The sequence below is a fragment of the Spirochaetota bacterium genome, from assembly GCA_017999915.1.
Classification (GTDB): domain Bacteria; phylum Spirochaetota; class UBA4802; order UBA4802; family UBA5550; genus RBG-16-49-21.
Window position 1 is genome coordinate 230,686 of the sequence record JAGNKX010000004.1, and the last position, 55,309, is coordinate 285,994.

At 51.6% G+C, this 55,309-nt stretch carries 68 protein-coding genes (2 of these 68 running past the window's edge); 47 read left to right on the top strand and 21 right to left on the bottom strand.

Translation table 11 applies throughout. The annotated features are described in order from the left end of the window. From KA369_08125 to proB, 4 genes are all read left to right on the top strand, one after another. A protein-coding gene (locus KA369_08125; GenBank protein MBP7735923.1) for a ribosomal-processing cysteine protease Prp crosses the window boundary here: on the top strand, positions 1-226 show its 3' portion. It extends 188 nt beyond the left edge of the window; 226 of the gene's 414 nt are visible here — the last part of the coding sequence; the start codon falls outside the window, past its left edge; the stop codon is at positions 224-226. 20 nt (positions 227-246) lie between these two features. Next, a complete protein-coding gene (gene rpmA / locus KA369_08130) occupies positions 247-504 on the top strand; it encodes a 50S ribosomal protein L27 (protein ID MBP7735924.1) in 258 nt (85 codons plus the stop codon). A gap of 156 nt (positions 505-660) precedes the next feature. After that, positions 661-1,656, top strand: coding sequence for a GTPase ObgE (obgE, locus tag KA369_08135; GenBank protein ID MBP7735925.1), 996 nt, complete (start codon positions 661-663; stop codon positions 1,654-1,656). Beyond that, positions 1,646-2,752, top strand: coding sequence for a glutamate 5-kinase (proB, locus tag KA369_08140; GenBank protein MBP7735926.1), 1,107 nt, complete (start codon positions 1,646-1,648; stop codon positions 2,750-2,752). Before obgE ends, proB begins: the two co-directional genes overlap by 11 nt. A gap of 118 nt (positions 2,753-2,870) precedes the next feature. On the opposite strand, the gene cobA is transcribed toward proB, so the two are convergent. Continuing rightward, positions 2,871-4,400 carry a uroporphyrinogen-III C-methyltransferase gene (gene cobA / locus KA369_08145; GenBank protein MBP7735927.1) on the bottom strand — a complete coding sequence of 510 codons (1,530 nt, stop codon included), beginning with the start codon at positions 4,398-4,400 and terminating at the stop codon, positions 2,871-2,873. Positions 4,401-4,462: 62 nt separating this feature from the next. Further along, entirely contained in the window at positions 4,463-5,395 is a 933-nt protein-coding gene (gene hemC, locus KA369_08150) for a hydroxymethylbilane synthase (protein MBP7735928.1), read from the bottom strand. Between the two features lie 184 nt (positions 5,396-5,579). Between hemC and hemB the strand changes: the two genes are divergently transcribed. Genes hemB through KA369_08185 form a run of 7 tightly spaced genes read left to right on the top strand, consistent with a single transcriptional unit; the run spans position 5,580 to position 13,228 of the window. Further along, positions 5,580-6,551, top strand: coding sequence for a porphobilinogen synthase (gene hemB, locus KA369_08155; protein MBP7735929.1), 972 nt, complete (start codon positions 5,580-5,582; stop codon positions 6,549-6,551). Between the two features lie 2 nt (positions 6,552-6,553). Further along, positions 6,554-7,843 carry a glutamate-1-semialdehyde 2,1-aminomutase gene (gene hemL, locus KA369_08160; protein MBP7735930.1) on the top strand — a complete coding sequence of 430 codons (1,290 nt, stop codon included), beginning with the start codon at positions 6,554-6,556 and terminating at the stop codon, positions 7,841-7,843. A gap of 52 nt (positions 7,844-7,895) precedes the next feature. Continuing rightward, positions 7,896-9,209, top strand: a complete 1,314-nt coding sequence (locus KA369_08165) for a glutamyl-tRNA reductase (protein ID MBP7735931.1) — start codon at positions 7,896-7,898, stop codon at positions 9,207-9,209. Between the two features lie 2 nt (positions 9,210-9,211). After that, complete coding sequence (ahbD, locus tag KA369_08170; protein MBP7735932.1) at positions 9,212-10,267, top strand: heme b synthase; 1,056 nt, start codon at positions 9,212-9,214, stop codon at positions 10,265-10,267. Beyond that, complete coding sequence (locus tag KA369_08175; GenBank protein ID MBP7735933.1) at positions 10,267-11,301, top strand: Lrp/AsnC family transcriptional regulator; 1,035 nt, start codon at positions 10,267-10,269, stop codon at positions 11,299-11,301. The genes ahbD and KA369_08175 overlap by 1 nt, the downstream gene beginning before the upstream one ends. After that, positions 11,298-12,572: a radical SAM protein gene (locus tag KA369_08180; GenBank protein ID MBP7735934.1), complete on the top strand. Its 1,275-nt coding sequence runs from the start codon at positions 11,298-11,300 to the stop codon at positions 12,570-12,572. The genes KA369_08175 and KA369_08180 overlap by 4 nt, the downstream gene beginning before the upstream one ends. Continuing rightward, complete coding sequence (locus tag KA369_08185; protein ID MBP7735935.1) at positions 12,569-13,228, top strand: bifunctional precorrin-2 dehydrogenase/sirohydrochlorin ferrochelatase; 660 nt, start codon at positions 12,569-12,571, stop codon at positions 13,226-13,228. The genes KA369_08180 and KA369_08185 overlap by 4 nt, the downstream gene beginning before the upstream one ends. Before the next feature lie 52 nt (positions 13,229-13,280). Here KA369_08185 and KA369_08190 read toward each other — a convergent pair whose 3' ends face one another. Continuing rightward, on the bottom strand, positions 13,281-13,541 hold the full coding sequence (locus KA369_08190) for an RNA-binding protein (GenBank protein MBP7735936.1): 261 nt from the start codon (positions 13,539-13,541) through the stop codon (positions 13,281-13,283). A 487-nt stretch (positions 13,542-14,028) separates the two neighbouring features. On the opposite strand from KA369_08190, the gene KA369_08195 reads away from it, so the two are divergent. Next, the gene (locus KA369_08195; protein MBP7735937.1) at positions 14,029-14,418 is read left to right on the top strand and encodes a glycine cleavage system protein H; all 390 of its coding nucleotides are present in this window, start codon (positions 14,029-14,031) and stop codon (positions 14,416-14,418) included. Between the two features lie 204 nt (positions 14,419-14,622). Further along, positions 14,623-14,937: a hypothetical protein gene (locus KA369_08200; GenBank protein MBP7735938.1), complete on the top strand. Its 315-nt coding sequence runs from the start codon at positions 14,623-14,625 to the stop codon at positions 14,935-14,937. A 551-nt stretch (positions 14,938-15,488) separates the two neighbouring features. On the opposite strand, the gene KA369_08205 is transcribed toward KA369_08200, so the two are convergent. From KA369_08205 to KA369_08215, 3 genes are all read right to left on the bottom strand, one after another. Then, positions 15,489-16,145, bottom strand: coding sequence for a hypothetical protein (locus tag KA369_08205; protein ID MBP7735939.1), 657 nt, complete (start codon positions 16,143-16,145; stop codon positions 15,489-15,491). Positions 16,146-16,293: 148 nt separating this feature from the next. After that, positions 16,294-17,076 carry a hypothetical protein gene (locus tag KA369_08210; GenBank protein ID MBP7735940.1) on the bottom strand — a complete coding sequence of 261 codons (783 nt, stop codon included), beginning with the start codon at positions 17,074-17,076 and terminating at the stop codon, positions 16,294-16,296. Further along, positions 17,073-17,492, bottom strand: a complete 420-nt coding sequence (locus tag KA369_08215; protein MBP7735941.1) for a hypothetical protein — start codon at positions 17,490-17,492, stop codon at positions 17,073-17,075. The genes KA369_08210 and KA369_08215 overlap by 4 nt, the downstream gene beginning before the upstream one ends. Before the next feature lie 954 nt (positions 17,493-18,446). Between KA369_08215 and KA369_08220 the strand changes: the two genes are divergently transcribed. The 27 genes from KA369_08220 (at position 18,447) to KA369_08350 (ending at position 41,787) form a co-directional block, all read left to right on the top strand. After that, a complete protein-coding gene (locus tag KA369_08220; GenBank protein MBP7735942.1) occupies positions 18,447-19,163 on the top strand; it encodes a hypothetical protein in 717 nt (238 codons plus the stop codon). Further along, on the top strand, positions 19,138-21,123 hold the full coding sequence (locus KA369_08225) for a phage terminase large subunit family protein (GenBank protein MBP7735943.1): 1,986 nt from the start codon (positions 19,138-19,140) through the stop codon (positions 21,121-21,123). The genes KA369_08220 and KA369_08225 overlap by 26 nt, the downstream gene beginning before the upstream one ends. Further along, positions 21,120-21,824 carry a hypothetical protein gene (locus KA369_08230; protein ID MBP7735944.1) on the top strand — a complete coding sequence of 235 codons (705 nt, stop codon included), beginning with the start codon at positions 21,120-21,122 and terminating at the stop codon, positions 21,822-21,824. The genes KA369_08225 and KA369_08230 overlap by 4 nt, the downstream gene beginning before the upstream one ends. Before the next feature lie 358 nt (positions 21,825-22,182). Then, positions 22,183-23,853 (top strand): phage portal protein, encoded by a 1,671-nt coding sequence (locus KA369_08235; GenBank protein ID MBP7735945.1) that lies wholly within the window; start codon positions 22,183-22,185, stop codon positions 23,851-23,853. Then, positions 23,850-24,863: an ATP-dependent Clp protease proteolytic subunit gene (locus KA369_08240; GenBank protein MBP7735946.1), complete on the top strand. Its 1,014-nt coding sequence runs from the start codon at positions 23,850-23,852 to the stop codon at positions 24,861-24,863. The genes KA369_08235 and KA369_08240 overlap by 4 nt, the downstream gene beginning before the upstream one ends. Before the next feature lie 2 nt (positions 24,864-24,865). Then, positions 24,866-25,273, top strand: a complete 408-nt coding sequence (locus KA369_08245) for a hypothetical protein (protein MBP7735947.1) — start codon at positions 24,866-24,868, stop codon at positions 25,271-25,273. An 11-nt stretch (positions 25,274-25,284) separates the two neighbouring features. Then, positions 25,285-26,373 (top strand): major capsid protein, encoded by a 1,089-nt coding sequence (locus KA369_08250; GenBank protein ID MBP7735948.1) that lies wholly within the window; start codon positions 25,285-25,287, stop codon positions 26,371-26,373. 8 nt (positions 26,374-26,381) lie between these two features. Further along, complete coding sequence (locus KA369_08255) at positions 26,382-26,714, top strand: hypothetical protein (GenBank protein MBP7735949.1); 333 nt, start codon at positions 26,382-26,384, stop codon at positions 26,712-26,714. A 1-nt stretch (position 26,715) separates the two neighbouring features. Then, on the top strand, positions 26,716-27,084 hold the full coding sequence (locus tag KA369_08260) for a hypothetical protein (GenBank protein MBP7735950.1): 369 nt from the start codon (positions 26,716-26,718) through the stop codon (positions 27,082-27,084). After that, positions 27,077-27,754, top strand: coding sequence for a hypothetical protein (locus tag KA369_08265; protein MBP7735951.1), 678 nt, complete (start codon positions 27,077-27,079; stop codon positions 27,752-27,754). Before KA369_08260 ends, KA369_08265 begins: the two co-directional genes overlap by 8 nt. A 12-nt stretch (positions 27,755-27,766) precedes the next feature. Then, positions 27,767-29,236 (top strand): phage tail protein, encoded by a 1,470-nt coding sequence (locus KA369_08270; protein ID MBP7735952.1) that lies wholly within the window; start codon positions 27,767-27,769, stop codon positions 29,234-29,236. A gap of 11 nt (positions 29,237-29,247) precedes the next feature. Then, positions 29,248-29,631, top strand: a complete 384-nt coding sequence (locus KA369_08275) for a hypothetical protein (GenBank protein MBP7735953.1) — start codon at positions 29,248-29,250, stop codon at positions 29,629-29,631. A gap of 8 nt (positions 29,632-29,639) precedes the next feature. Continuing rightward, positions 29,640-30,056 carry a hypothetical protein gene (locus KA369_08280; GenBank protein ID MBP7735954.1) on the top strand — a complete coding sequence of 139 codons (417 nt, stop codon included), beginning with the start codon at positions 29,640-29,642 and terminating at the stop codon, positions 30,054-30,056. Between the two features lie 201 nt (positions 30,057-30,257). Next, positions 30,258-32,045, top strand: coding sequence for a tape measure protein (locus KA369_08285; GenBank protein ID MBP7735955.1), 1,788 nt, complete (start codon positions 30,258-30,260; stop codon positions 32,043-32,045). After that, entirely contained in the window at positions 32,045-33,313 is a 1,269-nt protein-coding gene (locus KA369_08290; protein MBP7735956.1) for a DNA circularization N-terminal domain-containing protein, read from the top strand. The genes KA369_08285 and KA369_08290 overlap by 1 nt, the downstream gene beginning before the upstream one ends. Next, positions 33,310-34,389: a hypothetical protein gene (locus KA369_08295; GenBank protein ID MBP7735957.1), complete on the top strand. Its 1,080-nt coding sequence runs from the start codon at positions 33,310-33,312 to the stop codon at positions 34,387-34,389. The genes KA369_08290 and KA369_08295 overlap by 4 nt, the downstream gene beginning before the upstream one ends. Next, entirely contained in the window at positions 34,380-34,961 is a 582-nt protein-coding gene (locus tag KA369_08300) for a hypothetical protein (protein ID MBP7735958.1), read from the top strand. The genes KA369_08295 and KA369_08300 overlap by 10 nt, the downstream gene beginning before the upstream one ends. Beyond that, positions 34,958-35,404 (top strand): phage GP46 family protein, encoded by a 447-nt coding sequence (locus tag KA369_08305; protein MBP7735959.1) that lies wholly within the window; start codon positions 34,958-34,960, stop codon positions 35,402-35,404. Before KA369_08300 ends, KA369_08305 begins: the two co-directional genes overlap by 4 nt. Before the next feature lie 3 nt (positions 35,405-35,407). Beyond that, positions 35,408-36,535 (top strand): baseplate J/gp47 family protein, encoded by a 1,128-nt coding sequence (locus KA369_08310; GenBank protein MBP7735960.1) that lies wholly within the window; start codon positions 35,408-35,410, stop codon positions 36,533-36,535. After that, a complete protein-coding gene (locus tag KA369_08315; protein MBP7735961.1) occupies positions 36,528-37,199 on the top strand; it encodes a DUF2313 domain-containing protein in 672 nt (223 codons plus the stop codon). Before KA369_08310 ends, KA369_08315 begins: the two co-directional genes overlap by 8 nt. A gap of 9 nt (positions 37,200-37,208) precedes the next feature. Continuing rightward, positions 37,209-38,624 carry a hypothetical protein gene (locus tag KA369_08320; GenBank protein ID MBP7735962.1) on the top strand — a complete coding sequence of 472 codons (1,416 nt, stop codon included), beginning with the start codon at positions 37,209-37,211 and terminating at the stop codon, positions 38,622-38,624. Positions 38,625-38,640: 16 nt separating this feature from the next. After that, complete coding sequence (locus KA369_08325) at positions 38,641-38,976, top strand: hypothetical protein (GenBank protein MBP7735963.1); 336 nt, start codon at positions 38,641-38,643, stop codon at positions 38,974-38,976. Beyond that, positions 38,960-39,166 (top strand): hypothetical protein, encoded by a 207-nt coding sequence (locus KA369_08330; protein MBP7735964.1) that lies wholly within the window; start codon positions 38,960-38,962, stop codon positions 39,164-39,166. The genes KA369_08325 and KA369_08330 overlap by 17 nt, the downstream gene beginning before the upstream one ends. Next, entirely contained in the window at positions 39,156-39,323 is a 168-nt protein-coding gene (locus KA369_08335; GenBank protein MBP7735965.1) for a hypothetical protein, read from the top strand. Before KA369_08330 ends, KA369_08335 begins: the two co-directional genes overlap by 11 nt. Before the next feature lie 99 nt (positions 39,324-39,422). Next, the gene (locus KA369_08340) at positions 39,423-40,295 is read left to right on the top strand and encodes an SUMF1/EgtB/PvdO family nonheme iron enzyme (GenBank protein MBP7735966.1); all 873 of its coding nucleotides are present in this window, start codon (positions 39,423-39,425) and stop codon (positions 40,293-40,295) included. After that, positions 40,295-40,987: a hypothetical protein gene (locus tag KA369_08345; protein ID MBP7735967.1), complete on the top strand. Its 693-nt coding sequence runs from the start codon at positions 40,295-40,297 to the stop codon at positions 40,985-40,987. The genes KA369_08340 and KA369_08345 overlap by 1 nt, the downstream gene beginning before the upstream one ends. Continuing rightward, positions 40,987-41,787: a hypothetical protein gene (locus KA369_08350; protein MBP7735968.1), complete on the top strand. Its 801-nt coding sequence runs from the start codon at positions 40,987-40,989 to the stop codon at positions 41,785-41,787. The genes KA369_08345 and KA369_08350 overlap by 1 nt, the downstream gene beginning before the upstream one ends. Positions 41,788-41,868: 81 nt before the next feature. Here KA369_08350 and KA369_08355 read toward each other — a convergent pair whose 3' ends face one another. Continuing rightward, on the bottom strand, positions 41,869-42,210 hold the full coding sequence (locus KA369_08355) for a hypothetical protein (protein MBP7735969.1): 342 nt from the start codon (positions 42,208-42,210) through the stop codon (positions 41,869-41,871). A gap of 18 nt (positions 42,211-42,228) precedes the next feature. Further along, a complete protein-coding gene (locus tag KA369_08360) occupies positions 42,229-42,399 on the bottom strand; it encodes a hypothetical protein (protein ID MBP7735970.1) in 171 nt (56 codons plus the stop codon). A gap of 155 nt (positions 42,400-42,554) precedes the next feature. On the opposite strand from KA369_08360, the gene KA369_08365 reads away from it, so the two are divergent. From KA369_08365 to KA369_08395, 7 genes are all read left to right on the top strand, one after another. After that, the gene (locus KA369_08365) at positions 42,555-42,947 is read left to right on the top strand and encodes a hypothetical protein (protein MBP7735971.1); all 393 of its coding nucleotides are present in this window, start codon (positions 42,555-42,557) and stop codon (positions 42,945-42,947) included. Between the two features lie 9 nt (positions 42,948-42,956). Continuing rightward, a complete protein-coding gene (locus KA369_08370) occupies positions 42,957-43,328 on the top strand; it encodes a hypothetical protein (GenBank protein ID MBP7735972.1) in 372 nt (123 codons plus the stop codon). Between the two features lie 10 nt (positions 43,329-43,338). Further along, positions 43,339-43,950: an N-acetylmuramoyl-L-alanine amidase gene (locus tag KA369_08375; protein MBP7735973.1), complete on the top strand. Its 612-nt coding sequence runs from the start codon at positions 43,339-43,341 to the stop codon at positions 43,948-43,950. Beyond that, on the top strand, positions 43,947-44,237 hold the full coding sequence (locus KA369_08380; protein ID MBP7735974.1) for a hypothetical protein: 291 nt from the start codon (positions 43,947-43,949) through the stop codon (positions 44,235-44,237). The genes KA369_08375 and KA369_08380 overlap by 4 nt, the downstream gene beginning before the upstream one ends. Before the next feature lie 26 nt (positions 44,238-44,263). Continuing rightward, positions 44,264-44,488: a hypothetical protein gene (locus tag KA369_08385; protein ID MBP7735975.1), complete on the top strand. Its 225-nt coding sequence runs from the start codon at positions 44,264-44,266 to the stop codon at positions 44,486-44,488. Positions 44,489-44,536: 48 nt separating this feature from the next. After that, complete coding sequence (locus KA369_08390) at positions 44,537-45,052, top strand: hypothetical protein (protein MBP7735976.1); 516 nt, start codon at positions 44,537-44,539, stop codon at positions 45,050-45,052. A gap of 132 nt (positions 45,053-45,184) precedes the next feature. Beyond that, positions 45,185-45,466, top strand: a complete 282-nt coding sequence (locus KA369_08395) for a hypothetical protein (GenBank protein ID MBP7735977.1) — start codon at positions 45,185-45,187, stop codon at positions 45,464-45,466. A 473-nt stretch (positions 45,467-45,939) separates the two neighbouring features. On the opposite strand, the gene KA369_08400 is transcribed toward KA369_08395, so the two are convergent. The 13 genes in view from KA369_08400 to KA369_08460 are tightly spaced (at most 16 nt apart) and all read right to left on the bottom strand, a layout consistent with a single transcriptional unit that may run on beyond the window. After that, positions 45,940-46,812, bottom strand: a complete 873-nt coding sequence (locus KA369_08400) for a recombinase RecT (GenBank protein ID MBP7735978.1) — start codon at positions 46,810-46,812, stop codon at positions 45,940-45,942. 2 nt (positions 46,813-46,814) lie between these two features. Next, complete coding sequence (locus tag KA369_08405; GenBank protein MBP7735979.1) at positions 46,815-47,846, bottom strand: hypothetical protein; 1,032 nt, start codon at positions 47,844-47,846, stop codon at positions 46,815-46,817. Then, positions 47,839-48,009 carry a hypothetical protein gene (locus KA369_08410; GenBank protein ID MBP7735980.1) on the bottom strand — a complete coding sequence of 57 codons (171 nt, stop codon included), beginning with the start codon at positions 48,007-48,009 and terminating at the stop codon, positions 47,839-47,841. Before KA369_08410 ends, KA369_08405 begins: the two co-directional genes overlap by 8 nt. Then, a complete protein-coding gene (locus KA369_08415; GenBank protein ID MBP7735981.1) occupies positions 48,006-48,182 on the bottom strand; it encodes a DUF736 family protein in 177 nt (58 codons plus the stop codon). Before KA369_08415 ends, KA369_08410 begins: the two co-directional genes overlap by 4 nt. Next, positions 48,182-48,724: a hypothetical protein gene (locus KA369_08420; protein ID MBP7735982.1), complete on the bottom strand. Its 543-nt coding sequence runs from the start codon at positions 48,722-48,724 to the stop codon at positions 48,182-48,184. The genes KA369_08415 and KA369_08420 overlap by 1 nt, the downstream gene beginning before the upstream one ends. A gap of 3 nt (positions 48,725-48,727) precedes the next feature. Then, on the bottom strand, positions 48,728-50,179 hold the full coding sequence (locus KA369_08425) for a DEAD/DEAH box helicase (GenBank protein ID MBP7735983.1): 1,452 nt from the start codon (positions 50,177-50,179) through the stop codon (positions 48,728-48,730). Further along, complete coding sequence (locus KA369_08430; GenBank protein ID MBP7735984.1) at positions 50,176-50,349, bottom strand: hypothetical protein; 174 nt, start codon at positions 50,347-50,349, stop codon at positions 50,176-50,178. Before KA369_08430 ends, KA369_08425 begins: the two co-directional genes overlap by 4 nt. Beyond that, entirely contained in the window at positions 50,346-50,501 is a 156-nt protein-coding gene (locus KA369_08435) for a hypothetical protein (protein MBP7735985.1), read from the bottom strand. The genes KA369_08430 and KA369_08435 overlap by 4 nt, the downstream gene beginning before the upstream one ends. Continuing rightward, positions 50,498-51,973, bottom strand: a complete 1,476-nt coding sequence (locus KA369_08440; GenBank protein MBP7735986.1) for a ParB/RepB/Spo0J family partition protein — start codon at positions 51,971-51,973, stop codon at positions 50,498-50,500. Before KA369_08440 ends, KA369_08435 begins: the two co-directional genes overlap by 4 nt. Positions 51,974-51,989: 16 nt before the next feature. After that, the gene (locus KA369_08445) at positions 51,990-52,403 is read right to left on the bottom strand and encodes a VRR-NUC domain-containing protein (GenBank protein ID MBP7735987.1); all 414 of its coding nucleotides are present in this window, start codon (positions 52,401-52,403) and stop codon (positions 51,990-51,992) included. After that, positions 52,387-52,584, bottom strand: coding sequence for a hypothetical protein (locus KA369_08450; protein ID MBP7735988.1), 198 nt, complete (start codon positions 52,582-52,584; stop codon positions 52,387-52,389). The genes KA369_08445 and KA369_08450 overlap by 17 nt, the downstream gene beginning before the upstream one ends. Beyond that, the gene (locus tag KA369_08455; protein MBP7735989.1) at positions 52,581-52,856 is read right to left on the bottom strand and encodes an endonuclease; all 276 of its coding nucleotides are present in this window, start codon (positions 52,854-52,856) and stop codon (positions 52,581-52,583) included. Before KA369_08455 ends, KA369_08450 begins: the two co-directional genes overlap by 4 nt. 10 nt (positions 52,857-52,866) lie before the next feature. Continuing rightward, positions 52,867-55,309, bottom strand: partial view of a hypothetical protein gene (locus KA369_08460; GenBank protein ID MBP7735990.1) — the 3' portion only. It continues 236 nt past the right edge of the window; the window shows 2,443 of its 2,679 coding nt (coding positions 237-2,679); its start codon lies off the right edge, out of view — the gene reads right to left on this strand; its stop codon occupies positions 52,867-52,869.

A 55,309-nucleotide genomic window follows, 5' to 3' on the forward strand; every position in this document is an offset into this window, starting at 1 on the left:
TTCGGCATTGACGCTGTTGAGATCGATAACGATCATCGCCGGGATCAATCCTGATTACACCATCAATGAAGGTTTGATGGAGTTCTGGTTCCACGGGTCGGCGCTGAACGCCGAACAGAAGACGATAATACGGGTGCTTCTTGAGTCTTTTTTAATAGGCATGCTTGACATGCGCAAGAAATACCCGGATGAAATAGCGATACAGACAGTCGCACAAACTCAGTAACGATATCAGAGGAGCATGACATGGCACATAAAAAAGGAGGCGGTTCGACACGGAACGGCCGCGATTCCAATTCAAAACGACTCGGCGTCAAGCGCTACGGCGGCCAGCTCATTAAAGGCGGGACCATCATAGTTCGCCAGCGCGGCACAAAGATACATCCGGGCACCAATGTCGGTTGCGGCAGGGACTTTACCCTTTTTGCCCTGATCGACGGCGTGGTCACCTTCGAAAGACTCGACAAGAAAAGAACTAAAGTTTCCGTTTATCCGCCGGCGTAAGACCGGGTAAATCAACTTTTATGAACATGAATCGCGTATTATCAAGATACGCGATTTGTTGTTTGTAAGAGGACTCTGCAATCGGTCTGATTCAGCCCGATGACTACGACAATTTCCAGGCGATCATGTAAAAATACCTTCCAGGGGATATAACCGGTGCCCAAATTCACAGATACGACATACATACGGGTCAAAGCCGGCAACGGCGGTCCCGGTTCCGTGTCCTTTCACAGGGAGAAATTCATTGCCTGGGGAGGTCCGGACGGAGGCGACGGGGGGAAGGGCGGTGACATTTACATCCAGGCCGACATACGGCTTCATAATCTCTCCCACCTCTTCAAGGACCGTCTTTACAAGGCGGAAAACGGCCATCACGGCATGGGAAATAATCGCCATGGCAAGGACGGAGCGGATTTTACCGTCAAGGTCCCTGCCGGGACCCAGGTCATCGATCATGAATCGGGGGAGATCCTTGCCGACCTGCTGGAAGAGGGAGAGCGATTCCTCGTTCTGCCCGGCGGGATAGGAGGGAAGGGGAACGCTTTCTTCAAATCATCCACTCACCAGACGCCGCGCTTCGCTCAACCCGGAATGCCCGGCGAGGAAAAACGTGTAACCCTGAACCTTAAGCTGATCGCGGACATAGGCCTGGTGGGCCTTCCCAACGCGGGCAAGTCGACACTTCTGGCCGCTCTTACTAATGCGAAGCCGAAGATCGCAGATTATCCCTTCACCACGCTGGTGCCTAATCTCGGCGTCGTTCAGAATGAAGACGGATCGATTTACAAGATCGCCGATATCCCCGGCATCATCGAGGGGGCCCATCGCGGCCATGGCCTGGGTCTCTCATTCCTCCAGCACATCGAGCGCATGAAGGCGATACTCTTCATTCTCGATGTCACCGGAGAAGACCTGAAATACACACTGGACCTTCTCAGGTCCGAGCTCAATACGTACAATAGTGAATTGACAGAAAAACCGTATTACATTCTTCTTAACAAGATCGACCTGGTCGATAATGACCATGTCGAAGAACAGAAAAAAAACCTGAAGGACAAGCATGTCCTTCCCATTTCGGCGGCCACGGGACAGCATATCGATGAGCTGCTGGCCGTTCTGGACAGGCTGATGGAGCTTAACGGTGCCACGTAAAAATCTGATAAAACATGTCAGGCGGATCGTCGTAAAGATCGGGTCATCATCCGTGACAGAAAACGGGATCATATCCGGCAAGAAGGTATCGGCGATCGTCACTGACGTTTCCGAGCTGATCCGGCGCGGATTCCAGGTCGTGATCGTCACGTCCGGCGCCATTACTTCCGGAGCCGGGTCCCTCGGGAGGAGCGTCAAGAACCTGACTATCCCGGAAAAACAGGCCTTTGCGGCCGTGGGACAGACTATCCTGATGAACGAATACCGCGCCAGGTTCAGCAGGCAGGGCCTTCACGCCGGCCAGATCCTTCTTACCGAGGACGACGTCAAGCACCGGACCAGGTTCCTCAACGCCCGACACACCCTTGAAACGCTCCTTCACCTCGGCATCGTGCCCATCGTGAACGAGAACGATTCCGTGGCGGTCACAGAAATCAAGTTCGGCGACAACGACATGCTCTCCGCCCATGTCGCTGGCCTGATTAACGCCGATCTGCTCATCCTCCTGTCTGATGTGGACGGCTTTTTCATGGACATGGAGGATCCCGAGCCTGTCGAGGAGATTTTTTCCATCAACGACCAGATAATCGAGCGCGCCGGCGGATCCGGATCGGATTTCGGCACCGGCGGCATGATGTCGAAAATCCGTGCCGCTGAAATCATGATCCGTTTCGGCGAAAAAATGATCATCGCCAATGCAAAGACCAAAAATGTCCTGTCGCGCATAATGACTGGAGAGAAGATCGGGACCATCTTCATCGGCAAGGACAAGCCTCTCCTGGGGAAAAAAAGATGGCTAGCCCTGAGAAAAACCACCGGGATCCTTATCATAGACGAGGGCGCGGTGAAGGCCATCAGGGTCGGGAAGAAATCGCTCCTAGCCTCGGGGATCACCGGGATAGCGGGAGAGTTCAGCATGGGCGATGTAGTTGAAATCGCCGAGAGCGCCAGGAAAAGGGTTGGTAAAGGCATAGTCAATTACAGCAGCGCCGAACTCCTCCAGATCAAGGGCAGGAAAAGCTCTGAAATCAAGAAGATCCTCGGCGACAATGTTTTCCGGGAAGTGGTCAACAGGGATGATTTGATTGTCTACTGATGCCTCGACTTCGCTCGGCAACCATCCCTCGACTTCGCTCGTCTCAAAAGTTCGACAGGCTCAGCTCACCGCTTCGCTCGACAATCGAAGAATTTATGATTATAGAATACGTGTCACTCTATTTGTAATACGCCAGTATAGCGTCCACCAATCCATCTATGGTATGCACTTCCGCTGATATCTCCACTGAATAGCCGAGCTCCCTGGCCCTGTCGGCTGTGATGGGTCCTATGGCCGCGCACTTGATAGCTTTCGTTACGGCTGCTCCGGCTTTCTTCATTATCCTGTCAAAATTCTGTACCGTTGACGAACTGGTAAAGGTAACCAGGTCAAAATTGAGGCCCCGAAGCTGCTCAATTTGCGCCGGCATATCCGAAAGATCTTCTTCAATGGTTCGGTAGACGGGTATATCATCCACAAGCTTCGCACCTTTATCAAGAAGCGATTGACCGAGCTCCTTCGGCGCGATGTCTGCCCTGGGGAGGAGGAATGATTTTCCCGAGATTTCCCCGCGATCGGCGAGCTCACGGATTATATCTGTGCTGATGAACTTCTGCGGCACCAGGTCAGCCTTTATACCGAAGTCATGGAGGCGTTCACCGGTGGCAGGTCCGATCGCGCAGATTTTTGCAGATGACAGTGAACGCGAATCGAGTCCGGCTGCGAATAGGCGTGCGAAAAAATGATCCGCTCCGTTGACGGATGTGAATATGATCCAGTTATATTGGCCCAGCTTCTTGAATATGTGACCGAAGTCATTGGGCTCCTCCACGGGAACGATTTTGATGACCGGCAATTCGATTACGCCGGCACCAAGCTCCGTGAGGCGCGCTGTCAGCTCCGACGCCTGTTCCCGGGACCTGGTCACGACTATCCGCTTTCCGAAGAGGGGACGCTTTTCGAACCAGTTTATCTTTTCCCTCAGGGATACGACCTTTCCCACTATTATAATCGATGGCGGTTTTATACCGGCCTCTTTGACGCGAAGAGCGATATTTTCAAGAGTCCCGGAAACGGACCTTTGCGACGGCTGGCAGCCGTTCTCTATGACCGCGGCAGGCGTCGTGCTGTCCAGTCCGTTTTGAGTGAGCTTTTCAATGATAAGAGGAAGATTCTTCACACCCATGAGGAACACAAGGGTCTGGACTCCCGTAGCCAGCTTGTCCCACCGGATATCGCTTTCCAGCTTGGTCGGATCCTCATGGCCCGTGATGAAGGCCACCGAAGCGCTGTATCCCCTGTTAGTCACAGGAATTCCCGCGTAATTGGGAACGGCGTAGGCCGAAGATATTCCGTTGACGATCTCAAAATCGACGCCCTGTTCCACGCAATAGAGCGCCTCCTCGCCGCCGCGGCCGAAAATATAGGGGTCACCACCCTTGAGACGCACCACCATGTTATCGGCCCCGGCTTTCTCCACGATGAGCCTGTTTATATCATCCTGCTCCATGGTATGGGAGGCGCCGCTCTTGCCGACATAGATTTTTTCGCACCGCTCACTCGCGAAGGAGCGCACGACGCGCTCGTTGACCAGGTTGTCGTATATCAGCACGTCGCACTGCTCGAGAAGCTCCTTGGCCCTTAATGTCAGGAGGCCGATATCCCATGGTCCGGCGCCGACAAGGTATACTTTTCCATTCCTCTTCATAAACAACTCCATCTGCGGGTAGCTGCATTATTTATATTATGATGATTATCATCCTGGTTGAATTACAGCGGGCGGCCGTAAATTTGTTCAAGGATTTTTCTTGCGCCCTCATCAAGGAGCTTCCGCGCCAGGGACCTGCCGATTTCATCATGATCCGACGCCGACCCCGACAGGGTCCCCTGGTAGATTTCCCTTCCGTCCAATGAAGCCACCATGCCCCTGAGAACAAGCTCATTTCCTGCCAGCCTCGCCAGGCCCGCTATGGGGACCTGGCATCCGCCTCCCAGGGCGGATAGAAAAGCCCTTTCGCAGCCAATGGCCATCTCGCTTTCAGGATCATTGAGGGAGGTGATTATCTCTTCGGCGCGGCGGTCGCCGCTGCGTATCTCTATGGCAAGGGCGGCTTGACCAACTGCCGATATTATCATGTCTTCCGGTATCGTTTCGCTGATGATATCCGTCATGTTGAGCCTGGCCAGCCCCGCATGGGCAAGGATTATCCCGGACAGGGCCGGATTTTCCCTCATCTTCTTAAGACGCGACTGAACATTCCCGCGAATATCGACTATGTGTAGACCCGGGTTGAAGGCAAGGAGCTGCGCCTTACGCCGGAGACTGCCGGTTGCCACGGTGTCGGAATCACCGAGATCCCTGAGCTTTTTGCCGTCCCTGGATATGAACACGTCGCAGGGATCGAGCCTTTTTGTAACGGCGCCGATCCTGAGTCCCTCCGGAAGCGCCGTGGGCATATCCTTCATCGAATGGACGGCAAGGTCAATGGCGCCGTCAATGAGCTCTTTTTCTATTTCCTTGGTGAAAAGGCCCTTGTCCCCGATTTTAGACAGTGGCGCGTCAAGGATCTTGTCACCGGTCGTTTTGATCGTCACCAGCTCAAAATCATGCTCCGGATGGCTTCGCGTCAGAACGTCGCGGACATGGTCGCTCTGCACCAGGGCAAGCTTGCTTCCCCGCGTCCCGATCCGAATTGTCGCCATGGCCTTATTCCGTCTCCTTTCATAACATAATTGTTCAAGTAAATTAATCAAATGATACAAATCAAGCATTATTCCCCGTACCATGAAGATGTTTACCCTGAATTGACCCGGGTCAAACAAATATTTTCTTGCCAAATATACTCTTATTATAGGATAGTACACACGTTATTAACAGGAACCGCCAATGACAGAAAAACAGCGGCCCAGGAGAAACAGGGCGTCATATTTGATCAGGGACCTTGTCGCGGAAACCGTGGTTGACCGACGCAAGCTCATTATGCCTCATTTTGTCCTTGAAGGGAAGAACATCAGGGAGCCCATAGCATCCATGCCAGGCATCAGCAGGGTTTCCATAGACAACCTGCTCAAAGATATTGAATCCGACCACAAGACAGGAATTGAGAAGATACTTCTTTTCGGGATACCTGACAAAAAAGACGAAGAGGGGAGCGGCGCCTATGACCGCAACGGCATCGTCCAGAAGGCCCTCCGGGAGATAAAAAAGCATCTGCCTGGCATAATGGTCATATCCGATGTGTGCCTCTGCGAGTACACCAGCCATGGCCACTGTGGCATGGTCGACGGCGGCAACATTTTGAACGATTCGACACTGGAGATACTCTCCCGGGTCGCCCTTTCCCATGCCGAATCGGGATCCGACATGATAGCGCCATCGGATATGATGGACGGCCGGGTCCGCGCCATACGTGCATCCCTTGACGCGGGCGGCTTTGACGACATGCCCATCATGGCCTATTCGGCCAAGTATTCATCGGCATTTTACGGTCCCTTCCGCGAAGCGGCAGGCAGCGCTCCCCAGTTCGGCGACCGGAGCAGCTACCAGATGGACTGCCGCAACGGCCTCGAAGCCGAGAGGGAGGTTCTTCTCGACATCGCCGAAGGGGCGGATATCGTCATGGTGAAGCCGGCCCTTGCTTATCTTGACGTCATATACCGCACCCGCCGCCTGGTCAATGTGCCTCTCTGCGCCTATAACGTGAGCGGGGAGTACTCGATGGTGAAGACAATGGCCAGGCTCGGCTACGGCGACGAGGTTCGCCTCACCAGGGAGATCATGACTTCGATATTCAGGGCCGGGGCGGACATGATAATATCCTATCATACGCGGGACATATTCAAGAACAGCTGGTTTTAGCGATGAACATTGAAAAATCTCAAAAGCTCCAGAACAAGGCGGCGCGCTTACTGCCCGGCGGCGTGGATTCTCCGGTGCGTGCCTTCAAGTCCGTGGGCGGCGAACCGCTCTTCATGAAAAAGGGTGAAGGGTGCCGCATGACCGACGAGGACGATAATGTCTTCATCGACTACTGCATGTCCTGGGGTCCCCTGATCCTCGGTCACGCCGAACCTTCCGTGATCAACGCGATCCGGAAGACTGCCAAAAGCGGCACCAGCTTCGGCACGTCCAATAAATACGAAGTCCAGCTGGCGCAGCTCATCACGAAGCGCTTTAAGTCAATCGACATGGTCCGTTTCGTCAACTCCGGCACCGAAGCTGTCATGAGCGCGATACGGCTCGCCAGGGGCTATACCGGAAAGGAAAAGATCGTCAAGTTTGACGGATGTTATCACGGCCACGTGGACCAGATGCTTGTAGCCGCCGGATCGGGCCTGGCCACGCTGGGAAGTCCTGATTCTGCGGGCGTCACCGCCGGGTCGGCCAAAGACACGATCGTCGTGCCCTTCAATGACATTGATTCTGTCAGTAAGGTCTTTGAGGCGGAATCGGGCGCCATCGCAGCCATTATCCTGGAGCCGGTTCCGTGCAACTACGGCCTTATAATGCCCCGGAGCAATTTCCTCCGGGAGATACGGGAACTATGCGACCATTATAAAGTCCTTCTGATATTCGACGAGGTAATCACCGGCTTCCGCCTCGCGCCCGGAGGCGCCCAGGAATATTTCGGCGTTAAGGCGGATATCACGACCCTGGGGAAAATAATTGGCGGCGGGCTTCCCGTTGGCGCTTATGGGTCTTCAAAGAAAATCATGGCCCATGTTTCCCCCCTGGGTCCCGTTTACCAGGCCGGGACCCTGTCTGGCAATCCCCTTGCCATGACGGCCGGCATCCAGACACTGAAGAAACTCGAAAAGATCAATGCCTATGACGATTTGAAGCGCAAGAGCGAAACGTTTAACGATCTCTTAAGGCCTTCAATGGAAAAATATGCCGGCAAGGTTCTGTTCAGCAGAATAGAATCGATTTTCGCATTCAATTTTACATCGGAGAAAAAGATTGAGACCCTCGCGCAGGTCAAGGCAAGCGACATGAAGGCCTTCGCGCGCTTTCATAAGGAAATGCTTAACAGGGGAATATATCTCGCGCCATCCGGATACGAGGTGGGATTCCTATCCACCGCCCATGGCGATGACGATCTCAAAAAGACCGCTATGGCCGTTGAAGAAAGCCTTGCGGCCATATTCTGAGCGATATTGCACACTAATATAATACAGCTGATACTCTACCATAGAAAATTACATGAATAAAAGAGATGAAATATCCGAGATATTGATGCTGGGCCTGAGCCATAAGACCGCCCCTCTGGAAATCCGCGAGAAGTTCACTTTTGAGAATGAGACTCTCAAAAATTTCCATGAGCGGGCGAAGAAAGCCGGCATCGACGAGATGGTCTATCTTGCCACCTGCAATCGGGTCGAGATATATTACTCGGCCCATGAGATCCACCGCTCCAGCGAGAAACTGACGGCGCTCCTGGAAGAATTTACCGGTCTTTCCCAGGAAAACTTCGAACAGTACATTTACAAAAAATATTCCCGAGACGTAGTGACGCATCTGCTGGCCGTCGCCTCGTCACTTGATTCAATGGTAATCGGCGAAAACGAGATCCTGGGCCAGATCAAGCAGGCATACCGCGATTCGGTGCTGCACAAAAACAGCGGCATACTGCTGAACCGACTGTTTCACCAATCCTTTAACACGGCCAAAAAGGTACGCACCTGCACCGGCATTTCCCAGAATCCCCTTTCCATCGCCTATATCGCGGTGGAGCTTGCCCTCAAGAAATTCGACGGCGATCTGTCGAATCGCAACGCCCTTCTCATAGGCGCAGGCGAAATGGGCGAGCTCATACTGAAATATCTTACAAAAAACAACATTAAGGACATAACCATCGCCAACCGCTCATTTCATAACGCCGAAACAATCGTTGAGCGCATCAATAAAAAGGCCCATATCATTTCCCTAGGCGATATTGCCTCCGCGGCCGAGCAGGTTGACATCATCATAACTTCTGTAACCTGTCACGACTATTTGCTTACATATAAATTGATAGAATCTATTATCGGCAAGCGAGGCGGACAACACCTGTTCATCATCGATATCGCCGTGCCGCGCAATGTCGATCCGGACGTTGCCTCAATACACAATGTGACCATTTATAATATCGATGATTTAAAGGTCATTGCCGATGAGAACCTGAAAAACAGGATTAAGGAAGTGGAAGCAGCCATGGAAATCGTCAATTCAGACGCCAACGATCTCATTGACTGGTACGAAGGCCTTGAGATGGTCCCCATGATCGTTCACATGCAGGAAAGTTTCGACAAGATCCGTGAAGCGGAAGTGACTAAATATCGCAGGCGTCAGCTGAAGCACCTCTCGGAGGAGGAGATGCAGCATATCGATGACCTTACCAGGCAGATAATATCCAAGATTCTCCATAACCCGATCATGGCGATCAAGCAAAACAAGGCCCAGCACCTTAATGGCTATCATGACAAAGAGGACATCAAGCAAAAAATCAAGATCATTGAGGAACTGTTTAAGATATGAAAATGGACCATGTCCCGAGGCTCATTTTCTGGGAATTGACCAAGGAATGCAACCTTAACTGCATTCACTGCAGGGCTGAAGCCGAGAATATCCGATACGAAGGCGAACTGATCTTCAGCGAGGTGGCCGCCGTGATCGACGACATAGCTGCCCACTACAGGCCGATCCTGGTCCTCACCGGCGGCGAGCCCCTGTACCGCGAAGACATTTTCACCATTGCTCGATACGCCTCCGACAAGGGCCTTAAGACCGCTCTTGCCAGCAATGGCACGCTTATCGATGATGATACGGCACTCAGCATCAGGGAAGCGGGAATAGGGCGGGTGAGCATTTCCCTTGACGGCAGCAACGCCGCTTCCCACGACGGGTTCCGCGGAATACCCGGTTCCTTCGAGCGGGCCCTTGCCGGTATCGACCGTCTCCGTTTCGCCGGGGTCGAGTTCCAGATAAACACGACCATATCTCGAAGGAACGTCGATGAAATAGAGGATATCATGAAGCTGGCCGAGAAGACCGGTGCAAAGGCGCTCCATATCTTCATGCTGGTGCCAGTAGGATGCGGCGTCGAGATCGCCGAGACGGAGATGATCTCCAAGGAAAAATACGAAAGCGTGCTTAACTGGTTTTATGATAAATCGAAGGAGACAAGGCTCGAGCTCAAGGCCACCTGCGCGCCCCATTATTACCGGATCATACGGCAGAGGGCGAAGGAGGAAGGGAGGAAGCTCACCTTCGAGACGGACGGCATGGCAGCGGTTACAAGGGGCTGTCTCGCCGGCACTGGCGTTTGCTTCATCTCGCACCGGGGGGATGTTCAGCCCTGCGGATACCTGCCGATCGCAGTGGGCAATGTCAGGGAAAAGCCGTTCCATGAGATTTGGGATTCGGCCCCCGTATTCCTCTCCCTCAGGGAACTGGACAATCTTACCGGTAAATGCGGACTCTGCGAGTATAAGACATTCTGCGCCGGCTGCAGGGCCAGGGCCTATCATGAAAAAGGCGATTATCTGGCAGACGAACCCTATTGCGCTTATGTCCCGGCGCGGTCGAGGTGTTGATGGATTTCACGCCCATTGAAACCGCGGTGATGAACAGGATACAGAAGGATTTTCCCCTGGTTTCCGATCCGCTGTCCGCCCTGGCCGAGGAATTATCGATCCCCATGGATCAATTTCTCGCTACGGTAAAGGACCTGAAAAAACGTGGCGTTGTCAGGAACATAGCCGGAATATTCAACGCCGATCGACTCGGGTTCGTGACCACCCTGGTCGCCCTCAGGGTTGATGAAAAGGACCTTCCAATGGCCGCGGAAGTAATAAACGGGCATCCCGGAGTCAGCCACAATTATCAGAGGGATCATCATTACAACATCTGGTTCACCCTGGCCGCCGAATCCGAAGCTTCCCTCGATCGTACAGTCCAGGTCCTGGCCAGTCAATCCGGAGCAAAAGATCATATCATACTTCGCAACGAGAAGCTATTGAAGATAGGCCTGCTCCTGTCCATAGGCGACGAGATACAGCCGGGCCATGGAACAGCCGGGGCTAAAAGCGATGAGCGCTCCAATGCGACAATCGCCTTATCCGATGATGACAAGGAATCGATACGGTTGCTGCAGAAAGACCTTCCCATTGCCAAGGATCCTTTCGCAATCCTGATCAATGACAGCAATAGCCCCATCACCCAGGAGTCGTTCATGGCATGCTTTCAACGCTTGAAACGGGACGGCATTTTGAGGAGATACGCGGCGGTTCTCCGACATCGTGAAGCAGGATACCGTTCCAACGCCATGACGGTCTGGAAGCCAGGCGACGGCTCGGATATCGAGCGAATCGTCAAGATATTCCATGATTCGCACCTTATATCTCATCTCTATCTGCGGACGCTTTATCCAGGAAAATGGGAATACCCGTTATTTGCCATGATACACGCCCGTTCAGATGATCAGCTCAGGAACATGATCGAAGAATTATCGGAAAAATCCGGTATCGATGATTATCAGGTCCTATATTCGCTGAAGGAATTCAAGAAAGAGCGTGTTGTATATTTTTCGCCGCGCTTCAAGGAATGGGAAAGACAGGCAGGCCTATGATCGACATTGGAAAGCTATACTGCGGTGGCAGGTCCACCGGCGATTCACTCAGGTACGGCACGGAAGCCGGCCCCGATTGCCACGGCAACAGGCCCCATGATCCGGTGAAGCTCGCCGGCGAGAGAAGGCCCATTGTCGTGTGGAGCACCACCAGGACCTGCAACCTCAATTGCGTCCACTGCTATACCGATTCCTGCAACATGAAGTATGACGGCGAGCTTTCCACCGATGAAGGAAAATCCCTCATCAACGACCTTGCCGCTTTCGCCATACCGTCGCTCCTTTTTTCAGGCGGAGAGCCACTCATGAGGAAGGACATCTTCACCCTCATCGAGCACGCTGCGGGCAAGAACATCAGGCCGGTCATATCCACGAACGGCACACTCATCGACAGGCAGACGGCCCAGAACATCAAGAACGCCGGCGTCGTCTACGTGGGCATCAGCCTTGACGGCATGGAAGAGATCAATGACAGGTTCCGAGGAATGAAGGGTGCCTTCTCGCGGGCCATGAAAGGCTTCGAGAATTGCACTGCCGTCGGGCAACGGGTCGGGCTTCGCCTGACCCTTACCAGGCGGAACTTCGCCGACCTGGACCGTATCTTCGATTTCATCGAGAAGGAAGGAATCAACCGGGCCTGTTTTTACCATCTTGTATATTCAGGCAGGGGAGGGGACCTCTTCAAGGACGACCTTACCCATGAAGAATCCCGGTCCGCCATGGACACCATCATGGCGCGCACCGATGATTTTTTCAAACGAGGCCTTGATATCAATATACTTACCGTGGACAACCATGTCGATGGCGTATACCTGTATCTCAAGCTGAGAGAGACCGGAAATGCCCGTGCGGAGGAGGTCTATCGTCTCCTCGCGTGGAACGGCGGTGGCGCCCATTCCACCGGCGTTGGGATCGCCAATATTGACTTCTTCGGAAACGTCCACCCCGATCAGTTCTGGCAGGATTACACCTTCGGCAATGTCAGGGAACGCAATTTCGGCGACATATGGATGGATGAAAGCGATCAACTCATGAAGGGCCTCAAGCACAAGGCGGATCATATCCGGGGCAGGTGCCGTCTCTGCAAGTACCGCGACCTTTGCACCGGCGCCATGAGGGTTCGCGCCTTCAGGACCTATAACGATCCGTGGGGCCCGGACCCGCAATGTTATCTATCCGATGAAGAGATAGGCCTTGACGAATCCAAGAAAAACGATCTTGCCAGGTCCGGGGAGACCTATCCCGTCCCGAGGGAGCTTCTGGCGAGATGAAACTGTACCCCGTAATGATTAACATTGAAGGGAAAAAAGCCGTCGTTATCGGAGGGGGATCCGTTGCCCTTCGTAAAGTGAAGGACCTCCTTGAATGCGGCGCCTTCGTACGGATAATAGCCCCTGAGATCCATGATGAGATCGCGCGCCTGTCTGAATCATATTCCGGGAGAATCGATATTGTCAGAAGGATATATCGTAATGGAGATTGCGAGGGATCGCTTATTGTTTTTTCAGCGACCAACGATGAAACGGTCAACCGTAATGTCTACGAGGAGGCATCGTCAAAAAATATTCTTATCAATGCCGTGGATGATCCGCCCAACTGCTCATTTTTCATGCCATCCTGGTTCAACAGGAACGGATTGATCGTTGCCGTATCCACCAGCGGCATATCGCCTTCTATGTCGGCTCGCATACGACGTGATATCGAGCGATCTCTCCCCGTTTCCGTCGACGAAGGCCTTGCCGCGCTTCAGCAGGCACGACTTATTATTCGGGAAGACGAGGATTTTTCAACTCTATCTTCCGAAAGGCGCGGCACCATTCTCAAGCACATTGTCCAGAACGACAACCTGCTCGGCGATCTGGTGAATTCCTATAAGAATGATTCAGTGAAAATGTTTCTACTGAAATTAAAAACAGATCTCACATAACCCCGTTTTACAACCCGCATTGTTCCGTAAATACTGAATTTCAGGGATGCTCTCACTCTCCATTCTTTTTAGGCCTTGCAACATTTACACGGATACTGCGTCCCTGGATCTCAGATCCGTTCAGCTTCTGAATTGCGTCATCCGCCTCCGTGTCATTGGCCATTTCAATGAAGCCGAAACCCTTTGATTTGCCGGAGTCAGGGTATCTGATGATTTTGACTGACATGACTTCGCCATGCTGCTGAAACAGGTCGCGAAGGGTGTCGTCAGACATCTGATATGACAGATTACCCGCGTAGATTTGTTTAGACATACCTCACCTCAAACAAAAAAATAATATATAAGAATTATTCCGCCGGGAATCTTCAGGCAGGAATAATTTTATATGCGAGTGAAATATGATATATCTGCATTGCCTTGAAACAAAGCTGACAAATCGGGGGGGAAATCTGCGTTGATGTCATCTAGAATAATCAAATTTTAAATAACAAAAAGTACGGTCTCTGGATCCTTACAATCCCCAATCCCCCATCCATAACCCCTGATAATTGCACAATCCGGAGGATTAACTGCAAAATTTTATTTTTTTAAAATCTCGCCATGAAAAAGAACAAAAACGAATTGTTGTGAATGTTATACTATCTTGAATAAAAAGTCAACAATCTTTTTTCATCATTTATTCATATTCAGCGCTTCGTTCAAAACCCTGGGAGATCCTGGATATATATACTGAACCCCGGGATTGTTCTTATATCAATAAATTTCCTTGCCATACCTTACAGGATCTGTGAATATAAATCATGAAAACAATACCGGATGAAAGGCGATATGACCGCAGTCATGGATGGATCGAGATGGAAGATGATTTTATCGGCAGGTGCGGCGTATCAGAGCAATACCTGGCGACGCTTGGTCCGATAGAATTCATCGATTTTCCCGATATTGACGCGGAAGTAAAGAGGGGAGAACCGGTCGCATTGCTGGAGTCAGCCACGCATTATTTCAAGTACCTGTCTCCAGTATCGGGTCGCATAACTGAGATAAATCAATTATTGGAGGGAACCCCTGGTATCATCAACACCGATCCCTATGGTGACGGCTGGTTATATAAGATTGATGTCAAGGAGCCCATTGAATTCGATGATCTATTGCCCGAAGACGAATATATAGGCGACATGGAAAACTCATGAGACATATATATTTAATACAGTTTTTCCAATATATTCAAAATGGGCTTGATTTTTAACGCTGTATTAATATATATTCAATTATAAATAATTATTTCCATTTATTTATTATATTATTTTTGCACACTTTAATTATATTGCACTCATGGTGGCTTGGGCGGGCCATAACACGGGAGAAACATATAATAAACACGATGGGAGCGCTATATGAAATTTGAAATTCTTATCCAGAACGTATTCATTCTATTTGTCATTGCCATTATCATTGAATCCTGTGCAATGGCCATATTCTCATTGACCGCGTTGAAGGACATATCCGAAAACAGGACGGTTCAGGTTACCCGTGATACCTTTGTCGTTCTCCTTGCGCTTCTCCTGTGCTATAAGGTTGAGCTTCTGAGCCTTTTCGCAGGCACGGGCATCAAGTTCCATAAATATATTGATACTGCCATCAGCGCACTCATGCTTGTAGGGCTTACCAATGTTGTCAACGGCTTCTTCAGCAAAATGAGGCGAGGATAATTTATGAGGTTTTCAAATATATAATCCCTTGATCATTATTTCAATTATCAGGATTACATGGCCGCAGGCCTGACTTGCGCCATGTAACAACGCAATGCCTTTTGCCACTAACATTGAACTTCCGATAAGATATATTATGTCTCATTAGACAAAAATATATCTTTTTATTAACATTTATAAAACTTTTGTATAACTTTTGTTAAACATTTCCTCTACTTTTCCTATACCTTCAACCGGAATTTTGCATTCCCACTTTGGTGATATTCAGATATTACTATATTACTGAACATTTCCAGAGCTTCCTCTGTACATCGCTGTTTATTTCTTCCGTACAGAGATACCGCATAATGAAATTTTTGTAAAACATTTTTTGGTATTCGAACGCCAAAAAAATGTAATTCACTCCCTTGAATATTTTCTCCATCCATGACCGCCACCCATTTTTTTGTATAAGCAAATTCTAATGCGGTTAACCAGACGGTCAAGATTAATAACTTAACAATTGATAACTTTAATTAAGCTATAAAACGAGATTTTTCTGACATTCCATGCTATTTTGGCCCGACATAATATGGAACGTTTTTCTGCCGATACTTTTCATACTCTACCATGAGGTCGAGATTCCCCTCGCTCTTTTCCCTAATCCTGTCTATTGCATCATAAATAGCCTGTTTTGATACCCTACGGGCATGCGCCATATCTCGCCGAGAATGACCCCGGACCATGTAATATAAAACATCACGCTCCATGAGTGTCAGACCTTCATAAATTGCTTTTGCCACACGCATTTTAAATTTCATTTCAGATGTTAAATCAATGACGTATATAAGAAAATGCGTTTCATTAAAATAAACAAATGTAACATCAAAAACCTTATCCTCGTTTGTCGTAAGCATATGGTAATCAACCCGGCACTGTGTAATTGATTTTTCCCGGTATGTTTTTTTTGCAATCTCCACCAGATCGGGTCGGTTAAAAAATACGGCGTCTATGTCCATTCCGATATATTTAGTTATTTTAAGATTGGAAAATTTAATGAGGGCGAAATTGGCGTGTAAAAATATCCATTTCCCATCAATCAACTTAAACATCATTGACAGCGAGGGTGCGGCGTCAAAGGCGCGTCTAAAGTCTTCTTCTTTATTCTTCACAAGGAGGCCCAGGGATCGAGGTGGTACGGCCGACATGATCCACCAGGCGGCAACCATGCGGCCCCTCATAGCCCTGGGCCTCCATGTAGACCGGCAGCTGTCGGTCATGCCTGGTGTTTGAATTATTACCGGAGTACCAATCCAGTCAAAATCCAAATTTTATTATTTATGCCGATTTTTTAATTGTAGCGGAGATAGTCAATACTTATATCTTTTTATACGCCTTTAATTTTAACTGCTCTTCCATGGATATAAGGACGTCCCGGATCCGCTCAGCGTCTCGGGCCTTCCCGCAGCGGATCACCACCTCGGCGCCGGCGCTGGAAATTTCCTTGATTGCTATGGAATTCTTGTTTTTCAGATCGGCCATATTCTCGATTTTCTTAAAAACACGGTCTTTTAAATCCTTGTTGAATACGTTCCCTTTAACGCCTTCCTCGCGGGCTTCTTCCTCAAGCTCCTCAATATATGCAAGTAGGCGGTCCTGAACCTCGGTTTCAGACAGCTTATTATCCCTGGTGAGCTCACGGAATTTCCGCTGCATCTCTTTGTCATCATGAAGGATGGTGTTTATATCATAGTTCTTTTTATAGCCCAGGCCTGAAAACTCGGGGTCGATATTTTTATAAATCCAGAGATAGCGCCCGGCCTGCTTCCAGGATATCCGTGTTTCTTCATAATGATCATCAAACCATTTCCGGGCCGAGGTATATTCCGGCGTCTTTTTTTCATCCCTGTAATATTTATCGTTCCACTCATCGACTTCGCGCTGGATCTGTTCAATGAGCTCGGCGACAAAGCGCCCGGTAACATATTCCGAAGCACGCTTCAGCCGCACCAGGTTGTACAACGTGCCGGAATATTTATCATGGTTGATAGTGTAATAATGAGCCCCCTGCCGGCCGAACATTTCCCACCATTGCCCGGAAGTCAGCTTCTGGAATTTTTCGATTGCAGAGGGCTCGAATTTGATTATTTTATGGGTCATAATTTCTCGTATTTCTCGGTTTCTGAGTTGTACCACTCGCTATATTTATTCATCTTTTTATAACAATAATATGCCCTTACCGATTTTGATTTTTTCTCATCCATTCCGAATTCAGCAAAATTAACATCCCTGGGAATAAAGGCATTTTCTTTTTTATCGAAAATCACGATCAAAAGATCAATATCATTATAATTCTTTTCCGCCTCAATCTGCTTTGAAATAAAAAAAGATTTTAATTGTTCAGAGTCGATTTTATCAGAATAAACATAGGTGCTTATCTGCTTATCAACTGGACCTTCTTTGGATTTTTTCTGATCAATTAACCGGTATGGATATGCAGCTGCAGCACTTTTTTTAGACTCTCCGCAGGATGAAAACAATAAACCTAATATCATAATGGACACTCCCCACCTCATATGCCGCCTCCATTTTTTTTATTTAGAATTTAACGGAAGCGGCGATTATAGCAATCTATTTTTCCCCGAATATAACCTTTTTGTCATCACCTGGTTCCCGTTTGTCGCCCCCCCGGTCTATGTGTTCATCGATGATCCTTCGGAGGCTTTCGTTTTTCCCGATGCCATATTTTGTGGACATTTCATCGATATAGTTCAATTGTCTATCGGTGAGGCGAAATTCATGTTTTTTCATTTTCACTGTCGATTTCAAAACAGCCCTCCATTAACCGTACTTTTGTCATGCAATTCCATGCCTTTTAGCATGCTACCATATACCATGTCAAGCACAATTCTATGCACATGCTAATTGGCATGTTGTCCAATGGCTTCAAACATAAATATTTAAAAACACATGTTATTAACCATACAATAACCCTACACTAGCCCCCCCCTCGCTGTTAAATTTGTTACAGATGTAACGGCTTGCAACATTATTGCAACCAAATAAAAGCATGTCATTTACATGACATAAAACATGCTGTTAGCCATACATAACGCATGTTGTTTTTGTCTTTTTCTAAACACTATTATATAATATATTTATATAATATAATATATTATTATTATTTATAGGGGATATGATATATATATAATGTGTGTAGTATATATATGTGTGTGTAAATAATATATGTCATACATAAGGGGGGAGAGACCCCGAAATTAGACTTTCTGACACCTACCGTTTATAGACAATTAATGACAATCATTGCTGATTATATTAAAATACAGTGCGTTGCGCTATATGTAACGCAGTTATTCATCATCAAAGGTACTGTGCGGCCCCCCTACCCGCGTGCAATACTCGGCCGTGCCGCGCCCGAAACGCGTAGTGTGCCATGCTGGTGACAGGTAGACAGGCATGTCTAAAAATTAATTGACAAATTTACGATTATTTGTGTAGAAATCTCGACCATGAGAGTAAGGGCTTCACGGCTTGCCGAGGTCGCCGGCTGCAACCGGCAGAACATCAGCAAGGAAATTAAAAAGCAGAACCTAGTCCGCGGCGATGACGGCCTCATTGATCTCGACAATCATCGGAACAAACAATGGCTCCTCGCCCGAGGACTCACACCGGTCATGTTTACGTCGATGGTGAAGGCGAAGAAACCGAAGAAGCGGAAGTCTATAGCGGCTCCTGGGCGCGAGGGAAATACCAATCCAGACGATGACTCCAGGGATCCTGGGCCCGCGTCTGTTCCCGATGACTTTGCCGCCCTGACCGGGCTTCCTGAGCGCCTGCAAAACATGACAATCCGCGAACTGGTCATGAAGTACGGCGCCCCGATGAATTTGAAAACCTACGTGGAGATCCTGGCGAAGATCATGGAGGCGCAGCGGAAGGATGTCGAGATCCAGGCCCGCCGGCTTGAAACAATCCCGAAGGATTTCGTAACCTCCCACGTGTTCCAATACCTCGAGGTCCTCTCTTCCCGCCTGTTTGACTATCCCGATTCATTCATTGATGCCTTCATTGCCGAAGTACAGGCGGACCCGAAGAAGGCCCGGATCGCCCTCCCTGAGAAAATGCGAAAAGAGCTCGGTAAGCTCATCCGGGAATCGAAACAGAGTATTGAGCGCAATCTCAAGAACCTACGGAGCAAGCATGATAACTCAGACGACAGTGAGTGATATCGACTACCTCACTACATCCTTTTTGAATATAACTGATACCAAGGAATTTTTAAAACCATCAGAATATAACGAACAGGTCCGATATCTTCCTCCGGGTCTAACGCCGTTCCCTGGATATTATGATTATAACCGAACTCCCTATCTTCGAGAAATTGTCGATAGGTTTTCACCGCTCGATCCCTGCCATGAAATCGATGTTATGAAGTCCGCGCAGATCGGCGCAACCGTGGGTATTCTTGAATCCGGGATTGCTTATTTTATAGGCTGCGCTCCCCGCCCGATTCTTTATGTGTCTGCCGACAAAGGATTGATTGAAACGGGAATGGAGCTTCGCGTCGAACGCATGCTTGATTCATGCGGACTCCGCGACCTCATTTTTTCACAAAGCAATATCAAAAAGACGAGGAATACTGGGGATACAAAAAATAAAAAGGAATATCCCGGCGGATTTCTCCTAGCGGTCGGTGCAAGAAATCCAGGGAAGCTTCGGATGATATCCGTCCCTGTCGCCATGATTGATGAACTTGATGGGTGTCCTGAAAAATTAGGTGATGAAGGAAATGTTGATGGTTTAATTACAAACCGGACCAACGCCTTTGCCTCAATTCGTAAAATACTCCGTCTCTCTACTCCGTTGATAATGCAAACGTCCCAAATATATAAAAACTATATGGCCGGGGACCGCCGCCATTTTCATGTACCCTGTAAGTGCTGCGGTGAATATATTGTCCTCGACTGGCATTACGCAGAGGCCCAGACGAAGACAGGAGATCCCGCCGGGATTGTTTTTGATGTTACCGAAAGCGGCATGCTTATACCCTCGACGGTGCGGTACAAGTGCCAGATGTGCGGCGGGGTTATGGAGAATCACGACAAAGCCCTCATCCTCACCGAAGGCCTCTGGAAGCCAACCGCTGAATCGACGAAGCCGAGCAAACATTCCTACTGGATAAATTCGTGTTATTCGCCGCCGGGGATGTATTCCTGGGAGGATATGTGCTATGATTGGTTGAAGGCCTGGGACCCGATCCGCAACCGTGTAAAGGACTTTGAGGAGTTTAAGACGTTCTACCAGACCAAGCGCGGATGGCCTATTGAGGAACGGGGTGAGTCTCCGAAATTCGAGCGCATCATCGCTAACCGCCGGATGTACTCCAAGAACACTGTACCGAACCATCTCGCCATCGTCGAAACCGGGAGCCCGGTCCTGGTGGTTGTAGCTTCGTGCGACGTCCACGCCGACAACATCATGATTGATATCAATGGTTATTGTATCGGGGGCAGATCATACCAGATCGATTTCCGCGTTATTGAAGGCGACACCGAGAGCCTTATCTCACAATGTTATCGTGAATTGGAGCGGATCATCGAGAACGAGACGTGGATCTCGGACGATGGGAAAATTTACAAAATCAGATGCACGTTTATTGATGCCGGCTACCGAACGGATCAAATCTATCAGTTTTGCTCGCAGTATTCATCAGGCGTGTACCCGACATTCGGCCGCGACTATATCGCCGGCGGGCTGACTCTTCGTGAACTGAATAAAAAAACAATTGAAAAGGCCGGGTGCATGTGTTACGACATCAATGTGACGAAAATGAAGGACAGGATAGCCGCGGCGATCAGGCGCGACTGGACCACCGGCGAGCTGCAACCGGAATGGAGGATGAATTTTCCGGAGGATATGAGAGACGACTACTTCAACCAATACACCACGGAGAATAAATACGAGAAGCGCGACAAAATCACGAACCGTTTTCTCGGTTTTGAATGGCGCCATAAGCCCGGCGCCGACAACCATGCTTTTGATGCCAGAGGATACAACTTTGCCGGGCTTGAATTTATTGCTGAATATGCCTGCATTGAGATGCTCAAGCTTGATTCATTAAACTGGGAAGCTTTCTGGCAATATGCGAAGGACGGCAATTATTATCAGGAGGTTACAAGACCATGAATATAAACGTCGAGCTAAGAGGTGATAAAGAACTCCAGCGCGGATTTGTTGACTTCGAGAAGGCTGCGGTGATTGCCTGCAAGAATACCCTGAATGTATGTGTTGCTCTCACCCGTCGTAATGCGGTACAGAATATAAAAAATAAATTCATTCTCCGCAATAATTATACCGTGCGTAATATCCAATATGACAAAGCATCCGGGAATTCAATCGGGACGATGCAGTCAGTCATAGGTGCAACCAAGGATGCGGAATATATGCGGACGCAGGAACTCGGGGGCGAGAGCCGGAGCAGGGGAAAATATAAATCAATCCCGCAGCCGCAAGCACGCATGGGGAAGAGCACATCCAAGCCTGTACAAAAAGACGTCTATCTCTCAAAAATCAGAAAGAAATTTGTCCGCGGCACCGGTGGGCGACACATGCCAGGGAGGTCCCGCTTTGTCGCGATGGCCGCCGCAGGTTTCATGAAGAAAAAGTTTATCAAGCGCGGATCAAACATATTTCGTGTGAAGGGGTTCTCAAAACCAAACCGCGATAGTGTCAGGATAGAACTAGAAAATCTGTATTACCTCAAAGAAGGCCCGGTACATGTCGAGCCACGCGAATGGCTTGAACCGGCAACACGCAAACCAGCCCACGACTTTTATAACATTTTTAAGAGTCAGCTCCGCAAGCTCTGGAAGCATGATATAATTTAACTGGGGAATATCCCCAGTTGGCCATGATGGCCATGATGAATTCAAGTTCAGAAAAAATGAATTATTGCTTGACAAGTGACATAATATCTGCCTATCGTCCGGCATGGGATTTTGGGAAGACAGAATTGATAAAACTCAAAGACAAATCATCGCATACGAGGAGGCGATAGACGCATTAACTACGCAGGGTATGTCGTCGTATGATCTTGATACGGGGCAGACCAAGCAGAAAGTAACATTGCTCAACCTTAATGAAATGCAGGGAGACCTGGATAAATTGTATGGCCGTTTAGAAACACTCGAAGCACGCACGGGAACCACTCGATCGGTAATTACCGTTCGACCCGGATTCTGATGATTGTTATTTAATCCATTCCGCAAAAAACAATCCAACACCCAGAAGCAACGCCCTACCGGATACGTCGACGGTATCATCTATGATATTTTCGACGGCGACAAGTTCCCTGGATCGTTTGGGGCCACTAAAAATTATGACTATGTAGATTACTGGACCCTCCGTGAGCGGTCCATGCAACTCTTCCGTGAGAACCTGTACTGCAAGGGTATCATCCGCCGTATCCTAAGAAATGAAATCAATACCGGCCTCAACCTCGAAGCGGATATTGTCTCCGAGGTTGTCGGCATCGACCAGGATACCGCGGTCGAAATCGGGACTGAACGCGAAACATCCTGGTCGCTATGGGCGAATGACCCCTATCTCTGCGACTGGAAACAACAGAAAACCCTCGGTGAGCTCGCGGCCGATGCCCGGATGACCGCCCTCCTCTCTGGTGATTGCATCATAGTGCTTCGCATCAACCCCACGACCGGCCTTCCCGCGGTAGACCTCATCGATGGCCGACATGTGCAAACGCCATTCGGCCAGACCCCCCGACTGGGCAACACGATCAAGCATGGAATTGAACTCGACGCGATGAATCGCCATGTCGCGTATTGGGTCCGCCAGGCCGACGGGACTCACGAGCGGATACCATGCTGGGGCGAGAAATCCTGGCGCCGCATATCCTGGATGATTTACGGAAGCGAGCGCCGGCTGGACGATCTCCGGGGCGAACCCATCCTCGCGGCCGCCCTCTATATGCTGAAGGAACTCGACCGATACCGTGATTCCGAATCCAGGGCGGCGACCATCAACGCCATGCTGCCGATGTACGTTAAGAAAACGCAACCAGGAGCTGGCAGCCGCACGTTTGATGGAGGAGCGATCCGCAAGGGGCAGCAGACCGGAGCATCAAACAAACCCGATGAAGGCCCCCGACGGTGGAATTGGGCGAAGTGGATCCCCGGCGTCATGCCGCAGACCATGGCCTACGGTGAAGAGATCGAGAGCTTCAGCACGAACCGCCCGAACGTTAATTTTAAAATCTTTGAGGAGACGATCATCAACGTCTTTTCGTGGACCCTTGAGATCCCGCCCGAGATCACTCGGCTCTTGTTCCAGAACAATTTTAGCGCATCACGTCAGGCAAACAATGAATTCGAGGTCTATCTGAAATATCGAACCTGGAAACATGGCCGGGATTTTTACCAGCCCATATATATCGAACTCAACATCCAGGATGCCCTTCTCGGAAATTGGAAAGCTCCCGGTTTCCTCGACGCATGGCGGGATCTATCCCGCTGGAAAGAACTTAATGCATGGGTCAACGCCCATTGGACGGGGATATCCCGCCCGAGCGTCGACATCCAGAAAGACGTCAACGCCTGCGGATCGGCTCTCGATTACGGTTTCTGCACCCAGGACTGGGCTGCCCGCCGAATATCGGGTCAATCATATAAGTCAATACTTGTTACCCGGAAGCGTGAGATCGACGCCATGAAGAAAGCGGGTTTATCATTCCAGAGCGAAGAGAACAACAACCGGGAGCCCCTGGTGACTGTTCCCGCGACACCCGATAACCAGGCGATCGAGGCCGCAATCAATTATAAAATGATGAACATGATGAAGCGGATCGATCAGCGCCTGACTGATATCGAGGACAATATTGAAGGGGAGAAAGGGATATGAAAATCATCAACATTATCGGTGAGATCGGATGGAATGTTATGCCGCGTGATGTACGCCAGCAGCTCGCCGACGCCGGCGGGGAAGATATCCGAGTCGATATCACCTCTCCCGGCGGCTATGTGTATGACGGACTCGAAATCATCGGCCTTTTGAATGGCTACCAGGGCCGCGTTGACACCCACATCGTCGGATATGCCGCTTCCATGGGAGCGTCTATATTCATGGCCGGCCAGAAGAGGACCGCTGAATCGAACGCCGTTCTCATGATCCACAATCCTTCAGGAATCGCTGTCGGAGATTACCGATCATTCGATGAGGCCTCAAAATATTTCGACGCCATGGCCTCGCACCTCGCGAAAGACTACGCCGCAAAATCCGGGAAGGATGTCAAAGCCGTCAGAAAGCTCATGGATGCTGAATCGTATTACTGGGGCGACGAGATTGCGTCCGAGGGCTTCGCCCATGAAGTTATCAAGACCGAAAACGCCGGTGAGAAGAATGAAGCCCTCGCCCTCGCCAAGATGAAGTTCATCGAATGCACTGCAAAAATGAAAGCAGAGGAAGGACGGAAGGACGACATGAAAAAGGCCGCGGCATTGCTCAATTTGCCGGGCAAACAAGAAGAACAAACCCCCGCCGCAGGTGTGGGTAATAATAACAACAGGAGGTCAGCAATGACACCGGAACAACTCAAAGCTGAACACCCCGACCTGTATAACGCAATTATGCAGGCGGGTGAACAGAAAGAACGCGAGCGCGTCAAGGCTCACATGAATTGGCTCGATGCCGATCCGAAGCGTGTTGCCGAAGCGATAGCGAAGGGTGAGGATTTTACCATGGCTCACATGAGCGAATACGTGAAAGCCTCGCAGAGCAAAACGGACATTAACGATCGGAAGGGAGACAACCCGCCCGATACCAAAACGCCCGAAACAAAGGACGAGAAAGAAGCCGAGGATAAGCTCCTCGCGGACACGATGAAGTTTTCCAAAAAATCGGGAGGTAACTAATCATGGCAAATCCCGAAATCACCCAAAACACCAGTGAAAAAATAACGGTGATGAATCCGAAATACGAATTCGCCACCCTGACCGCAAGCGCCGCGATTACCGTTCCCGCGGGCCAGGTACTCGCGTTCAAAGCGAGCACGAAAAAGTATAACCTTTCGAAATCCGGTGCCTCCGCGCAGGCAAACGCAAAGGCCATTATGGCTGAATCCAGAACCTGGGGATCGGCGGGCGATAAGCGCGTCAGGATTCTGATCGGCGGAGAAGTCCGTGTTGATGATCTTACCTTCGATGGAACCGACACGATCGACACTCTTCCTTCGGGCGCGTCCGATACGTTCAGGACCCAGCTACGGGGGTACGGCATCATCGTCCGCAGCGATGCCGATATCGACGAACAAGACAATTCATAAGGAGGCCTATAATGGCAGCTAAAAAAACAATGCTCGCGGCGTTCAAACAAAAGAAAGCGCCCACCATGTTTCTCTCATCGTGGTTTAAGACCACGGATCGCGACATCTTTCGCAGCCGGAAGGCGGTCATTGATATCAAACGGCAGAAAGAACAGATTGCCGTTGACGTAGTACGCGGCACCGGCGGTCTCCTGGTGTCCAACAAACGGTTCACCACCAAGGAATATACCCCGCCTCTGTACGACCTGTATAATTCGTACTTCGAGGAAGAGCTCAACGAGCGCCTGCCCGGCGGAACCGAATATGACAATCCTGATTATCTCGCACAGATTATCGCGACCATTACCGACGACCAGGTCGAGGTGCAGGAAATGATCATGCGTGCCATCGAATGGCAGGCTGCAAATATATTCGTAACTGGGACAGTGCCTCTGATCAATGGCGACACCATCGACTACAAGATGAAAGCCACCCACAGTCTGCCGGTCGGCACGGTATGGAGCAACACGAGCGCTGCGCCCATAACAAACATAAAGGATGCATGCCAGCTCAACAGAAAAGATGGACTTGTTGAATCCACGGTTGCCATTTTCGGCGATACCGCATGGGCGAACTTCCTTGCACGGATTAAGGCTGACGGAAGTCTCAACATCCTCAACGCTGAACTCGGAAAGATCACGATGCCCGTTGCAAACGCTAACGGCGCCGTGTTCCATGGTGAGTTTGTCGCCGGATCGTTCAGGCTCCAGGCGTGGACGTATCCGCAATATTACGATGTCCCGACCGGCTACGGTCTCTCGAATGAAGGCACCAAGCAGCCGTATATCCCGACAGACAAAGTTCTTATTCTTCCGATGTCGAATGCAATTGATCTTCGCCTGATCTATGCAGGTATCCCCGAACTTGTAAACAGGAAGGATGCCCAGTTGCAGGCCCTCGGGATAGACCGCTACCCAGCGAACGTTCGCGGCGATTTCCTGCCTTATGCGTTCACTGATGATGAAAGGACATGTCTGAAGGTCGGAGTCCGCTCGGCCCCGCTCTGCGTTCCGACCCAGATCGACGGCTGGTGCGTTATTAACACCAATACCGCGAGCTAGGAGGGGATATGAAAAAATATGAACTCCTGACCGGAATATCCATCACCACTCATCGCGGGATAGCCCATGCGGGAGCGGTGATCGAAGCGTCCGATCTAAAGCTCGGCAGGGACGCTGCCGAAGCCCATCTTGACCAGCTCGTCAAGGATGGATTCGCAAAAAAGATCGATGTGGACGAGGAGCAGGCAGAGAACCCCACTCCTCCCGCTCCCGGCAAGAAAGAGCTCAAAGAAAAGCTCTCCGAGCTGAAGAAGGCCCTGAGGGACGCGGCGACTGACGATGAAAAATGTCAGATCGAGGACGAGATCGCAGAAGTCGAAGCGGCCCTGAAGGAACTGTAGAATGAACCTACTCGAGATAGCGGAAAGAGATCTTGAGCATACCCTGGAAGCCAACGGCGTACCGGTCATACTCATCGATGGAGATGGGACCAGGTACGGAACCGACGGCAAACTCAAGGCGCAGACAACGGACATCGGGTTCTTCATTGATCCCGGTTCCGGTGTAGGTGTCCGGGGGCGTACTGCCGAAGTCAATTTCCGCTTATCCACACTCATCAGAATTGGCGCTGACATACCGGACAAGAAAGGATGGATGATTGAGTCGACCGACATAGCGGGGAATCCCTGGACCTTTGCGGTCGAGGAAGCCCTGGTTGATCGAACGGTCGGTGTGGTTAAAATAACCGTGGGGGTCGTGAACGTTGGCTAATATTCTTGAACTCATCGACAAGAAAGACAATTTTGAAATCGTTCGGGATGAGATTGCAGCCATTCTTGCCGTCGAGAAAGAAAATCAGAAAGTGCTTGCCGCGGCCGACGGTCAAGACCCGGATCTATGGAATTTTGACGTATATGCCGAGCGTTCATCTCCCTGGGAACTTGTTGAGGATTCAGAGGGGAAGATCGTCGCGGACACGCCGTTGGTTAATGTATTTTTCGATTCAGCTTCATCGAACGCGGCAGGATCGAACAATATTGAACAGCAACTCATGGAGGGCACGTTCACAGTCGACTGCGTCGCGGCAATGACACACCGGAAGGCCGAAGGTGAAACATTTCAACACGCGGACGAACTCGCGGCGAAGGAAGCACAGAGGATCATCAGGCTTGTTCGTAACATTCTCATGGCCGGGTCATATACCTATCTTGGGATGAGAGGCGTTGTGCTTTCCCGCGAGATACAAAACATCGCCATGTTTCAGCCCCAGATAAACGACCGACCGGCGGAGCATGTCATGGTTGCCCGGCTGCAGCTCAAGGTGCAATATTATGAATTCTCTCCGCAAGCGGAACCGGAGGAGCTCGAACTCATGTCGGCGCAATGTATCAATTCTGACGGAAAAGTTCTTTTTAGAACAGACTATGATTACACAGAATAAGGAGGCCCTATAATGGGTATAGATCAAAGCGCAATAAGCCGCGTCATAGGCGTCGATGTAGCGTTCAAGCACTTCGAGGTCGGGCGCGTTATGTTTTTGCCTCAGCGCGTGGCTCTTATCGGCCAGGGCAATTCGGCAAAGGTATATTCAACCGAGAAAACAGAGGTCACATCCGCCGCCGAAGTCGCGGCAAAATATGGGTATGGGTCGCCCCTCCATCTCGCAGCGCGTCAGCTTTTCCCGCGCAACGGTGACGGAATAGGGTCGATCCCTGTGACCGTGTACCCGCTTGTTGACGCCGGGACCGGTGTGCCGGCCGCAGGGTCAATAGCAGCGACCGGAACGCAGGCCGGACAGGGGACCTTGAAGGTTCTTGTTAACAAGATCCAGACTGCCGAGATTGTAGTAGCCGACGCCGAACCGCCCGCAACAACTCTCGGTAATATCAAGTCCGCGATCGACGCCGTGCTCGAAATGCCGGTGATAACCGGGACTGTGAGCGGTGGATCGCTTCCCCTGACCGCGAAATGGGACGGTGTAACCGGTAACGATATTTATATCGAGATTGAGCAAACCGGAGTCGATTTCACGTTCACAGTCACGCAGCCGACCGGCGGGGCCGTTAATCCTGATATCGATGACGCCCTTGATCTCATCGGGCCGGTATGGGAGACAATAATCCTGAACCTGCTGAACTACAACGACACCACCACACTGGATAAATTGTCAACGTATGGTGAGGGCCGATGGGGTGAGCTGGAGAAGAAACCCTGCTGGGCCGCGTCAGGATGTACCGCTGTGCTGGCAACCAGGACCGCCGTTACCGATAGCAGAAAAACAGATCGCATCAACGCCCTTATCGTGGCGCCGGGAAGCCGTGAACTTCCTTTTGTTGTCGCCGCCCGAGGAGTGGCGCGGATCGCCCCGGTAGCACAGAATAACCCGGCGAGGAACTATTGCGGGAGGCTCACGGGCCTGAGCGCCGGCGCGGATTCATCACAGGAGACCTACACACAGCGCAATCAGTCGGTTCTCAAGGGATCTTCAACCTCGGTCATCGTCGACGGTGAGATTGAGCTCAATGACACGATTACGATGTACCACCCCGACGGCGAGGCCGATCCCGGATACCGGTATGTCTGCGATATCGTCAAGCTCCAAAACATCGTCTATAACATCCGGCTGATATTCGAGTCGAACGAATGGAAGGGGGCCCCGCTCCTTCCGGACAGCACACCAACGATAAATAAGGACGCAAAGAAGCCGAAGGATGCGAAGACCGCGCTCGGGAACCTGGCATATAATCTCGCCCTTCATGCGATCCTTGCAGACTTTGAATACACGCAGGACAATATGACGGCGTCGATTAACTCTCAGAATCCGAAACGTCTCGACACGACGTTCCCGGTTAAGATCAGCGGAAATACCGAGATTGTGAGCACCGATCTGTTATTCGGGTTCTATTTCGGGCAAGTGGCATAAGGAGGTAGGCCATGACAGTAAAAGCAGGTCCAGTTGAAAGCGTATCGATTAAAGGGCGTACCTTCTCGGTGGCGGCTGACGCGGATGTCGCTCGCGATCTCGGAGGCGCAGCCCCGAAGATAGAACTCAATGGGGACGATACCGGAAGGGTTATTCAGGAGAAGGTTCCCTGGAAGCTGGCCGGTCTCAGTGTCCAGATTGACGATGACCGGGGGGATCAGGAGTTCCTCCAGGATATACGGGATGCCGGTGAGTTCGTTGACGTTTCGGCAACATTCGCGGACGGATCCGTGTATTTCGGACAGGGCATAGTCACCGACAAGGCTGAACGTGCGAGCAAGACCGGCCTAATGGACATCTCGCTCGAAGGCCCCGGCAAGCTGAAGAAACAATAGGAGTAATTATGAGCAAGATTGACAACGAAACCGCAGAGCTGGAATTCAACCGGCTCTGTGAAGCCTGGGAGATCGACAACGACACGGAGAACATGACCGAAGAGGACCGGTCGTCATTCAATGGCCAGAAGGCAAAGATCCTGAATGCGGTACGGCGCGGCCGGCTTATCGTTGAGGAAGACGGCGAAGTGCTGACATATACTTTCGCAAAGGCTGATACGGCCGGTTGTGAAAGGATAACGATCAAGCGGCCGAATGGCGCGGGGATCATATCCATGGACCGGTACAAGGACCGGGAGGGCATACATAAAACGTATGCCGTGCTTGCGTCTATGACCGGGAAGGATACGTCGTTCTTCTCAAAGCTCGACGGCATTGACATTAAAGTGCCGTTGGCAGTGGTGGCCCTTTTTTTAGCTTCGTAGGCTCGATGATTGCTCAGGATTGCATCGAGCAGAAGATGAGAGGCCTTGAAGGGATTACCAGACAATTATTGCAGATCACAACAGATTATTCGGGGTTGCCAGACATCAGGACAATGTCAATCCCGGAAATCAGGTTTTTTTACACCCCGCTGATACCGGGGCTCATAGAACATCAAATACAGGCGGCGAAGAAAAGATAAAATGGCGGGACGATTCTCCATAGAGGCTGTATTCAAGGCAGTTGACAAGCTTTCGGTCCCCATGGCCAAAATGGGGATCACCGCGAAGTCAATGAGCATGGGCATGAAGACGGATTTTGCCAGGGCGCAGCGCCATGCCGGTGAGATGTCATCAAGCATCAGCCGTAACTTTGGCCCGGTCATGAGACGCACCGCCGGTGTTGGCGTCATGGCCCTTGGTGCCGGGATTGCCTTCGCCATCAAGAAGGCCTCCGAAATGGAGAACGCCACGGCATCGTTCACGACCATGCTCGGTGGGAACGCGGAGGCCGCGAAGAAGCTTGTTAGTGAATTGCAGGTCCTCGGCGCTGAGACTCCATTTGAATTCAAGGATCTCCAGGACGCGTCAGTTATGCTCATGGGCTTTGGCGCTGCCACAAAAGATAACATGGTTCCAACACTCAAAATGCTCGGCGATCTGTCGCAGGGATCGGCTGATCGGCTCAAAGGTATTGCCCTCGCTTTCGGGCAGATAAAGGCACAGGGAAAGGCCTCGCTGCAGGACATTAACCAGCTCATCAATAATCAGGTCCCGATTCTCCAACAGCTCGCCAAACAGTGGAACCTCAAAGGTCCCGGCGCTGTAGGCCAGGCTCGACAGATGATCGCAACAAAAGGTACTGCCGAAGAAATCGAAAAAGCGATGCGATCCATGGTATCAGAGGGCGGTATGTTTTTTAATGGCATGCTTCGGGCCTCGGCCACATTCACCGGCTTGTGGTCAACCTTCATGGATGCGATCGGCATGACCGCGGCAGGCATCGGTGACGTGTTACTCCCGACCGCCAAGGAATGGGTTATCACGGCGACCAAGGCGGCGTCCGGAGTTCTGGCCTGGGTACAGGCAAACAAGGCTCTTATCGCGGTCAAGTTACAGTCGTGGCTGACCGTCATCAAGGGCGTCGGAAAGGTGGTCCTTACCATCATTGACGGCATAGTTGCCATCTATCCTTACATCGCCCCGTTTGTCCCGATGATTATCGGCCTGGTGGGGGCGTTCGTGTTGTACCAGAAAGCGCTCCTTCTCGCCGCTTTCGCACAGGCTGTTTTTAACGCCGCATCAAGCGTCGGACCGATGGGTCGCATGATGATGATCATCGGCGCCATGGTTGGATTGATCTACTATCTGAATGCCAACTGGGACGAATTCACCGACACAACGAAGACGGTTATCAAGGTTATCGGTACTATTGCCGGTATTATCACCGGGCTTGTAGTCGTTGTCAAACTTTGGGCGATTGCGCAGATAATCTTGAACGCCGCCCTCTGGACATGCCCGATTACATGGATCATCATAGGCATTATTGCCCTTGTTGCCGCGGTCATTCTGGTTATTAAATATTGGGATTATCTTAAACAGAAATTTTTCGAGTTTACTCAAATATTCGACAACCCTGTGTTCGCTGCGCTGTCAACGATTCTCTTCCCACTCATTGCGATTCCGATCCTGATTGCCCGCAACTGGGATCGCGTCAAGGATGCAATCGGCGCCGTAGTTGACAAGATAAGCGCTGCCGTCAATATAGCGAAGGAATTTATGGGTATTGAAACCGGAAAACAGTCGGGTAACGCGAAGCCATCAGACCGCCGCACTGTTACAACGGGAGGTGAAAGGACTGCAACATCGATTGAAAGTAAGTCTAATACTCAGCATGTTGTTATCCGTAACGGATCGCAGAACCAGGTGGATGCCGGCGGCCAGAGCGTCCCGAGAGGCGGCTCACTTAAACTTGGATACCAGGAGACGTAATGGGCTGGAGAGACAGACTCATAGATGCCGCGATCACTACCCCGGATAAGAAGCGGTTTAAATTTCAATATCAGGATGTCGAGAAGACAATCGACAAGAAGACGTCTACTTATGAATTCGCCGAAAAGGACGGTGCTCTCGTTCAGGATTTCGGCCTCGGCAAGGTGTCATACCCGCTCACAATATTTTTCTCCGGTGAAGACTACGATCTTGAGGCGAAGCGGTTCGAGAAATCGGCGTCTAAAAAAGGCGTCTGTTCTCTTGAACATCCGGTGTATGGCATCAAGGATGTCGTAATCGTCAAGATTCAGCGGCGCGACTCCCTCCAGTCCGCCGGCAATCAGGCCGTGTTCAACCTGGATATGACCGAAACTATTATACCCGAGTCGCCTATCCTTGGAGTCGAGGCGATATCGCAGGTGATGACCGGCATAGAATCAATGACCGACCTGGCCGCCTCGACCCTCGAAGGTGTCGCGACTTTCGCATATGGACTTGTTTCCGGCATACAGCAGATGGCGCAGACATTCATCAATTCAGCCATGAGAATTTTCGACGCCGCAGTCAGTGTTACCGATACCGCAGCCGCGGCATTTTCTTCGACGGCAAATTTCATCAATAAAAACATAGATGCCCTCGCCCTGGCTCCGGCTGAGCTATCCAGATCGCTGCAAACATTGATACTGGCTCCCTCACAGCTCCCCGTCTCCGTCAAGAGCCGTATGGCGATGTATAGCGATTTGCTAGGCCAGGTGCTGTCGGATCCCATGGGGGCGAATACCCGCGAATACAGAAACCAATGTCTCATGAAACAAATGCTCGCAACTGCCATTCTGACCGCAATGGCCGATGTTAATTTGCATCCAGACACCGGTACAAACACGGGTTTTACTACGCGGGCTGATGCGATTCAATCAGCGGCGTCTCTGGTGAACACGTTTCTGGAGGTCCAGGGATTCCTGGACGGTATGGAAACAACTGGTGTGAGCAATGATCTGGAGAACCGTTTCGCCGCCTCTGACGCGCTTATCCAGGCACTGAAGCGCATCATATCGTCGACCGCCCGATATTTGATTCAGCTATCATATGAATTAAAGCAGGAGCGGATTGTAACCCTCGACCGGGACCGGACCATCATTGACCTGTGCTATGAATTATATGGCACAACCGCTAATGATTATCTCGATCTATTGATTGTCTCCAACAGCCTGACGGCAACAGAAATACTACTGATACCACGAGCGCGGGAGATACGGTATTATATATGATTCCCAACGCGATAAAAGCAAAAGACGACAACGAGGTCTCCCTGATGGTGACTGGCCAGACGATCACGCTATGGGAAGACCTGGAGTTGACGCGGTCGTTTAATTCCATCGCGGATAAGTTTACATTTTCGGCTCCCTGGGATCCCACGAGCACCAAGGCTCGGCGGCTCTTCAAGCCGTTCTCGTATTACGAGGCGGCCGTATATATCGGTGGCAAGCGAGTTTTTACCGGAACGCTGATGACACATAGGCCCGCGCTGGGGCCGAATAAAAAGACAATCACCATCGAAGGCTATTCCAAGCCGGGGATCCTCGCTGATTGCCCGCTCTCGCCAAAATCGTGGCCCTTCAACCCGTCAGGGCTCACCTTGCAGCAAATTGCCGACAAGGTCTGTCAACCGTACAATATAACCGTTAAATTTGAAGCATCTCCCGGTTCCGCATTCAACAACGCCGACAAAGTTGATCTCAATCCGGACCAGAAATGCTATGAGTTTTTATCTAAGCTCGCGATACAGCGGGGCCTCATCATGTCATCAAGCGAATATGGCGAGCTGGTGTTTTTAAAAACAACGTCGAAACCCGCTATTGAATCCATCACCGGCGGTGTATGGCCCTACCTGGGATCGTCCGTTACATACAATGGGCAGAAGCGTTTCAGCGAGATCAACGCCCTGGGGACGAAAATGAAGGGCGGCTATGGCGAAAAACATACCGTCCACGACCCGGAGCTTGAAGGAAACGGTGTATACCGGCCGTGCACCTGGAAGGCGCAAGACACAGCGCCGGGGCAACTCAAAACCGCCGCGACATCGTACTGGGGCCGGATGATTTCCAGTAGTATCGACATCAACGTTGAAGTCGATGGATGGAGGCTCCCCCGTGAGAAATCACTATGGAAGGACAACATCAAAATAAATTACAAGTGCCCCGCCGACATGGTCTATGATACGACCGAGATGTTGACCCGCGAGGCGACACTCAGACGCAATAATAACAGCATGGAAACGCGGCTGAAACTCACATTCCCCGAAGCGTACGACGGGAAAACCAGGGGGAGATTCCCATGGGGCTGATAGGTAAGATTGTACGATCGCAGGTCGAGGATGGAATCCGTGAGATTGTGACGGAACTGTTCAAGGACTACACTCGCCGGAGCTATCAGATTTGCCCGCCGGGGATCGACGCGAACCCGCTCCCAGATGACCAGGGCGTCCTCATCATGATCGATGAAAACCCCGGCAAGTCTGTACAGATCGGCGTGCTCCCCAAGCAGTCGGTTAAGAAAGGTGAAATCAGATTATATAGCCGCGATGAAAACGGTGAAATCAAGGCGATTGTCCACCTCAAGGATGATGGAGAGATCGAGGTCAGCAACGACAATGGGGGCCTCACGCTTAAACCGGACGGCGACATTGAGCTGAACGGAGACGACGACAACGCTGTCCGATTTTCTAAACTGAAAGATGTCATCAAGGAAATCCAGGATGATATAGGGGATCTGAAAGATGTTTTCACCAACTGGTCCCCGGTATCGCAAGATGGCGGCGCTGCCCTCAAGTCCGCGTCCGGTGTATGGGCCGGCACGGCGCTAACCAAAGATATTGACGACGCGAAAATCGACAACATCAAGGTACCGGAAGAATGAGCGAATTACGACAAGGCGATCTATATGTATATGATACCGCCGATGGCGGTGAGATAACCGTTCGGAACGGTGAGCCCGTCATGGACGGGGGCCTCGAAAACGCGGTGTACTTATCTCTGTTCGGCCACGCCGACGACCTCCTCTGGATGAACGAGTATTTCGAGGAGAGCGAAAAAATGAGCGGCGAATTCAACAAATTTGTCAGCGGTTCGGTACTGACGGCGGGGTCCGTCATGCAGGCCGAGGAAGTGGCAAAGAAGGCCCTCAAATGGATGATTGAGGCGGAAATCTGCGATACAATCGAGGCCTCAGTAACCGTCACGGGGAAGTCGCAATCGCGGATCACCATTGAGCTCCTGAAGGATGAGACAGTTCTGGTATCAAGTAATTATGAAATCAACTGGATGTACCAAAAGAACGACCCCGCGAGTGGGAGGAAATAATATATGGCTCTTGACAATCCGACATTACAAGAAATTCAAACCAACATCATAGCCGACATAGAATCAGAGCTCGGACAATCAATTCCACTCTTGGCGAAGGCCGTTTTTAGAATCTTGTCGTACGCTCTCGCCGGGGCCTGGATCATCCTGTATAAATACGGCACCTATCAATTTAATCAGCGATTTCCGCAGCTCGCCTCAGATTACTATCTGGAAATCCTTGGGTGGATAAAGGGCATTACGCGCACGCCCGCGTCTACGTGGGCCGGCCAGCTGTCTGCGATATCGACAACCGGCACCGGGCAGCTCAAGGCCGGGACACAGCTTATCAATAATAATACCGGCGTTGTATATACCGTTGACACGGCCGTCGCCTTGACAATAGGGACGATATCATTCAGCGCGACTGCGACATCGAGCGGAGAGAGCGGGAGCCTCGAAGTCGGCGAGGTAATCTATTTCGTTTCCCCGCTGGGAGGGGTTAACCAGGAAGCCACAGTGACGGCGGTTACAACGCAAGGTGACGACAAGGAAAACATCGAAGACTACAGGGAGCGGGTAATCAGCGCGTATCATCGGGCCCCGCAGGGTGGCGCCCTTACAGACTATCGTGCTTGGGCGATAGAGGCGCCGCACATCGTATCGGCCTATCCCTACCCTGCCACGACGCCGGGGATCGTCGATGTGTACATCGAGGCCGACGACCAGACAGACGGCATCCCAACATCCGCCGAGATCGCCGCAGCTCTCGAATGTATAACCTATGACCCAATAACCGGGTTACAGACCCGGCGGCCGGTAACGGCCGAGGTGAACGTGCTGGCGATTACCAGAAGCGCCGCCAACGTGACAATTACTGGACTGTCGCCTGATTCCCCGAGCATTCGGGAAGCAATCGCCGCGGCGTTATCACAACAACTGCTTTTAAAGGAGCCATACATTCAGGGGCTGAGCGCCGAACGACTTAATACGATAACCGTCGCCGAGCTGATATCGGTCGCGCAGACCGCCGTACAGGCATACAGCGCCATATTTACCAACATGACATTTCAAGTCAGCGGGACAACATACAGTTTATATACCCTCACCGTCGGAGAAAAAATCAAGCTGGGGATCGTAGCCTATGCATAATTTCTTCGATACATTACGGAAATTATTCCCCTCCGGGAGAGCGTACAGGCTCATCAACGGGTCATCGCACAATAAGCTGATCCGAGCCCTCTCGAAAGAACCGGAGCGTATCATCGAATTTTATGATGACATATTGAGCGCGGGGATCCCCGACGGCAATCTCCAGTCCGAGGTGTTGCCGGACTGGGAACGGTTCCTCGGCCTGGTGAGAATATCCGGATTGTCTGACGCGGACCGCAACAACAGAATTAAGGGGCAATATGCCGCTTATGGCGGTCAGGGCCCGGACTACATTCAGAACGTTCTCCAGGCCGCCGGGTTTCCGGTATATGTGAAGGAAAATATTCCGATTTACGAACCTTCGGCGCATAAGTATGTGTCCCGGCTGGGCTGGATTACTCTCGGACAGACACGGCTCGGCGCCTACACAACGAGGATCGACCCTCGCAGCAAGACCGGCATTCTTATCGCCGGGAACATCGGCGGCGATTATGACCTGCCCGCTCTGCCGGAGCGGTTCATTTATATCTTTTTTTTGTGCGGCGCGGCCGGGATAGATCATTTTGTAGACCTTCCCGCGTCGCGTGAATATGATTTCTACAACCTTGTGTTGCAGATCAAGCCCGCCCACACCTGGGTGCTGGCTCAAGTAAATTTTGTATAGAGGTAAACAATGAAGGATATATCAACTCTCCCCAATATTGATACAGCGACAGCCAACCAGGATCGCGGCGTTATGCGTGACGACATTACTCCCGGAGACGAGCATGGGACCCCGGTCAGACAGGATTATATGAATGACCTGTATTACGGCCTGCGAGCTATCATGGCTCACGCGGGTCTCACTCCTGACGGATCGGTCGAAGGCGTTACCGCGTCGCAGGTCAGGCAGGCAATCGACCGGCTCCTGAACGGATGGCCCACCAGATCGCTGAACAAGAGCGCAGACTACACGATCCTGGACACTGATTATTTTGATACCCTTTTTGTGAACACCACCTCCGACGATATCGTCATCACCCTGCCCCTGCTCGCCAACAACTACGGGCGCAGCATCAAGATTGTCTATGCGGCGGGGACAACGAATACCGTCACCATACAGACCAACACGAGCGATAACGGGAAATTGACGCCCTCCGGCCTGACCAGCATGGTATTATCCAATCCCGGCGATAGCGTCGTTCTCGAAGGGTCGTCACTTGCTGATAAATGGATTGGCGGGGACTTGCCGCTAAGCCTGGTCCCCAAATGGATCGGGTGTTCAAAGATATCAGAAACAACACGAGGAAGTACTAACCCGAATTCCGCCTGTTATCTTAAACAACGAACTATTGCAATTATATCAAATGCAGAACTTGATACATATGCCTGGAATGGAGTTTCTTGGGCAATTGTTGGAAGTGGTATGGGAATGGGCGGTGCAGGTTATTCAGCGATTACTCGATTGTCAGATTCTCTTGTTGCACTTATTCATACTGCGACTCAAAGCCTTCGGGCCTATTCGTGGAGCGGTTCAGCATGGTCCCTGGTCGGGTCCGGATTATCGATATCCAATACGAGCTACATGGCCCTCGCCGCCCTTACAAGCACCACGGTTGCATATATTGATACTACCAACGAGTCTCTCCGTGTTTACAGTTGGAGCGGTTCAGCATGGTCCCTGGTCGGGTCCGGATTATCAATATCCGGATTAGGCAATGTTACCATGACGGCAATAAATCAAACCGATATTGCCCTATATGATTCAACGACTGAAAAACTTAGAACATATCGCTGGAACGGTTCGTCATGGTCATTGGTCGGTGCCGAAAATACACTCACGGGATATGGCAATTGCGCAATTACAATGATCAATAAAACCGATCTTGTCATTTGCTCGCAAGGAACCGGGTTAGTCCATGTTTATCGTTGGAATGGATCGGCATGGGTTTTTCATAATACCATATATTCAGGAACAATAAATACTCCAGATATATGCACCTGTGGCGACATGGAAATTATGGTAAAATTAAGCGTGAGTGTTGATACGATTACGCATTTACGTTTGACCCCATCATTTATAGATTCTCCGCGTTCGATTTCAATATAAGAGGAGCCGTCATGAAATGGAAAGCATTATTACTCTCATTACTAATTACAGCGGTAGCATGCAATCTCTTTTTCTTGCACAGACAGCGACAAATATCACGCTCTTTTTCGGTGTCGCTGGTGCAATATACAAGGTCCTCAAGGATAAAATCGACGATTCAAAAACCGCCCTTAAAGAGCAATACTCCGACATGGCGGTCCAGTTCAGCAAGGATGTACTGACGCTCACGAATATTATTTGCGACGTGAACGATGAATCAAAAGAGCAGACGGGGAATATCATAAGGAACATGAAGGACATCGAGGCAATACAGGCAGAATGCAAGAGGCGGCTTGATGACAAAACTAAGTGAATACAGCAAAGAAGAAATCGAAGTGTTCCTCCATCTCCGCGAGCGGATATGCCCCATGAAGTGCGGGGACAGGGACCTGGATTGCAAGGATGATCTGTGCCTGTCGATCATTGAAGACTTGATGCGCCATATCATGCGGCATGGCCGTATCATACAAAGTTCAAATAGGAGGCTTGACTATGGTTGCTGAGATGATGGCTTTTAATGATTCAGAGCGGACGATATTCCAGAGGATCATGGACGGTGTGAAGGACACACACAAAAAGTTATATAACGACGACTTTATCCCCGACGTGGAATGCCTCAGGAAAGGCGTTGAATTGACGAAGGTGATAGCGGGGAAATAAGTGGCTGCAATTGTTATATTAAAAGACGATAGCAACCCGTGGGGGAAAACGACTCCAGGGCAATTCGTCGATGTGGCTGTCGGTTTGGAAACACTGCGGATGATCTATGCTAATAATCAATCAAGCGTAACATTCCCCCATGGCGTGGCGGATGCTTCGACGCAAACCCTCACCCGAAAGATGTTCATGCAGGAAACGGACTTCACTAATTCCATGGCCGTCCAGGTATTGCAATGGGCCTATGGCCAAGGGAAATTCAGTTCCACCGTTGGCGACCACAACGGCCTTTCCACTGCCACGGTAAAATATGGTGGTCAGGAGCTCATCGACCTCGACGCCGGGGACGGTGATTACGGAGTTGGCATATCATATAGTGCCGGCGTGTTCGCCGTCAAGACAGGATATGGGAATAAGCCCCTGGTCATGGTGTCATGGTACGGAGCGGTCATGCTCTGTAACTGGCTTACCGAGATGACGGACGGAAGCACTGCCAACTGCGTCTACTCTGGCATCGACACGACCTGGCTGGCCGATGAAACCGTGACGGATCTCACCAAGACTGGCTACCGGTTGCCAACCAGAATAGAGTACTGGTACTGCGCCCGGTATCGCGGAAATGACAGCACGAATACCGTGTCCGGGTACACCTCGCCATATTTCACGCAGGGCGACAGTGCGAGTGGGGCGACCGCTGACTATAACAACTCCACCGCAACCGCTGCCGTGGCGGTGTACGGAACGTCCGCTCTTGCAGATGTGAAAAGCAAGACCGCAAACGCACTCGGCCTCTACGACATGACCGGCAACGTGTGGAAGTGGCTGGAAAACTATAGCGGGAACGGTGCCTATGACGTTGGATCATGCTGGGAGCGTGCCGCCGATCAATACCTTGAGATCGGCGTGGACGCCAGTAGTAACGCCTGCAATTACCCGGCGTGGGACGTTGGCTTCCGCATGGCGAGGACTCAATAATGGCGGCATCAGTTGTCAAAAAAGCGCCTTCAGGATCATCACTGAGCGGAGGCGGGGCCGGAACCAGCACGACCGCCCTTGCGTTCGGGTCTGCTGTAACCGCTGGAAATCTCATTGTCGTCGTTCTCCAAAGATGGCGTGAGGCTTCGGGAACTCTCGCGGCGGCTACCATCAGTGACGGCGCGGGAAATACCTGGTACAAAGATGCTGAATCGATCAACACCCGTGACGGCGTTACCATCTGGCACTGTTACGCAAATTCATCCGTGGCGATGAGCATAACCGCCGCTTTCTCCGACTCGGCTTATTGGTGCATATCGGCCTATGAGGTATCCGGGATTGCCGCGGGCCTGACAGCCGGGGCATCTGGAAATAATACCGGGTCCGGATCGTCAACGTCACCGAGCGCCGGCGCCGTGTCCCCATCGGGAACTTGTTTTTACATTGGCGGGGTTGAGTTCGACGCTGCTGTCACTTGCACTGAAGCGTCAGGCTGGACCCTCGGCGGAGAGGATGAATCGTGGACCTATGCGGCAGGGGCGGTTGAATACAGAACCGGTTCAGGAAGCCAGACCGCATCATGGACCCTTGGTACATCGTCAAAATGGGCGGCGGCTGTCGTGGCCTATGCGGAAGCGGCAAGCGCAACCTACGGATGGCTCAACAGAAATTTCTTGTGGGGTAACTACTGATGATAGATTTCATAATCAAAAAGGGTTCGACTTCCGTTATCCTCCCCGTGTCGCTGTATGATTCATCCAGCACGACCGGGGGAAAGTTATCCGGGCTCGTATATAACTCATCGGGGCTGACCGCCTATTATAATCGAATGGGGGCGAGCGGATCGGCCGTGGCTATCACGCTGGCAACTGCCACAAAGGGAACATGGGCAACGGGCGGTTTTGTAGCCATCGACGGAACCAATATGCCAGGTGACTATGAGCTGCACATTCCCAACGCCGCATTGGAAAGCGGGGCAAACCATGTATTGATACAAATAAAAGGCGCGTCAAACCTGGCCCCAAAAAACATTCTTATCAAACTGGTCGATAACGAAGAAAAAGACACATACGATATTGTAAATCACGCCAATTATGGCAACGCTCAACTTGTCAGATCGACCACGCCGGCCAACACCCTTGATGTATCAAGTACAGGAGAGGCGGGACTCGATTTTGCAAACATCAAAGACGCGGCGAGCGCAAAAACGTTGAATAATATCACCATCCCGACCGTTACCACTGTAACCGATGCCGTGGGGGTGAGCGCGATGGCTGACGCCGTACTGGATGAGGTTGTGGAGGGGACGCTCACTCTTAGACATATGATGAGGATTTTCGAGGCCGCCCTCGCCGGGAAACTCACGATAACCGATAATGGAACGACATATACATTCGCTTTCCGCGATGTGGCAGACTCAAAGGATCGAATTAGCGTCACGGTTAATAAAACATCGAAAAATAGAACAGCGGTAACTGTGGACGGGGCATAGGATGAATTATTTTTCAAATCATTTTCCGTCCGACTTTTGGGGCGGGGGTTACTTCGGGGCCGATGATTCAACGGTGATAAATCAATCCGCGGCGATACTTTCCGTGAGTGGAATGGCTATGACGCGATCTCTATTTCTCCCCCGGTCAGCGACGATGATTTCCACGTCCAGAATGTCCGGCGCGTCATCCCTGCTCCTGCAGCAATCGGCCGCGTTCCTGTCCCGGTCTGCCATGGCAGCCGCCCAGGTCCTCAGATTGCCGGTCTCCGCCGTGATCCGTTCGGTCTCAGGTATGGCGTCCACCGCGTCCCTTCGGTTGCAGCGGACAGCGGAATTTCTGTCACGTTCCGGAGTATCGGCGAGCGTTTCCCTCGGCCTGCAGCAATCGGTGGTGTTCCGTTCGGTTTCCGGTTTCTCCGCCATTCTCGGAAACGTGCTGTCTCAGGCCGCGGTATTCCTCTCTCGCTCGGGATTTGCGGAAACGCCCTCGTTATGGCTCAGGCAATCAGCCGTGTTCAGATCGGTTTCAGGGATGAGGTCGTCGGTCACTTTCCTGTTGTCGGCGGTATTCCGTTCGATATCTGGTTTCGCGGCGGCCCTGGCCTCGGACAAGGGGAAATTTAAGCTCTATGCAAAAATCAGGAATGCTTCGCGCCTGAGCGCGGAGATCCATAATTCATCGGAATTATCGGCGCAGATAAAAAATAATTCCCGGCTTACCGGGGAAATCAAAATCAAATAGGAGCACTACAATGGCACAAGGCGGCATGACACGATATTTACACAGGGAGCTGTTGGACCACGTCCTCGGGGTTGGGGCTTATTCTCCACCCTCGGCGCGGTATCTGGCATTATTCACGGTTGCCCCGTCGAGCACCGGGGGCGGAACTGAATGCGCGGATGCGAACTATGCACGGCAGAGCATAGGCACGTTCAACGCGGCGACTGACGCGGACCCCGCTGCCGGCACGAACAACGCGGCGGTCACATTCCCGGCAATGGCGGCGTCACAGACGATTGTAGCGGTCGGGATATTCGACGCGCTCACCGGCGGGAACCTGCTCTTCTGGGTGCTGGCGTCGTTCACCGCGGGCGTTGGGGTACAGGTGCAATTCGCGGCCGGGAACCTGTCCTGTCAGCTCACCTATTCGCCGTCGTAAGAGGTTATTATGGTTATCAAAAAGCGCAACCATACGGAGTGGGAGGTCGGGCCGGTCCTGAAGGCTGACGGAAGCCCGGCCAATCTCTCCGATTATAACGCAATCATCTACCAGGTGAAGGCGAAGCCGGAGGACACGACGGTGATCATTTCCGCTACCCTTGCGGCGAGTGAGATTGCAATCAATAAACCGGAAACTGGCTGGATCACGATCACTCTCACCACAGCGAAAACGACGCTTCTCACGGCGAACAGGAAATTGCACCACGCCGTGAAGTTCATCGCCGGGACCGAGGAATACGAAACCGAGCTGACCGACGAGGAAGGGTTCGATGCGGAACATCTGGAAGTGAAACAGCACGTGATAACACCGGCACCATAGGGAGAATGCCATGAATATAATCCAACGTCCGGAAGTTTTCGAGAAATATCACAACGGCTTCGAGAGGACCAGGTCCATCAGGATCGTCGTGATCCACGGCACCGAGGGCGGGGCCAGCTCCCATGAGCTGATCGATGGGTGGATCCTCAAAGACACTTTCGAACGGGCGAAGGCCTACCGGAATGGCGAAGGGTTTAATTATAACATCGACTACGACGGTACGATCAATCAGTTTACCGATCCAGCGCTATGGTGGCATTATCATTCAAGCACCTGGCGCGGGCTCCAGGACCGGCAGAATGAGTATGATGCCTATACGGTCGGCATTGAGCTCATGAACCCGGCGAGATGGAACGATCCTCTCGGACCGAACGGAGCGCCCTACACCGGGCCGCAATATGAATCGCTGTTTGAATTGCTCATGGCGAAACTGTTACCGGAGAACCCGGAGCTATGTACCATATCAGGCCATGGCGTTATTCAGAGGAAATACATCGGGAAGTACAAACGTTGTCCCGGCCCCGGCTTCAACTGGGATGCGCTCGCCACGGCGCTCAGAATGAATCACTATCAATGCGATACCGGGGATGAATGTATCATGAATATTGTGAGGCCAGTATGAACCAACTAAAAAGCTATCTGCAAGCAGGGACGAAAGACTCCATGATGCGCCTCGGTTTCTTCGTGATCATCATCAATTCATCGGTCGTGTGTTTTACCGTCTGCTTTCTCGCCGTGTACACCATGGTAACGACCGGGAACTTCAAGGACGTTGCCGAGCTGATCAAGGCTTTCGCCTTCTTCGTCGCGGGGCTCCTGGGCCCGGTGTCGATCGGGAAGGGTGTCCAATCATTCGGAGAGCGTCCATATTACAGTAATGGGAATTCACCTTTTGGCGAACAGCCATAGGGAAAATAAATTATAGGAGAGTATCAATGATTACGCTCACATCTGTTTTATCTTTTCTGAAATCGCTTTTCACCGTTGATTTCTGGAAAGCAAACTGGGGGAAGGTTGTCGCCTTCGCCGTGTTCACGGTCGTTGTCTTCATCTTCGGCAATATCTCCGGGTGCGATATTCGCGGGAAGATGGACGCGAAGATCGTTCAGGAAGCTGTCGGGGTCAAGAAGACGAACGATACCGGCGGAAAGCCCAAATAATATGGTTGGTTGTCCCGGTGGCGATCGCTGCCGGGACAGGAGGGTTCTATGAAAATTAAAAATGTCATCATACTTTGCATTGTCGTCGCTGCTGTCTCCATAATCGGCACGGCGCTTATCTGTCGTTATTGCTTTCCCTGTCCGGAGGCCCCCACGATTAAGATTGAGGATGAGGGGGAAACCAAATCGGGGGATAAGGCCCCGGCGCCTGGTGGATACAACGGGGGAGAGATCGGCATAACCGCCGCGATGAAGGAAGGGAAGTTCTTCACTGTCAGGGCTGAGAACAAATACAAGTGGAGCGAGAGGACCTACACCCTGGGGGCAATCTGTCCGGTTGCCGTCCGTCCGTATTCGCTCATGCTGCAGGCTCACGCTCTCGCCGGGTACAACAAGGAGCTGCAGAAGATGAACGCCTTTGTCGGCGGCACGGTTTCATGGCTCTGGAATTTCAAAGCCGGAGGCCTCGGGGTCGGAGTTACTTATCTCCACGGCCTTGTCATCGATGAGTGGTACGCCGGGGCGAGTGTGACCGGCAAGATTGATATAGGAAAAATACAATAATACAGGAGGTTGAATCCGGATGAAGTAACGGTTAAAAACATAATGTGACATGATGCCCCCGGTCGGGAAGCCGGGGGCGTTTTATTCTTGACGATGATAGACCCTCTTTGATGATTACATCGAGAGGTATTTATGATAGTTAATGGTGTTGAATTTGAGTACAGATATTTTCTGGATTGGGAGCCTGAGGAAGCCGCCATCGGTGCCAAGACGATTGAAGAACTCGAACAGAAGTTCAATGAGGCAATACAGTATTTGAGATCATTTGAAGCAACCGGAAAAGTCTTCGTTAACTTCGAGGGTGGGTATCAAAAAAACGGTTGTATATCAATATGGACGAATGATGAACAAATGGCAAAAGAACATGGGTTTGAGGATTTCGCCAAAATAATAGAAGAAGAAGATAAAAGGTAGCAAGACGAAATACTCAAACCCCAATCATTATTGCCACTGTATTCGAATACTAACCGTCGCGCACTCCTGGACATATATATAAACCCCGTTGGCGCAACGGTATTCGCTCGTACCAAAACAGGTGCTCATCCCCTCGTCGGTGCATGAGGAAGGAACGCTGTTGGACGATCTCTTTTGTTGTTCTTCCATCGCTGATAACAGAGTCGGTAATTGAGACTTTTGTTCATTATCGCAAGCCACCAATAGACCAATAACCGCAGTAATTGCGCACAATACCTTTTTCATATCCCCGTTCTCCTGTTGTTGTGTGTTCTATATATTTGACTATATAATATTAATTTGAATAGCGATCGTCAATAAAAACTTTCACTTTTTTAGAAAAATGAATGTTTTACACCGATAAGAAATCTTATGTCTCATAAAAACGCCCCGGATTGCTCCGGGGCAATATCAGATTTAATTGGAGGATAATGTCAGAATTTCGGCCCCTTGGCGGGCTCTTTATCCTGCTGCTGTCCCTCCCCCGGTTCGGTCTTCTCGCCCGGATCCCCCTCCTCGACCGTCGCATCATCGATGATAATGTCGTCCAGCTGGTCCCCGACGCGATCCTGGATAGGCCGGCTGTCCTTCACCGGTTCACCGTCATCGACTGCGAGGGCCATCGCAAGGCCCTCTTTCATCGCGGCATAGGGCTTCAGGAAGCGCTTCGCGGCCGTCTTCAGATACTGCTGATCGGGATCGGTTACCCAGGCGCAGTCCTCGGCCTTCATTTTCTTGTCCTGTACCGCCCGCCATGCCCGGCTGTGGTGGTCCCGAATCTTCTCGATGTCCTCGGCGGTTATGTAATCGACACGCCGTTTCCCGTTCAGCTCCTCGATGATGGCGTACACCCCGACAAGCTTGCCCCGCTTCGTCTTGCCGTCCCAGGTGTGCTTTGCGGTTCCTCCGGCGAAGTCGATAGAGAAATCATCACCGTCGTAAACAGCACGGACATCGATGTCGTTCAGGACCTTGTTCGGTTCCGTGAGACAGATGAATTTGTAGCCGACGGCCGAGACCACCAGCTCGGCCTTGTCTCCCATGGGGACAATATACGCCTGCGGCAGGGTCCCGCCGATCTGCACCCCGAGCTGTACCGCCTTCAGGATGGAATTGAAAATTGACTGCCTGCCATCGGGCGTTTTGGTGAGCGGGATCAATTTCTTGCTTCCCATGACCTCGGTGAGAGCGCGGGTGAAATACATATTCATGTCGATGTTCGCGGGGAGATATGCCGCTTTTTGCCCCCACATCCCCTCCTTCTTTTCGTTTACCAGTACGATAAGCGGATTCTTTTGTTCTGCCATGCTTAATACCTCATATTCCTAAATTTGTTTTCATATATGATCCCTTCTTTTTTTAGGGCCTTATACCATTTCGGATGCTTCTCAAGGAGGACCTTGTCCTTCACGTAATTTTTATTCACGTCGAACGCCGTCGCGAGACTCTCGCCGCTGCTCGATTCAAGGTACTTGTTCGCACCGAGAAGGATCCCAATCCCGTTCTTGATGTCGTCGAGCTCGTTTTTAATTTCCTTCTCGCGGGCCCTGAGCCTCGCCGCCCGATCGATCATTTCCTTGACCCGCTGTTCGTCTTCGCCCCCGACGACGGCCTTCGATTCGGCGTCAAGCGCCGGGTTCAGCGCCACCACGTCGCCCCAGGTCTCGGGCTTCGGCGCCTGGTCCTTCTCGACGTGCCACCAGAACCGCTCGCAGATAGCCAGGATCTTCTCCTGTGTGGCCCGGTGCGCCGGTATGGGCCCATAGAGCCGATGCGTCCCGGTGTCGATCATGGCGGTCACATAGCATTGATGCACGTCATAACAGAGCATCTGTGTCTGTACCTGGACGTATACACTCGACGGGATCCCGTTGGCCGAGAGATCGTCGAGATCATAGCCATAGTTTATATCGCCCGTCCGGTGGGCGCTGAAGAAACCGGCGGTCTTCGCCTCCATGATGAAGGGTTCGTCAACCTGAAGGAGATCGGCGTGGGCGACGATATAGCCCCGAGCATGGCGGGCCTCGGTGAAGGACCGTATGTTCTGGAAGTCGCGCCCCCGGAGGACGCTCGTCATGAACGAGGTCCTCGCAGCTTCATCCTCGAAGCATTTCAGCTTGTCCAGGCCCCACTTCAGGACGATCGGCTCCAGCTCCTTCCCCGCCCTGGTGCGCTCGTTGCCCTTGAATGCCTCGGCGCGGCCGGTCTTGACCTGCCATAGCATGAGCGGGGTCTGTCCGTACCGGAGATTCATCAGGGCGAGCGTCGGGACGTCGGAGGCTCCGATATAGCGCCTACCCTTTTCGAAGTTCTTGTCTTTTAATCGGGTGAAGTTATTCACGGTTTTCCTCCAGCTGCGCCAGTTTCACTTCGAGGGCCTCGCAGTGGTCGAGAAGCAGTATGATATTTTCAGCCACATTCGAGGCGATATAACAGTTTTTTCTATTGCGCGCAACAATGGAATACGATCGCAGATATTCCTTAACGCTTTCGATTGAACTCATATCTTATCCCTCACGACGATGTTATAGTCCGGGCTCTTTTCGTTTTTCTTTTCCTTATTTTTGAAGAGAAGAAAATCGAATCTCTTGTCAAGGATGGGGATATGTATTGAGCAGGATATAAACTCCTCACCCGATTCATTATTAACCTTGGTCCATGCGCCGCCTATTTTCATTATTCATCCTCTCCGTTATATTTTAGTTGCATCGGCATTATGAGTGCCGTGAGACCGCTATAGACATTTTCGAATTTAATTATTTTGAAGTTCTCACGGCTGTAATATACATCCCATTCATGCCCCTTTAGATCATTGAGATATTCGTAATTGATTCCCGTTTTTAATGGAAGCCGCTTTAATAACATAACAACGCCCGAATAAGGATGTGTCGAGGTGGCTCTGAATTCTGTTTTCAGATAATCCGTGCAATCCGGTACAACTTGCTTCCAGTTCGGAAAGTTAATGCTGTTGTCTTCTGCCCTATGAATTATAATTTCACTTTTTGCCCGCTTGAGAATAAACCAGTTCCCCGGTTCAAGCTCCATTTCGGCGATATGCATTCGCCGCGAATCGGTACAAATGATTTCCTTTCCCGTGCTGTGGATATGCCGAAAAACTTCTCTTTCGGGATCAGTCCCGGCTGCACTTGTGCAGAAAAAAAACTTTTGAAAATTAGGGTCAAATTTCTTTTGCCTCTTAATTATCAACAAATCCCCCATGGCTTATGCCCTCCTCTTTAAAATTTGTGTCCATACCTTATGACTCCAGCCAGGCTTATAACCGACCGCCCGGGCCAGCGCTTCAATCTCGTCCTTATTCGTCAATTCCGCCGCCTTCGCAATAAGCGCCCGCTGGCGTGTCTTTGGGTCGAATACCTGCAGCCGGCGGACGAATGATGTGAGGTTCTTAACTTTTGCGGGATCAAAGCCTTCCGGCAGCGCCTCGATGAGCTCGCCGGCGATCTGTTCCGGGGTCTTCCGCTGCTGTCCCGCTACCATCCCGTTATCGGCAAATACAAACCCGCAGGCCGGGCAGGTCCTCGGTTTCCCCGGCCAGATGGCGTAGCACTTCGGGCAGCTGGTCGTAGTCGGGATCCGGTCTTTCTTGTGGTTCCGCTTGCCATGGTCCAGGCTCCAGTCGCGATCGGCGAGGACGTGCCCATGGAGCGGGTAATTTCCGCAATGATCGAGGATGATCGCTTTCTCCTTGCCCGGATACGCCCTGAGCGGCCGGCCGACCTGCTGGAGATAGAGCCCGAGGGACATGGTACGCCTGAGCAGGATCGCCCCGGCCATGACCGGAACATCGACACCCTCGCTGATGAGATCGCAGGACGGCACGACATGGATTGACCCGTCGGCGAGTCCCCGGAGGGCCCTCTCGCGATCGGCGCGGGGCATGTTGCCGTATACCATCATGGCTTTATACCCGGCGGCGCTGAAGGCCTCCTCCATGTGCCGGCAATGTTCCAGCGATACACAGAAGCAGACAGCAGGGAGCTTATCGAGGTACTTTCGATAATGGTCGATCACGTCGCCGACGATCGACTTCTTGGTCATCACAGTTTCCTGTTCCTTCGCGTCGAAGTCGCCCCGCTTGACATGGAAATTATCATCGACCTCCTTCGGCGGTCGGTACATGACCGGATAGGACAAATAGCCCGCTTCCACGAGCTCAGCAATGGAGGGACCGATGATCATCGAGTCATATATGTCCCGGAGGCCGGTACCGTCCATGCGCTCCGGCGTGGCGGTGAAGCCCATGCGGGGGACGTCGGCGAAGTACGCGAGGACCTTGCGCCATTGCCCGGCGACGCTGTGATGGGCCTCGTCGATGATAATCAGGTCGGGCTTCCGGATGACGGATAGACGTCTTGTGAGCGTTCCCACCATGGCGACCTGCACCATGTCGCGGGTGTTCGGCTTGCCGGCGGCGATCTGGCCCGACTGCACTCCGAGCAAGTAGAGCTTTTCCAGCGTCTGCTCAAGGATCTCTTTTCGGTGCACCAGGATGAGTACCCGGTTATTTTTCGACATTGCCCCTCGGGCGATCTCCGAGAACATGATGGTCTTCCCGCATCCGGTCGGGCCCACGATGAGCGGGGCGTTGTGATCTCCGGAGAATACAGACCGGGCCCGGTTTAAGATGTCGTTTTGAAAGGGGTACAGGTTCATATTTTCTCTCTGCTCACGCCCTGGAAGGCCTGCTCGTATTTTAGAATCATCGTCTCGCAGCTGGTGAGGTAATTCGGATTGATCACGAGCTGCGGCCCAACCTGGTAGATCGCTTTCTCGCCGGTGTCGGCTTCAAATTGTTCACGGATGTCGAGGGTGGATTTTATCATGAGTCCTCCCTCGCCATGGGGCGGGGTTTGATTTTCTCGGATATTATCCGAACGCTAAACGGGTCTTCTATATTTCGGAGTGCTTCTTCTTTTGTCTCACCCTCGACCTCAAATAGTTGTTCAACCATTCGTTTTACTATATACGTTTTCATTTCGCACCTTCCTTTTTCTTCTTCGCCTTCTTCCCGGAGGCCTCCGGAGCCTTGACGCCGTAGATCTTCATGAGCGCGTCGATCGTTTTCGAGCTCGGGGTGCCGTAGGTTGGCGTTTTGACCTCGCTCACCATGGCGAACCAGAGGAGCATCCGGGAGAGCTGGGCCTCATCCATGGTCCTGATCCGCTTGGCCCCGGTATCGTTTGTCCGGTGCATTTCCTTCTCGGTCCACCCTTCGGCCTTGATGACTGTTGCCTGGTCGTCATATCCCCATTGACACCATATCCGCTCGACACAGATCCGCAGGGCCTCGAGGGGCACGGCCGCCTCAGCTGCAGCGAGTACCGCCTGGAGCTTTATCATGTTCTTTTCGTCGGCCGCTTTCCGTTTCGCCGCCTCTTTCTTCATCCTCTCCTTGTATTCCAGCTCGTCGTTTGATCGCGTACCACGCTGTTCTTTCCTGATGATTCCCCAGGTCAGGCGGCCCGGAGTCTCACCAGCAACGACGAGGACACGCTGGGCGCCTTTATCACTCTTCTTGCATTCATTCCATTTCCAATTTTCAACGACGCCACCGGGAAGCTTGCCTCCGATATAGCCATCCGCAACCTCGATAATGTCCTGGCCGTCCAGCTCGTCACGCTTCCGGGTGACGATCGCGGCCTGCTTGTTGGCAAAGCATCCCCGGTCAGTGCAGTAATCTTTCTTGGTTTTGCAGACGTCTGCAAAAAGGGCTGGCTGATACCCGGTACGCTTCGGGCAGTCCTGGCAGGATCCGACCGCCGGCACGAGCTCAGCATCGGCGAGCTTCCAGGTGATTTTCGAGAGGTCCAGCATGATCTGGTTATGTATATAATCATCGAGGTCCCGGACGGAAATAACATCATCGTCATAATCAAATAATACGCCCTCTTCCTCGCTGATGATCTCTTTCTGCTGCTCCGAGCCCAGGCGGGCGATCAGGATCGCGTGGCCTGCGGTAATCGTCCCTTCAACAAACAATTTCCGGGCTTCGGGGATGAGAGAGGCGAGCTTCATTCGCTGGTACACATAGCTTGCGCTTTTCCCCACTTCGGAGGCGAGGACCTCGACCGTGTACCCGGCATGTTCGATGAGCTGGGCGTAACCGTCCGATTCGTCGAGGGGGTGTATATCGTCTCTCTGCAAATTTTCGATGTACTGGATTTTTAACGCGGTTACGTCATCAAGCTCACGCACGACGCAGGGCAGGGTTTCCACTCCCGCGATCCGCGAGGCCCTCCACCGGCGCTCACCGGCGACGAGCTGGTATCGCGCCGGTTCTCCTTCCGCCTGAGTGAAAGCTCTCACCACCGCGGGCTGTTGCACTCCCACGGCTTTAATTGATTCGGCCAACTGCTCCAATTTCGCCTGGTCGAACCCGCCAACTCTCCTGTTGCCGGGGCTCGGCTCGATCATGTCGAGCTGGATCATTTCAATTCTGTCGCTCATATATTCCTCCAAATTTTTATATCTCCCATTTCCTCAGATCATACCCATCGCCGCATTCCATGGCGAGATAGGCCCGGCCGCCGATCCCCGCTATCGTGTCAAACCAGTTGCGCTGATCGGGATCGAGGCGCTTATGAGCGATCGTCTTCACTTCGATCACACAAATAATCGGGAGCGTTACCGGCTCATGGCCGATATCAATATATTCGGCGAGTTCCCATCCAATGAGGTCTGAACTGCCTGCTATTAGACCATACCGGAGCATCACGGCATCGAACAACTCGATCACCTTCCGACCATCGACCATGCGTTCATCGGTGATTCGTCCCCGCCACGCCTTGCCGTTCGGGTTCTTGAAGAGCCGCCCCCTGCCCTCGCGGGACCACTGGAGCATTACCCGTTGTACGATTTCTTCATGCCGGAGCGCCATGGATAACCTCCCCTTTGAACGCTTTCTTGATCTTATGGATTCCCTGCAGCACTTCGGACGGCTGACCCTTGAGGATCTCCAGCTCGGCGGCCGTGTAGGTCGTGCCGTCTGCCGTCGTGACCGTGTGGGTCGTGTGATCGATCGTAATATCCTGTTTTAATGTTGGCGAGTAGCGGATCATGGCAATTTCCCTTTCAGTTTTTTATTACAGACCGGGCACAGTTTTGGACCTTCTTTCCGATTCTTGAGTTTTCTTTCAAAATTGCGATCTACGTTTTCCCATTTCCTCACGATACGATATTTTATCCCCTGGAGATTACAGGCATGAAGTAGACGAGATCCATCTCCAGAGCGGTGCCTCTTCTCGCGCTTCTCGACATCTTCGGCATAACCGAGATAGTGCCGGGCATGATGCAATTTCTTATTGAAATGAATCAAATAGACCGTTCCCATGATGCCTCCCTCAAAATATCTCCGACACCTGGTCGGTAAAATCTTTCTCGTCGTCCTCGTCCTGTCGTTCAGTGAAATACCGCAGCTGAATCTTTTCCCAGTCGAGGAGGACCGCTCGCTTTGCTTGCTGCGCGAACTTGACTGTTTTCAATTCTCGCTTCGCGTCGTGGCGCTTCAGGACCTCGAAGTAATTCCCGGCGTACATGGTCTCGGACAGGATCTTCTTGATCGCCGAATGGCTGGACGCGATCGCGAGGCAGCGAGTATCGCCGATCTTGATGATCCGGAGCCCCTGGCGCTGTAGGGCACTGTCATGATCAGGCGATATGCTCCCCGAGATGTCGGCGGCCTTCGTGATGAGCTCGGCGGCCGAGTAGCGCTCACCCGGATTGATCATGATAGTGTGGTCCAATATCTCGTACATGAGCTTATCTTCGTCGCTCTCGGAGTGCGAGCGCTCTTTTTTCAGGTCGGGGATGAATTCGCTCATGAACTTCTCGATCCGGTCTTTCGCAATCTTCTCGGGATCCGCAACCAGGGAGACCAGGGCGGAAAATATTGGCGCGAGGTTGTCGGCCTTCCGCTGGTCCTTCAGTTCGCTGATCAGTATTTTCTTGCATACATCGATATTGGCGATGATCGTTTTCAGGTTCCTGAATATGCGGCGCTGGAAGATCATCGGATCATTCAGGATCCCGGTATCCATGATGCCCTGCGTTTTCTCGATCTTCGACCGGGTGAAATTGATATTCTTTATCCGCGATATCAGGACCCGGCTCTCGATCGCCTCGCCGGTGAAATAGGGCAGGATGGACGCGAAGCAGAAGCATGAGCGGACACAGAACTTTTCGGTCAGGCCTGACCCGTTCATCGAGGTCAGCGTGAATTCGGAGGAGAAGTCGCTTGACGCGTTCCGGGCCAGCTCCAGCTTTTCCTCGATCTTCTGGATGGTTTCCTTGTTTGCATTGCGGCCCGGCTCCATCTCGTCGAGGATGATCGGGCAGGCGGTGTTTCGTATGGCCCGGTATATGCCGGGAGCCGATGTCTTGCCCGTCCCTTTCTCGTAGAAGGGCCTGATGAGCGGCTCGACGATATTCTCCAGGATGAATGATTTCCCCGATTGCGCCGGGCCCGTAATCCAGATATGAGGCCTCCATTTGAGGACCCCGCCGAACGGCGCGATGAGGACCCACCCGAGGAGCTGCATCGCTTCAGCCGAATTCTCGAAGCCCTGGACCAGAAACAATTTCACCAACTGCCCGCCCTGCTCGATCGTCGCCATGTCTCCGGCGTATTCTCCCATCCTCTTTTCCGATTTCACATAATGAAATTTCGGCGAGGGTACAACCGGATTGCCCTGGTCGTCGGCGGTGTAATCGCCGTTATTGACGATCAGCTGGTCATCATGCATCCAGACACCGGTGCCGCGAATGCGCGAGGGAATAAAAAACCCTACCCGCTCGCTGTCTCGTATCGTTGTGTCAATGGCTACATCCACGTCGAACCCTCGTTTATCATGATATTCCATGCACCACCAAGAGAGCGGCGCTAGTTCAAGGAGCTTAATCTTGTTGAAGCTTCCGTGCGTAATCTTCTTAACTGTTTGACTGCCGCGGGTGAGGAAGTAGTGTTTATTGTCGTCGTAACCGAGGTGGACGAAAGGGCCAGGCGCTTCCGCTCGTGCTTCGTCTGCTTTTCCGCTTCGTCGATCAGCCTGTCCACCAGGAGCAGACCGTTCGTGTTGTGATACTCCTCCATCATCCGGTGATATTTGATTCTTATTGTGTTGAACATAACCGCACCCCTCTATAAATTTTATTAAATCGAGCCCTTCTGCTTTCGCGTTCGCAATGTCCCATTTATCCGGCTTCCCCTGGATCTTTAAGACCTTCGCCTGGGGCAGTTCGTCCTTGATATACATCGCTGCCTTGATGCCCGGCGCGTCATTATCGGGCCAGATGGTGATATCGGCATATCCCGATAGCGCCTTCCAGTCTGTTTTTCTGACCTGCCCGGTCCCGCCGATCCATGTTACGGCAAAATAACCGTTGACCTCAACGCTCGCGCACTTTTCACCCTCGACGATCAGGATCCTGACGTCTGTTCCTGGCAGCTCGTCGGCCCGGTAGACCGGACGATGCTCCGGTACAGGATTTCCCTCGTGCCATTTTCCGTCGGTTGCGTAATAATAAGGCAGTACATCTTTTTTGCCATCCCGTTCATGCCTCGCAGTACAACACCAGCAACCGCTTTTATCCTTCCATTTCCATCCGTCGACGCATTCACCATGTTTATCAACGCTCCATTTCGATTTCAGCTTCGTGTTCAGCTTCTCAAAGGCCTCCGGCGGTATCGGAATAACCGCGCCGGGTTTCGTTTTTTTTTCCGTCTTCTGTTTAGGCTGATCCACGGTCCCGCCGCTGTCCTCTATGATCTTTTCCGCAGCTTCCGAT

What these genes read in the sequence shown, in the direction of transcription:
- KA369_08390 (MBP7735976.1), top strand. Translation starts at nt 44,537, where the DNA reads ATGAAAATTAAAAATGTCATCATACTTTGCATTGTCGTCGCTGCTGTC.
- KA369_08220 (MBP7735942.1), top strand. Translation starts at nt 18,447, where the DNA reads ATGAGAGTAAGGGCTTCACGGCTTGCCGAGGTCGCCGGCTGCAACCGG.
- KA369_08445 (MBP7735987.1), bottom strand. Translation starts at nt 52,403, where the DNA reads ATGGCGCTCCGGCATGAAGAAATCGTACAACGGGTAATGCTCCAGTGG.
- KA369_08385 (MBP7735975.1), top strand. Translation starts at nt 44,264, where the DNA reads ATGATTACGCTCACATCTGTTTTATCTTTTCTGAAATCGCTTTTCACC.
- KA369_08300 (MBP7735958.1), top strand. Translation starts at nt 34,380, where the DNA reads ATGGGGCTGATAGGTAAGATTGTACGATCGCAGGTCGAGGATGGAATC.
- KA369_08425 (MBP7735983.1), bottom strand. Translation starts at nt 50,179, where the DNA reads ATGAACCTGTACCCCTTTCAAAACGACATCTTAAACCGGGCCCGGTCT.
- KA369_08355 (MBP7735969.1), bottom strand. Translation starts at nt 42,210, where the DNA reads ATGGCGGAGAAACCGGAAACCGAACGGAACACCACCGATTGCTGCAGG.
- KA369_08410 (MBP7735980.1), bottom strand. Translation starts at nt 48,009, where the DNA reads ATGAGTTCAATCGAAAGCGTTAAGGAATATCTGCGATCGTATTCCATT.
- KA369_08320 (MBP7735962.1), top strand. Translation starts at nt 37,209, where the DNA reads ATGAAGGATATATCAACTCTCCCCAATATTGATACAGCGACAGCCAAC.
- KA369_08450 (MBP7735988.1), bottom strand. Translation starts at nt 52,584, where the DNA reads ATGATCCGCTACTCGCCAACATTAAAACAGGATATTACGATCGATCAC.
- KA369_08195 (MBP7735937.1), top strand. Translation starts at nt 14,029, where the DNA reads ATGAAAACAATACCGGATGAAAGGCGATATGACCGCAGTCATGGATGG.
- KA369_08400 (MBP7735978.1), bottom strand. Translation starts at nt 46,812, where the DNA reads ATGGCAGAACAAAAGAATCCGCTTATCGTACTGGTAAACGAAAAGAAG.
- KA369_08190 (MBP7735936.1), bottom strand. Translation starts at nt 13,541, where the DNA reads ATGTCTAAACAAATCTACGCGGGTAATCTGTCATATCAGATGTCTGAC.
- KA369_08185 (MBP7735935.1), top strand. Translation starts at nt 12,569, where the DNA reads ATGAAACTGTACCCCGTAATGATTAACATTGAAGGGAAAAAAGCCGTC.
- KA369_08310 (MBP7735960.1), top strand. Translation starts at nt 35,408, where the DNA reads ATGGCTCTTGACAATCCGACATTACAAGAAATTCAAACCAACATCATA.
- KA369_08330 (MBP7735964.1), top strand. Translation starts at nt 38,960, where the DNA reads ATGACAAAACTAAGTGAATACAGCAAAGAAGAAATCGAAGTGTTCCTC.
- KA369_08230 (MBP7735944.1), top strand. Translation starts at nt 21,120, where the DNA reads ATGAATATAAACGTCGAGCTAAGAGGTGATAAAGAACTCCAGCGCGGA.
- KA369_08305 (MBP7735959.1), top strand. Translation starts at nt 34,958, where the DNA reads ATGAGCGAATTACGACAAGGCGATCTATATGTATATGATACCGCCGAT.
- KA369_08180 (MBP7735934.1), top strand. Translation starts at nt 11,298, where the DNA reads ATGATCGACATTGGAAAGCTATACTGCGGTGGCAGGTCCACCGGCGAT.
- rpmA (MBP7735924.1), top strand. Translation starts at nt 247, where the DNA reads ATGGCACATAAAAAAGGAGGCGGTTCGACACGGAACGGCCGCGATTCC.
- KA369_08250 (MBP7735948.1), top strand. Translation starts at nt 25,285, where the DNA reads ATGGCAGCTAAAAAAACAATGCTCGCGGCGTTCAAACAAAAGAAAGCG.
- KA369_08275 (MBP7735953.1), top strand. Translation starts at nt 29,248, where the DNA reads ATGACAGTAAAAGCAGGTCCAGTTGAAAGCGTATCGATTAAAGGGCGT.
- KA369_08290 (MBP7735956.1), top strand. Translation starts at nt 32,045, where the DNA reads ATGGGCTGGAGAGACAGACTCATAGATGCCGCGATCACTACCCCGGAT.
- KA369_08175 (MBP7735933.1), top strand. Translation starts at nt 10,267, where the DNA reads ATGGATTTCACGCCCATTGAAACCGCGGTGATGAACAGGATACAGAAG.
- KA369_08420 (MBP7735982.1), bottom strand. Translation starts at nt 48,724, where the DNA reads ATGGGGGATTTGTTGATAATTAAGAGGCAAAAGAAATTTGACCCTAAT.
- KA369_08440 (MBP7735986.1), bottom strand. Translation starts at nt 51,973, where the DNA reads ATGAGCGACAGAATTGAAATGATCCAGCTCGACATGATCGAGCCGAGC.
- ahbD (MBP7735932.1), top strand. Translation starts at nt 9,212, where the DNA reads ATGGACCATGTCCCGAGGCTCATTTTCTGGGAATTGACCAAGGAATGC.
- KA369_08165 (MBP7735931.1), top strand. Translation starts at nt 7,896, where the DNA reads ATGAATAAAAGAGATGAAATATCCGAGATATTGATGCTGGGCCTGAGC.
- KA369_08430 (MBP7735984.1), bottom strand. Translation starts at nt 50,349, where the DNA reads ATGATAAAATCCACCCTCGACATCCGTGAACAATTTGAAGCCGACACC.
- cobA (MBP7735927.1), bottom strand. Translation starts at nt 4,400, where the DNA reads ATGAAGAGGAATGGAAAAGTATACCTTGTCGGCGCCGGACCATGGGAT.
- KA369_08245 (MBP7735947.1), top strand. Translation starts at nt 24,866, where the DNA reads ATGGCAAATCCCGAAATCACCCAAAACACCAGTGAAAAAATAACGGTG.
- KA369_08395 (MBP7735977.1), top strand. Translation starts at nt 45,185, where the DNA reads ATGATAGTTAATGGTGTTGAATTTGAGTACAGATATTTTCTGGATTGG.
- KA369_08375 (MBP7735973.1), top strand. Translation starts at nt 43,339, where the DNA reads ATGAATATAATCCAACGTCCGGAAGTTTTCGAGAAATATCACAACGGC.
- KA369_08370 (MBP7735972.1), top strand. Translation starts at nt 42,957, where the DNA reads ATGGTTATCAAAAAGCGCAACCATACGGAGTGGGAGGTCGGGCCGGTC.
- KA369_08210 (MBP7735940.1), bottom strand. Translation starts at nt 17,076, where the DNA reads ATGACCCATAAAATAATCAAATTCGAGCCCTCTGCAATCGAAAAATTC.
- KA369_08270 (MBP7735952.1), top strand. Translation starts at nt 27,767, where the DNA reads ATGGGTATAGATCAAAGCGCAATAAGCCGCGTCATAGGCGTCGATGTA.
- hemL (MBP7735930.1), top strand. Translation starts at nt 6,554, where the DNA reads ATGAACATTGAAAAATCTCAAAAGCTCCAGAACAAGGCGGCGCGCTTA.
- KA369_08225 (MBP7735943.1), top strand. Translation starts at nt 19,138, where the DNA reads ATGATAACTCAGACGACAGTGAGTGATATCGACTACCTCACTACATCC.
- KA369_08280 (MBP7735954.1), top strand. Translation starts at nt 29,640, where the DNA reads ATGAGCAAGATTGACAACGAAACCGCAGAGCTGGAATTCAACCGGCTC.
- KA369_08435 (MBP7735985.1), bottom strand. Translation starts at nt 50,501, where the DNA reads ATGAAAACGTATATAGTAAAACGAATGGTTGAACAACTATTTGAGGTC.
- KA369_08215 (MBP7735941.1), bottom strand. Translation starts at nt 17,492, where the DNA reads ATGAGGTGGGGAGTGTCCATTATGATATTAGGTTTATTGTTTTCATCC.
- hemC (MBP7735928.1), bottom strand. Translation starts at nt 5,395, where the DNA reads ATGGCGACAATTCGGATCGGGACGCGGGGAAGCAAGCTTGCCCTGGTG.
- KA369_08335 (MBP7735965.1), top strand. Translation starts at nt 39,156, where the DNA reads ATGGTTGCTGAGATGATGGCTTTTAATGATTCAGAGCGGACGATATTC.
- KA369_08285 (MBP7735955.1), top strand. Translation starts at nt 30,258, where the DNA reads ATGGCGGGACGATTCTCCATAGAGGCTGTATTCAAGGCAGTTGACAAG.
- KA369_08350 (MBP7735968.1), top strand. Translation starts at nt 40,987, where the DNA reads ATGATAGATTTCATAATCAAAAAGGGTTCGACTTCCGTTATCCTCCCC.
- KA369_08345 (MBP7735967.1), top strand. Translation starts at nt 40,295, where the DNA reads ATGGCGGCATCAGTTGTCAAAAAAGCGCCTTCAGGATCATCACTGAGC.
- KA369_08340 (MBP7735966.1), top strand. Translation starts at nt 39,423, where the DNA reads ATGATCTATGCTAATAATCAATCAAGCGTAACATTCCCCCATGGCGTG.
- KA369_08295 (MBP7735957.1), top strand. Translation starts at nt 33,310, where the DNA reads ATGATTCCCAACGCGATAAAAGCAAAAGACGACAACGAGGTCTCCCTG.
- hemB (MBP7735929.1), top strand. Translation starts at nt 5,580, where the DNA reads ATGACAGAAAAACAGCGGCCCAGGAGAAACAGGGCGTCATATTTGATC.
- KA369_08315 (MBP7735961.1), top strand. Translation starts at nt 36,528, where the DNA reads ATGCATAATTTCTTCGATACATTACGGAAATTATTCCCCTCCGGGAGA.
- KA369_08365 (MBP7735971.1), top strand. Translation starts at nt 42,555, where the DNA reads ATGACACGATATTTACACAGGGAGCTGTTGGACCACGTCCTCGGGGTT.
- KA369_08260 (MBP7735950.1), top strand. Translation starts at nt 26,716, where the DNA reads ATGAACCTACTCGAGATAGCGGAAAGAGATCTTGAGCATACCCTGGAA.
- KA369_08415 (MBP7735981.1), bottom strand. Translation starts at nt 48,182, where the DNA reads ATGAAAATAGGCGGCGCATGGACCAAGGTTAATAATGAATCGGGTGAG.
- KA369_08455 (MBP7735989.1), bottom strand. Translation starts at nt 52,856, where the DNA reads ATGGGAACGGTCTATTTGATTCATTTCAATAAGAAATTGCATCATGCC.
- KA369_08380 (MBP7735974.1), top strand. Translation starts at nt 43,947, where the DNA reads ATGAACCAACTAAAAAGCTATCTGCAAGCAGGGACGAAAGACTCCATG.
- KA369_08200 (MBP7735938.1), top strand. Translation starts at nt 14,623, where the DNA reads ATGAAATTTGAAATTCTTATCCAGAACGTATTCATTCTATTTGTCATT.
- KA369_08325 (MBP7735963.1), top strand. Translation starts at nt 38,641, where the DNA reads ATGGAAAGCATTATTACTCTCATTACTAATTACAGCGGTAGCATGCAA.
- KA369_08240 (MBP7735946.1), top strand. Translation starts at nt 23,850, where the DNA reads ATGAAAATCATCAACATTATCGGTGAGATCGGATGGAATGTTATGCCG.
- KA369_08255 (MBP7735949.1), top strand. Translation starts at nt 26,382, where the DNA reads ATGAAAAAATATGAACTCCTGACCGGAATATCCATCACCACTCATCGC.
- KA369_08205 (MBP7735939.1), bottom strand. Translation starts at nt 16,145, where the DNA reads ATGGTTGCCGCCTGGTGGATCATGTCGGCCGTACCACCTCGATCCCTG.